Source organism: Pseudomonas sp. B2M1-30 (genome assembly GCF_025447575.1).
In the GTDB taxonomy this organism is placed as follows: Bacteria; Pseudomonadota; Gammaproteobacteria; order Pseudomonadales; family Pseudomonadaceae; genus Aquipseudomonas; species Aquipseudomonas botevensis.
In genome coordinates, this window is record NZ_JAOEJT010000018.1 from 57,672 (window position 1) to 103,021 (window position 45,350).

General features: G+C 60.0%; 48 protein-coding genes (1 of these 48 only partly in view). 18 read left to right on the top strand and 30 right to left on the bottom strand.

The genetic code is table 11. The features are described 5' to 3' along the window. Both N8H74_RS26120 and mug read left to right on the top strand, forming a co-directional pair. On the top strand, positions 1–466 hold the 3' portion of the coding sequence (locus tag N8H74_RS26120; protein ID WP_262151424.1) for a TetR/AcrR family transcriptional regulator. Its footprint begins 158 nt before the window's first position; the window shows 466 of its 624 coding nt (coding positions 159–624); the start codon falls outside the window, past its left edge; its stop codon occupies positions 464–466. 8 nt (positions 467–474) lie between these two features. Then, a complete protein-coding gene (mug, locus tag N8H74_RS26125; RefSeq protein ID WP_262151426.1) occupies positions 475–978 on the top strand; it encodes a G/U mismatch-specific DNA glycosylase in 504 nt (167 codons plus the stop codon). A gap of 88 nt (positions 979–1,066) precedes the next feature. On the opposite strand, the gene N8H74_RS26130 is transcribed toward mug, so the two are convergent. The 3 genes from N8H74_RS26130 to N8H74_RS26140 all read right to left on the bottom strand — a co-directional run bounded on the left by N8H74_RS26130 (position 1,067) and on the right by N8H74_RS26140 (position 6,929). Further along, the gene (locus N8H74_RS26130) at positions 1,067–2,572 is read right to left on the bottom strand and encodes an MBL fold metallo-hydrolase (RefSeq protein WP_262151428.1); all 1,506 of its coding nucleotides are present in this window, start codon (positions 2,570–2,572) and stop codon (positions 1,067–1,069) included. Next, positions 2,562–6,200 (bottom strand): S8 family serine peptidase, encoded by a 3,639-nt coding sequence (locus N8H74_RS26135; protein WP_262151430.1) that lies wholly within the window; start codon positions 6,198–6,200, stop codon positions 2,562–2,564. The genes N8H74_RS26130 and N8H74_RS26135 overlap by 11 nt, the downstream gene beginning before the upstream one ends. Positions 6,201–6,275: 75 nt before the next feature. Beyond that, a complete protein-coding gene (locus tag N8H74_RS26140; protein ID WP_262151432.1) occupies positions 6,276–6,929 on the bottom strand; it encodes a TetR family transcriptional regulator in 654 nt (217 codons plus the stop codon). 112 nt (positions 6,930–7,041) lie between these two features. On the opposite strand from N8H74_RS26140, the gene N8H74_RS26145 reads away from it, so the two are divergent. Next, positions 7,042–7,698: a class I SAM-dependent methyltransferase gene (locus N8H74_RS26145; protein ID WP_262151434.1), complete on the top strand. Its 657-nt coding sequence runs from the start codon at positions 7,042–7,044 to the stop codon at positions 7,696–7,698. A gap of 287 nt (positions 7,699–7,985) precedes the next feature. On the opposite strand, the gene N8H74_RS26150 is transcribed toward N8H74_RS26145, so the two are convergent. Further along, a complete protein-coding gene (locus N8H74_RS26150) occupies positions 7,986–8,726 on the bottom strand; it encodes an SDR family oxidoreductase (protein WP_262151436.1) in 741 nt (246 codons plus the stop codon). Positions 8,727–8,824: 98 nt separating this feature from the next. Here N8H74_RS26150 and N8H74_RS26155 point away from each other — a divergent pair, with 98 nt between their 5' ends. The 3 genes from N8H74_RS26155 (at position 8,825) to N8H74_RS26165 (ending at position 10,785) form a co-directional block, all read left to right on the top strand. Beyond that, a complete protein-coding gene (locus tag N8H74_RS26155; protein WP_262151438.1) occupies positions 8,825–9,736 on the top strand; it encodes an AraC family transcriptional regulator in 912 nt (303 codons plus the stop codon). Positions 9,737–9,906: 170 nt separating this feature from the next. Beyond that, positions 9,907–10,203, top strand: a complete 297-nt coding sequence (locus tag N8H74_RS26160) for a hypothetical protein (RefSeq protein WP_262151440.1) — start codon at positions 9,907–9,909, stop codon at positions 10,201–10,203. Positions 10,204–10,392: 189 nt separating this feature from the next. Further along, positions 10,393–10,785, top strand: a complete 393-nt coding sequence (locus N8H74_RS26165; RefSeq protein ID WP_262151442.1) for an immunity 41 family protein — start codon at positions 10,393–10,395, stop codon at positions 10,783–10,785. Positions 10,786–10,797: 12 nt separating this feature from the next. On the opposite strand, the gene N8H74_RS26170 is transcribed toward N8H74_RS26165, so the two are convergent. Then, complete coding sequence (locus N8H74_RS26170; protein ID WP_262151501.1) at positions 10,798–11,175, bottom strand: cytochrome c; 378 nt, start codon at positions 11,173–11,175, stop codon at positions 10,798–10,800. A 441-nt stretch (positions 11,176–11,616) separates the two neighbouring features. Between N8H74_RS26170 and N8H74_RS26175 the strand changes: the two genes are divergently transcribed. Continuing rightward, the gene (locus tag N8H74_RS26175) at positions 11,617–12,525 is read left to right on the top strand and encodes an alpha/beta hydrolase (protein WP_262151444.1); all 909 of its coding nucleotides are present in this window, start codon (positions 11,617–11,619) and stop codon (positions 12,523–12,525) included. Between the two features lie 149 nt (positions 12,526–12,674). Here the strand turns inward: N8H74_RS26175 and N8H74_RS26180 are convergent, their stop codons facing one another. The 4 genes from N8H74_RS26180 to N8H74_RS26195 form a co-directional block, all read right to left on the bottom strand. Then, entirely contained in the window at positions 12,675–13,046 is a 372-nt protein-coding gene (locus N8H74_RS26180) for a hypothetical protein (RefSeq protein WP_262151445.1), read from the bottom strand. A 419-nt stretch (positions 13,047–13,465) separates the two neighbouring features. Then, on the bottom strand, positions 13,466–13,933 hold the full coding sequence (locus N8H74_RS26185) for a metallophosphoesterase family protein (RefSeq protein WP_262151446.1): 468 nt from the start codon (positions 13,931–13,933) through the stop codon (positions 13,466–13,468). Between the two features lie 63 nt (positions 13,934–13,996). Next, positions 13,997–14,383 (bottom strand): hypothetical protein, encoded by a 387-nt coding sequence (locus tag N8H74_RS26190; protein WP_262151448.1) that lies wholly within the window; start codon positions 14,381–14,383, stop codon positions 13,997–13,999. Further along, entirely contained in the window at positions 14,380–15,528 is a 1,149-nt protein-coding gene (locus N8H74_RS26195; RefSeq protein WP_262151450.1) for a hypothetical protein, read from the bottom strand. Before N8H74_RS26195 ends, N8H74_RS26190 begins: the two co-directional genes overlap by 4 nt. 561 nt (positions 15,529–16,089) lie before the next feature. Here N8H74_RS26195 and N8H74_RS26200 point away from each other — a divergent pair. Continuing rightward, positions 16,090–16,281: a hypothetical protein gene (locus N8H74_RS26200; protein ID WP_262151452.1), complete on the top strand. Its 192-nt coding sequence runs from the start codon at positions 16,090–16,092 to the stop codon at positions 16,279–16,281. Next, the gene (locus tag N8H74_RS26205; protein WP_262151454.1) at positions 16,281–19,703 is read left to right on the top strand and encodes a hypothetical protein; all 3,423 of its coding nucleotides are present in this window, start codon (positions 16,281–16,283) and stop codon (positions 19,701–19,703) included. The genes N8H74_RS26200 and N8H74_RS26205 overlap by 1 nt, the downstream gene beginning before the upstream one ends. 478 nt (positions 19,704–20,181) lie before the next feature. On the opposite strand, the gene phnE is transcribed toward N8H74_RS26205, so the two are convergent. The 5 genes from phnE to N8H74_RS26230 form a co-directional block, all read right to left on the bottom strand. Next, a complete protein-coding gene (gene phnE, locus N8H74_RS26210; RefSeq protein ID WP_262151456.1) occupies positions 20,182–20,949 on the bottom strand; it encodes a phosphonate ABC transporter, permease protein PhnE in 768 nt (255 codons plus the stop codon). Next, entirely contained in the window at positions 20,946–21,773 is an 828-nt protein-coding gene (locus N8H74_RS26215; RefSeq protein WP_262151458.1) for an ABC transporter permease subunit, read from the bottom strand. The genes phnE and N8H74_RS26215 overlap by 4 nt, the downstream gene beginning before the upstream one ends. Further along, positions 21,767–22,564: an ATP-binding cassette domain-containing protein gene (locus N8H74_RS26220; protein ID WP_262151460.1), complete on the bottom strand. Its 798-nt coding sequence runs from the start codon at positions 22,562–22,564 to the stop codon at positions 21,767–21,769. Before N8H74_RS26220 ends, N8H74_RS26215 begins: the two co-directional genes overlap by 7 nt. After that, the gene (locus N8H74_RS26225; RefSeq protein ID WP_217834251.1) at positions 22,561–23,424 is read right to left on the bottom strand and encodes a putative selenate ABC transporter substrate-binding protein; all 864 of its coding nucleotides are present in this window, start codon (positions 23,422–23,424) and stop codon (positions 22,561–22,563) included. Before N8H74_RS26225 ends, N8H74_RS26220 begins: the two co-directional genes overlap by 4 nt. 132 nt (positions 23,425–23,556) lie before the next feature. Then, the gene (locus N8H74_RS26230) at positions 23,557–24,453 is read right to left on the bottom strand and encodes a LysR family transcriptional regulator (protein WP_262151462.1); all 897 of its coding nucleotides are present in this window, start codon (positions 24,451–24,453) and stop codon (positions 23,557–23,559) included. 161 nt (positions 24,454–24,614) lie between these two features. On the opposite strand from N8H74_RS26230, the gene N8H74_RS26235 reads away from it, so the two are divergent. Both N8H74_RS26235 and N8H74_RS26240 read left to right on the top strand, forming a co-directional pair. After that, a complete protein-coding gene (locus N8H74_RS26235) occupies positions 24,615–25,364 on the top strand; it encodes a glucose 1-dehydrogenase (RefSeq protein WP_262151464.1) in 750 nt (249 codons plus the stop codon). 145 nt (positions 25,365–25,509) lie between these two features. Then, positions 25,510–26,208: an alpha/beta hydrolase gene (locus tag N8H74_RS26240; protein ID WP_262151466.1), complete on the top strand. Its 699-nt coding sequence runs from the start codon at positions 25,510–25,512 to the stop codon at positions 26,206–26,208. Positions 26,209–26,294: 86 nt separating this feature from the next. On the opposite strand, the gene N8H74_RS26245 is transcribed toward N8H74_RS26240, so the two are convergent. From N8H74_RS26245 to N8H74_RS26260, 4 genes are all read right to left on the bottom strand, one after another. Continuing rightward, the gene (locus N8H74_RS26245; RefSeq protein ID WP_217834243.1) at positions 26,295–26,699 is read right to left on the bottom strand and encodes a nuclear transport factor 2 family protein; all 405 of its coding nucleotides are present in this window, start codon (positions 26,697–26,699) and stop codon (positions 26,295–26,297) included. Beyond that, positions 26,689–27,060, bottom strand: coding sequence for a Rid family hydrolase (locus tag N8H74_RS26250; RefSeq protein WP_262151468.1), 372 nt, complete (start codon positions 27,058–27,060; stop codon positions 26,689–26,691). The genes N8H74_RS26245 and N8H74_RS26250 overlap by 11 nt, the downstream gene beginning before the upstream one ends. Positions 27,061–27,124: 64 nt before the next feature. Further along, a complete protein-coding gene (gene gstA / locus N8H74_RS26255; protein WP_217834240.1) occupies positions 27,125–27,736 on the bottom strand; it encodes a glutathione transferase GstA in 612 nt (203 codons plus the stop codon). A gap of 155 nt (positions 27,737–27,891) precedes the next feature. Then, complete coding sequence (locus N8H74_RS26260; protein ID WP_217834239.1) at positions 27,892–28,818, bottom strand: LysR family transcriptional regulator; 927 nt, start codon at positions 28,816–28,818, stop codon at positions 27,892–27,894. 100 nt (positions 28,819–28,918) lie between these two features. Between N8H74_RS26260 and N8H74_RS26265 the strand changes: the two genes are divergently transcribed. After that, complete coding sequence (locus N8H74_RS26265) at positions 28,919–30,292, top strand: DHA2 family efflux MFS transporter permease subunit (protein ID WP_262151471.1); 1,374 nt, start codon at positions 28,919–28,921, stop codon at positions 30,290–30,292. 171 nt (positions 30,293–30,463) lie between these two features. Here N8H74_RS26265 and N8H74_RS26270 read toward each other — a convergent pair whose 3' ends face one another. The 6 genes from N8H74_RS26270 to N8H74_RS26295 all read right to left on the bottom strand — a co-directional run bounded on the left by N8H74_RS26270 (position 30,464) and on the right by N8H74_RS26295 (position 36,254). After that, positions 30,464–31,030 (bottom strand): UbiX family flavin prenyltransferase, encoded by a 567-nt coding sequence (locus N8H74_RS26270; RefSeq protein ID WP_217834237.1) that lies wholly within the window; start codon positions 31,028–31,030, stop codon positions 30,464–30,466. Beyond that, positions 31,023–32,525: a UbiD family decarboxylase gene (locus N8H74_RS26275; RefSeq protein ID WP_262151473.1), complete on the bottom strand. Its 1,503-nt coding sequence runs from the start codon at positions 32,523–32,525 to the stop codon at positions 31,023–31,025. The genes N8H74_RS26270 and N8H74_RS26275 overlap by 8 nt, the downstream gene beginning before the upstream one ends. A 65-nt stretch (positions 32,526–32,590) precedes the next feature. Next, positions 32,591–33,013, bottom strand: a complete 423-nt coding sequence (locus tag N8H74_RS26280; protein WP_262151475.1) for a DoxX family protein — start codon at positions 33,011–33,013, stop codon at positions 32,591–32,593. Positions 33,014–33,028: 15 nt separating this feature from the next. Beyond that, on the bottom strand, positions 33,029–34,063 hold the full coding sequence (locus tag N8H74_RS26285) for a hydroxyacid dehydrogenase (protein WP_262151476.1): 1,035 nt from the start codon (positions 34,061–34,063) through the stop codon (positions 33,029–33,031). Next, positions 34,060–34,932, bottom strand: a complete 873-nt coding sequence (locus N8H74_RS26290; protein ID WP_262151478.1) for a TauD/TfdA family dioxygenase — start codon at positions 34,930–34,932, stop codon at positions 34,060–34,062. The genes N8H74_RS26285 and N8H74_RS26290 overlap by 4 nt, the downstream gene beginning before the upstream one ends. A 26-nt stretch (positions 34,933–34,958) precedes the next feature. Next, positions 34,959–36,254: an aminotransferase class I/II-fold pyridoxal phosphate-dependent enzyme gene (locus N8H74_RS26295; protein WP_262151480.1), complete on the bottom strand. Its 1,296-nt coding sequence runs from the start codon at positions 36,252–36,254 to the stop codon at positions 34,959–34,961. 141 nt (positions 36,255–36,395) lie between these two features. On the opposite strand from N8H74_RS26295, the gene N8H74_RS26300 reads away from it, so the two are divergent. Both N8H74_RS26300 and N8H74_RS26305 read left to right on the top strand, forming a co-directional pair. Beyond that, positions 36,396–37,322, top strand: coding sequence for a transcriptional regulator GcvA (locus N8H74_RS26300; RefSeq protein WP_262151482.1), 927 nt, complete (start codon positions 36,396–36,398; stop codon positions 37,320–37,322). A 139-nt stretch (positions 37,323–37,461) separates the two neighbouring features. Beyond that, entirely contained in the window at positions 37,462–37,881 is a 420-nt protein-coding gene (locus N8H74_RS26305) for a cupin domain-containing protein (RefSeq protein WP_217834230.1), read from the top strand. Positions 37,882–37,927: 46 nt separating this feature from the next. On the opposite strand, the gene N8H74_RS26310 is transcribed toward N8H74_RS26305, so the two are convergent. Together N8H74_RS26310 and yddG are read right to left on the bottom strand one after the other, a co-directional pair. Beyond that, the gene (locus N8H74_RS26310) at positions 37,928–38,212 is read right to left on the bottom strand and encodes a hypothetical protein (RefSeq protein ID WP_262151484.1); all 285 of its coding nucleotides are present in this window, start codon (positions 38,210–38,212) and stop codon (positions 37,928–37,930) included. Between the two features lie 81 nt (positions 38,213–38,293). After that, entirely contained in the window at positions 38,294–39,208 is a 915-nt protein-coding gene (yddG, locus tag N8H74_RS26315) for an aromatic amino acid DMT transporter YddG (RefSeq protein WP_262151486.1), read from the bottom strand. A gap of 322 nt (positions 39,209–39,530) precedes the next feature. Here yddG and gabP point away from each other — a divergent pair, with 322 nt between their 5' ends. Both gabP and N8H74_RS26325 read left to right on the top strand, forming a co-directional pair. Next, positions 39,531–40,940: a GABA permease gene (gabP, locus tag N8H74_RS26320; protein ID WP_262151488.1), complete on the top strand. Its 1,410-nt coding sequence runs from the start codon at positions 39,531–39,533 to the stop codon at positions 40,938–40,940. Further along, positions 40,937–42,016 (top strand): GlxA family transcriptional regulator, encoded by a 1,080-nt coding sequence (locus N8H74_RS26325; protein ID WP_262151490.1) that lies wholly within the window; start codon positions 40,937–40,939, stop codon positions 42,014–42,016. Before gabP ends, N8H74_RS26325 begins: the two co-directional genes overlap by 4 nt. Before the next feature lie 43 nt (positions 42,017–42,059). Here N8H74_RS26325 and N8H74_RS26330 read toward each other — a convergent pair whose 3' ends face one another. Both N8H74_RS26330 and N8H74_RS26335 read right to left on the bottom strand, forming a co-directional pair. Further along, complete coding sequence (locus N8H74_RS26330) at positions 42,060–42,836, bottom strand: carboxymuconolactone decarboxylase family protein (protein WP_262151492.1); 777 nt, start codon at positions 42,834–42,836, stop codon at positions 42,060–42,062. A 150-nt stretch (positions 42,837–42,986) separates the two neighbouring features. Beyond that, complete coding sequence (locus N8H74_RS26335; protein ID WP_262151494.1) at positions 42,987–43,190, bottom strand: hypothetical protein; 204 nt, start codon at positions 43,188–43,190, stop codon at positions 42,987–42,989. Between the two features lie 179 nt (positions 43,191–43,369). Here N8H74_RS26335 and N8H74_RS26340 point away from each other — a divergent pair, with 179 nt between their 5' ends. Then, positions 43,370–43,582, top strand: a complete 213-nt coding sequence (locus N8H74_RS26340) for a hypothetical protein (RefSeq protein ID WP_262151496.1) — start codon at positions 43,370–43,372, stop codon at positions 43,580–43,582. Between the two features lie 154 nt (positions 43,583–43,736). On the opposite strand, the gene N8H74_RS26345 is transcribed toward N8H74_RS26340, so the two are convergent. After that, the gene (locus N8H74_RS26345; protein WP_262151497.1) at positions 43,737–44,198 is read right to left on the bottom strand and encodes a hypothetical protein; all 462 of its coding nucleotides are present in this window, start codon (positions 44,196–44,198) and stop codon (positions 43,737–43,739) included. 268 nt (positions 44,199–44,466) lie between these two features. On the opposite strand from N8H74_RS26345, the gene N8H74_RS26350 reads away from it, so the two are divergent. Next, positions 44,467–44,802, top strand: a complete 336-nt coding sequence (locus N8H74_RS26350) for a hypothetical protein (protein WP_262151499.1) — start codon at positions 44,467–44,469, stop codon at positions 44,800–44,802. A 167-nt stretch (positions 44,803–44,969) separates the two neighbouring features. Here the strand turns inward: N8H74_RS26350 and N8H74_RS26355 are convergent. Beyond that, positions 44,970–45,350, bottom strand: a 381-nt coding sequence (locus N8H74_RS26355; protein ID WP_262146248.1) for an aldose 1-epimerase family protein, incomplete at its 5' end; no start/stop codon positions are given.

Consider the following 45,350-nt stretch of genomic DNA (forward strand, 5'->3'; position numbering starts at 1 on the left):
CAGCCTGTATGCCGCGTTCGGTGATAAACATGCGCTGTACATCAAGGCGCTTGACCAATATTGGGAAACCGCCCACGCCGCCATGCAGGCGGCGTTGAAAGACAGCAGCCTGACTCTGGAGCAGGCGCTGAGCGCTTTTTACGAAGGTCAGTTGGCGATCTATTTCTCGGGTGACGGCCAGCCGCGCGGCTGTTTTGCGATCGGCACGGCGACCACCGAAGCGGTCGAGGATCCGGAGATTCGCCAGGTGCTGTCCTTGCGGCTCAGCCAGCTCGATGCCGATCTGCAAACGCGTCTGCAACTGGCGATCGACGCCGGCGAGCTGAAAGCCGATGCCGACCTCGCCGCGCTGGCGGTGCTTGCGTCGTCCCTTTTGCACAGCATTTCGATCCGCGCACGGGCCGGTAAGTCCCGCGAGGAGCTGGCAGCACTGGCGCGCAGCGCCGTCAGCGTCATCTGTGGGTGATGGCGTCCATGGCAGCGCTTGAAGACATTCTGGCGGACGGTCTGTCCGTGGTTTTCTGCGGGATCAACCCCGGACTGCTCGCAGCGGAGCAGGGACATCACTTTGCCGGGCGAGGTAATCGCTTCTGGCGCACGCTGCATCTGGCCGGGTTCACGCCGCAGGAAGTGCGGCCGGAAGAGGATCGGTCAATCCTGCAATACGGCTGCGGATTGACCGCCGTGGTGGAACGACCGACCGCGCGAGCGGATCAGTTATCGGCGAATGAATTCACGGCGGCGGCCGCGAGCTTCGAGCACAAGATCGCCCGCTGTGCGCCGCGCTTTGTGGCATTTCTGGGCAAGGCGGCGTATGCCGGATTGTCCGGGCAGAAAGTGCTCCAGTGGGGGCCTCAGGCGCAGACGTTTGGCGGTGCACAGGTGTGGATTCTGCCCAATCCCAGTGGGCGTAATCTGGCGTTCAATCTGGAGCAACTGGTGGCGGCGTATCGAGCGCTTTATCTGGCGGCGAACTGACGCAAGCGCCGTGGACGGCAAATGCCTCGGGCCGGCGGCTCATCCAGGGATGATTCCGCCGGGGCTCGCTCAGGGCGACCTTGCGACGCTACGCAACATCAAACTCAACCCACGTCCGCCGCTGGTCGCCGCCCTTGCCCACGAACCCCACCCGAACCGCCTGAATGGACCCGGACGGTGTCGCAAAGGGCGCCTGGCCTGCCAGCAGTTTCGGGTCGTCAGCGCGAATGACGCGCGGGCCGCACTGGGCATCCAGTGCCGTCAGGAGCGAGTGATACGGCATTTCGCCCCAATGCACGTTCTCCGCGTCGGCCTTGTTCGTGGGGATGAAGGCGGTGAGGTCCTTGCTCGTCATCAGCTCAAGGCCTTTGGCCTTGGCCGTCGCGTTCTCGCTGCCGTGATGGCCGACCTTGTAGTAGACGGTTCGGTTCAGCAGGTCCGGGCCGGTCACGGTGATTTCTTCCGACATCTTCCAGTTCGCGTCCTGCCAGCTCAGCCAGTTGCCAATCTGCGCGTCGGCGGCGAAGAGGAAAACCCGGCCGGTGTCGACGATCTCGAAGGCGAGCACCAGGCTGGTGTTGTTGATCTTGTTGTCGAGCTGCATCGCCAGCGAGCCGGCGGAACTGAGCCAGTCGTAGTCGATCCGCCGCCACGCCTGATTGGTCTCATTGGCGTCGGTGGTGCGCACGCGTTTTTTCGAGGCGATCAGTGGCGCCCGCTCACTCGGGCCGTAGTAGTGCAAGTACGCGAATTCGGCAGGCCCCTTGGGCGGCTTGACCACACGCGAGATGCCGTTGAGTGGAGTGCCCAGGCTGGGGTCGAACGGTGCTGTCAGGTCGGTGAAGTCGCTAGTGGAGGCCGCTGCGGCGAACGCGCTGGAGAGCGTGTCGGCAATGCGCAGGCCGTTTTCGTCGCTGGACATCGCGTAGCGCTCGCCCACGCGGTCCACGATGTTGAAATAGTCCGGGTTGCGCGACGGCGCGAGAACGTAGGCACGTATCGCGCAGGCGCTGGGAATGTCGAGCGGCGCTTGCGCGGGCTCCAGGTATTTGATGGCTTTTTTGGCGAGCCCGGCAGCCGTATCTCGCATGCCGCGTACCGTTTCGCCCTGGGCGCCGAAGCTGAATGCCAGGAGTTCGTCGATGCCTTCGCGCAGCGGTGCGGCCGACTTTGCCTCGTCCAGGTGCGCCACACTATGCAACTGGCGGCTGGCGCCTGAGAGCGCACTCAGTGCTTGCTGCTTGAATTTGTCGAGTTTTTGCGCGTCGGGATCGGTCGGCGACTCCGTCCAGGCCATCCACACTTCGTCGATATGGAAATCGGAAAACCGGTTCGCCGATGCCCTGAACGCCGAAATGTGGTCAGTGTGTTCGTGGGTCAGCACCAGCACATCGATTTGACCCTTGGTCACCGCAAACACGTCGGCGACGATGTCGTCGATGATTTGCGACCCGCCCTTGATGGACGTGTGAATCCCGCAATCGATGAGCATCCAGTAAGGGCTTTTGTCGGCCTTCTCGAAACGCAGCAAATGGCAGTCACCGATGCCTTGGCAATAGTGGCGAATGGTGAAGCCCGGGTTCTTATTGGGCATGGCCGAACCCTCCGTTGTGTGAGTGCAGGAGCGCAAACGGCTCACTCGGGGTGGTCGCAAAGTAGAGCGCTTGCAGCGCCCCCATGGAACCGCTGGACGCCTGCTGCCGTTGCCGGGCCAGACGGCTGTCGCTGCCACTGTTCTTGACGATGGCGTAACGGACTTCGCAATCGTTCTTGCGCGGGTCCAGAATCAGCGTCGTGCCGCCCCTGAACCACATCTGCGGGCCGTCAGGGTCATTCGGGTCAACCGGGACGCGACGGCGTTGCAGGATCGTCGCCACCACCTCGATCTGGAAGCCGCCATCGGGCGTCACACGGCGCGCCGGGCGAACGCTGGGCACGTCGAAGGTGGTTTCGCCGGGGGCTGCGGGACCCACAATCACCCCATCCGAGGAGTATTTCGGCACATCGGGAAGCAAGCCGAACTCCACGCACAGTTCCGGGTTCTTTTTCAGCAGATCCGAGAGACGTCTCCACAGTTTCCAGCGATTTTCTTCGTTGAGCCTCTGGACGGCCTCGCGATCAAGCTTGAGATCCCAGCCAAAGTCGAGGTCTGCCACCAATCCCGCCAGCCACTGCGGTTTTGAATTGACCAGCGTGCCCCAGGCCAGCGATTCCTCCGACACCGTGCGCACGTCGCGCGGCAGCAGATTGCGTTTGCGGAAAGCGTCCATGAAGGCGACGCGGTAGTGGAACCGGTCCACGGCGACCAGGTCGATATCGGCGGTGATGAGCGCGCGCAGATACTCGCCAAAGGTGATATCGACCGCGGGGCAGTAATCCAGCGCGCGGATGCAGATGCGCAGCACATGGCGGGCAGTCTTGCAGGTTTCCTCCGTCAGCCGTTCCACCAGGTCATGGGGCAGGGCGCCCTTGGGCAGCAGACCGGTGCCGTTGGTGGCGATACGGATAAGATCGGCGGTGCGGCGGTCGACGATGCTGAGGAACGCCTCGTACACCGCCGACACCAGGATCGAGCCTCGGTCGTGCATTTCCATGTCGTCGGGATACTTGGGCTTCGGGCCTTTGGCGAGATAGTCGCGCAACGGGCCGCCACGGTTGGTGCCCTCGCCGAACTGTTTGGCCAACGCGCCGAGCAGGCGGGCGGCGTCCATCACCCCATGCGCCTGACGCACCTGAAAACGCACCAGCTCGGGAATCGAGAAGTGCTGGAAAAGCGCCACGATGTCGGCGAAGGCCTCGTGGAAGGCCGGCACGTCCGGGTTCGAAGCATCCTGGAAGCGACGGTGCAAACCGTCCAGCAGCGCGTGGGACATTTCGTGGGCAATGATGTCGCTGGACAGGCACGAGAACACCATCGTGCCGCCGGGCGTGGCACCGGTCGGGTCGGCCTGCGACTGGAAGTAGCCGAACAGCAGCGCCACTTTGTCCGGGCTGTAATAGGCGTTGTCAGTGCGCAGGGCATGGGGGTAGATGCGCAAGCGCCGCACCGTGTAAGGCTTGAACTCCACCTGGCCCTTGCTGTTGGTGGATGTTGCCCAGCGTGCGGCCCAGAGCACCCGCCGGCCAAGGGCTTCCTCGAAGTTCTTGATGGTCTTCATGGCCACCGCGTAGACCATCTGCTGATGGAACTCCGGATTGCCTTCGGAGGGCGGCCATCCATCTTGAGCCAACAGTTTTGGCTCGTTGAGGTTGACCGGATCGTAGAGACGATTGGACGCCGGATCGACATCGACGATCTCAAGGTACTCGCCGACCGGGCCGGGCTTGAGGTCTTCCTCCCACGGGACGTTGATGACCGTCTCGTTGATCTCCACAGAACTCAATGTCTTGGCGATGGAGGGGTCCAGAGCGTACACCCGCAAACGTCGCGGCGGCGTGGGCAGCACTTTGGCCTTGCGTTCGATTTGTGATCCCGAGGGAATCGCGACAGGGCCGACGCCTGCGGCGGCCTGCTTGCGACCCAGTTGCTGCTCGAGGAAGGCCTTCAACGGCGCCGATGGATTGCCCGAGTCGAGTGCCGCTTCCAGATAGCGGCTGCGCAGGGACGCCGCCACGCCGGTGGCGGCGTCGTTGTCCGGGATCGCCTCGTCCACCTGTCGATTGATCTGTGCCATCTGGGTCAATTCAAGCGCAAACATTTCAAGTGTCGCCGGCGTCTGTCCAGCGGCGAGACTGACACCGCCGACGCCGAAGATCAGGTTGATCCAGCCCCAGCTGGGTTCGGCTTTTGACGTCTTCTTGAGATTGGCGGCGGCAGGGGGGGCGATCTGCAGCAATGCGTCGGCCTGTAGCACCCCTCGTCCAATTTTCTCGAGCGTTTCACCTTTGCCCATGACCGCCGTCGTTTGTCGCGCAGACTGAAACAGCGCCCAACGCGCAGCCTCGACACGCATCCACGGCTCGGGGTACGCCGCGAGGGCCTGAGCATGTTTGGCCATCCACAGCGCGACGGCAGCGGCCAGTTGCGGGGTGGCCGATGAGGTGCCCGCGCCGTCCATGCTGACGAGTTTGCCGCACCCGAACTCCGCCCACGGCACGTTGGGCGTGAAAGCGCCCATTGCCGTCTGCATTTTCGACGCTGGCCCATAGTTGCCCTGCATGGTGCGCAGGCTGAGGCCGGCGTAGGCCCGGCCGTCAGCCATCACGCCGCAGGCTGCAAGGACACGCTGGAAGCGTGCCGGGAACACGATGGAACCCGGGGTCGGCAGCTTGGCGTAGTTGTTGCCCGCTGCGGTGACCATGAACAGGCCACGCTCATAGGCCAGATTGACCGCGTCGGCGAGGGCGCGAGACGTCAGGCCGCCCATGCTCATCGACAGTACATGCGCGCCCTGATCCACCGCGTACTGGAAGCCCTGAACCATGGTGCTGGTCGAGAATCGCACCACCCAGTCGGCAATGCGTATCGGGATCACCGTCGCGTGAGGGGCGCCGCCGACGAAGCCGCTGAAGCCTTTTCCGGCCGGAACGTTGGTGATCTGATTGCCGGCCAGCAGGCTCAGCGTGGCGTGCCCATGGCCCTGGTTGCGAATGGCGTTCCAGCCGTCCGGCGTGCGGTCGGTGGCATCATTGAGCCGGCCCGGATCTCGAAAGTTGCGCTGATTCAGCAGGTCCAGATTTAGCGGCAAACTGGCGTGCTTGGGGTCATAGCCGGTGTCGAGATGAGCAATCTTGATGGCCTGCTGCTGGGCCGGGGTGACATTGTTCCGTGCATTGCCAAGCTGTGAGTACTGATTTTGCAGATGCCAGTCGTCGCCGGCAGTGGCGACAGCTTTTTCGCCCGAACCGTCCTGAGGATGAAAGGTGCAGGCCGCTGCGGCCGCCAAGGCTTGTGCCCCCGGTGTCTGCTCGGTAAACCAGGTTTGCTCGGTGTCCGGCTCGATGAACTCGATCGGCGTGCCGCCACCCGCTGCGGCGGCGAAGGCTGCCCCTTGGGCGAGCATGGCATGGGCGGCGTCCCAAGGATTGGCCGCTGGCGGCAGCGGCGCGCGATACCAGGTTGAACCGTGCGCGGCCGCCATGCCTGCCGCGCCGGCCGGGGCCGGTGGAGCGGGGATTTTCAGGATTTCCTCAAGGGGCGGGCCGCCGACGGCTGCTGCGAGTCCCTGATTCTGTCCTGCGCTTAAGCTCCCGCGGATCTTGACCAGCAGTGCCTTTCCCATCGCTCTTCTCCCTGTGTGCGTTGAGTCATCCTAGCGCACTGGAGGAGGATTGATGGCTGAATGCCTTCAAAATTTCTACCGTTCATCTTTGGGCATTTTCGGCTGCGCGAGCGCAACGACATACGCCTGAAACATATCCGCCATCCCGTCGGCACAAAGCGCAATTTCCTCCTCGCTGCGCGGGGTTCCCGAGAAGTCCTTGCCCACTGAACTGAGCGTCCTCAGGATCAGATCGCAGGCCAGCGCGCGGGTCGGATCGCTGGCCTCGGGCAGCAATTGGAGGATGAACGTTTCAAAGATCTGCTTGCCGGCCGCGCGCACCTCGTGAGCCTCGGGCGCATCGCGGTAGAGCGGGGCGGAGTCGTGCAGCGCGCCGCGCATCTGTGCTTCTTCGCACTCTGATCGGATAAAGGCATGCACCAGCGTGCGCAGGCGATCCAGCGGCGGCTCTTCAAGGTTTTCCAGAATCCGCCGCAGCATGGCGGTGGTCTCCAGCCATTCATCGCTCTGCAAGCGGAACAGGATCGCGGCCTTGTTGGGGAAATACTGGTACAGCGAACCGATACTCACCCCAGCCTTTTCCGCGACGCGGGCGGTGGTGAAACGGGCGGCGCCTTCCTTGGCCAAAACCTGAGTAGCCGCTTGCAGAATCGCCCCGACCAACTCCGTGGAGCGCGCCTGCTGCGGCTGTTTGCGTGAGGAAATACGGGCGTTCTGGCGCTCTGTCATGGGGGACTCGGAGGTTGGGGGAGAACGCGAATAGCGAAGGCGATGAATCACTCGCATCATTTAAATGCGACGAATTGCTCGCATCTTAGTCCCCAATCGACGGAAAGCAATCATGACGACTTTGACCACTGAGCCCCTGGCGACCCTGATCGAACGCCTCTACACCCAGGCCAGCGCCGCCACCAGCCCGGTGCTGAACACGGTGTCGCACGAAGAGCGCGAACGCCTGATGCACAGCAAAACCGAATACCGCGAACTCTACGCCATGCTCAAAGACCTGTGGCTGCCGGTCTCCCGCGACACCGGCAAGCTGCTCTACATGCTGGCTCGCAGCACCAAAGCCAAAGCCATCGTCGAATTCGGCACCTCGTTCGGCCTCTCGACCCTGCACCTGGCGGCGGCCCTGCGCGACAACGGCGGTGGCGTGCTGATCGGCAGCGAATTCGAACCCTCGAAGATCGCCCTGGCGCGCAAACACTTCGTGGAGGGCGGCGTCAGCGATCTGATTGAAGTTCGCGAAGGCGATGCGCTGGTGACACTCGCCAGCCACCTGCCGGAGACCGTCGACCTGCTCCTGCTGGACGGCGCCAAGGCGTTGTACGGCGATGTGCTGGGCCTGGTGGAAAAACACCTGCGCCCCGGCGCACTGGTGGTGGCGGACAACACCGACTACTGCCCGGAATATCTGGCCCATGTGCGGGCGCCGGGGAACGGGTACGTGTCGGTGCCGTTTGCTGATGATATTGAGGTGTCGATGCGGTTGGGGTGAGGCGTGCTTTGGTGGGGCCACCGATTCGGTGGCTCCCCGCTGCGGGCATGCTTTCTTCCTGAAAAAACGCCCAAGGGTTTGGCGCGTCCTGGATGTTTAGGGCGGCTTACTGCCTTGGGCGGGATGTGGGCAGCGTAGGTCGCCACAACGAAACGATAGAGCTTGAAGAATCGCCCGACAAGGTGACACTTTCCGGTGAGTTTGTAGGTAATGACGCAGGGATGTGTAGCCTTGATCTGTCATGCATTTCTCGGGCGATCAGCGCTCGATTGAGTCGCTGACGAGATCTATCGCAACCCACTCAACGCAATCGCGTCAGCCCCCGCCGGGAAGCGAAGCTGTCCCGACACATCGTTCGCGGCGCGCCAAACCGCCTCCGCCACATCACTCTCGGTGGTGATCGGCGAGGTCCCCAGCGAACTGAAGATCTGTTGCGCAATCGGCACGTAAGCCTCTGGAATCAATCCCGCCATGCGCGCTTCTCCGTTGGCGGTGAATCGTGTCGTGGGTGCATAACCCGGTTCGACCAGTTTCACCTGGATGTTGAGCGGCGCAAGCTCCAGCGCGAGTGAACCGCTGAAACCCTCGATCGCCTGTTTGCTGGCCGTGTAGGTCGCGACCATCGGCATCGGGGCAAGTGTTGCACTGGAGGTGACATTGATTACCACGCCGCCACGACGGGCGCAGAACTGTGGCAGAACCGCCTGAGTCAGGGCCATCACCCCGAAAGTATTGGTTTCGAACAGCTCACGGGTGGTGGTCATCGGGGTGGCTTCGAAGGCGCCGAACAGACCGATCCCGGCGTTATTGACCAACACATCGAGGGGGCCGCTCGTTTCCAGTGCGGCGCGAATACTTTCAGGCTCGGTGACATCCAGGGCCAGGACGCGCAAGCGATCGGAGCGGGGCAGCAGGTCTTCGCGCGGTGCGCGCATCGTGGCAATCACATTCCAGCCTTGCGCGAGAAAGTGACGTGCAGTCTCCAGGCCATAGCCAGAGGAGCAACCGGTGATCAGAACAGTCTTCATGGGGGCATTTCCAGGTAGGTCAGGTAGCGGCTACGATAACGGCGCCTGGCGAGACCCCCCCATAATCACAAGTCCACTATTCATTCGCGAAAGTCCCTATGAGCGATCCTCTGTCCGATGTCATCACGTTGCTCAAACCTCGCGCGGTGTTCTCCAAGGGCATCAGCGGCGCCGGACGGTGGGCGGTGCGCTACTCGGCGTTTGGCTTGCCGAGCTTTTGCGCGGTGCTGGAGGGGAGCTGTCTGCTGGCCGTGGACGATCAACCGGTTCTCACGCTGGAGGCGGGTGACTTCCTGTTGTTACCCAGAACGCCCGCGTTCACGATGTCCGGTTTCGATCCCGTCGAGCCGCTGCACATTCAGCCACTCAAAGCGGTCACGCCGATCGACGAGGTTCGCCATGGCGATCTCGACGCGCCAGCCGACGTGCGTTTGCTCGGAGGCCATTTTGTCTTTGAATCCCCCGATGCCACCCTGCTGGCGCAAATGCTGCCTGCGCGCTTGCATGTGCGGGACAGGGAGCGCCTGACGACGCTGGTTCGCTTCGTGCGTGAGGAGTCCATGGGGCAGGGCGCCGGGCGTGAGTTGATCCTGACTCGCCTCGTGGAAATGCTGCTGATCGAAGCATTACGCGCGACACCCGAAGCGGAGGCGCCACCAGGGCTGATTCGCGGCCTGGCCGACCCGCGTCTGGCGAAAGTCCTGCAACAGATGCACGGCGACATCGCGTGCCCGTGGACCGTGCCGCAGCTGGCAAAGATTGCTGCGCTGTCGCGCTCTGCGTTCTTCAAGCGTTTCAATCACACCCTCGGCCAAGCCCCCATGGAATATCTGCTGGCCTGGCGAATGGCCGTCGCCAAGGACCTACTGCGCGGCTCGGCGGCGGGCATGATCGAAGTGGCCGAGCGAGTCGGCTACAGCTCGGCCAGCGCATTCAGTACGGCATTCAGCCGACACATGGGCGTATCGCCCAGCCATTACCGGAGCGAAGGGGGCAGGGCTTTGGCTTAGCGCTGAGAAAGCTGCGTTGGCGAAATTGCAAGATCAACGCGCGACGGGTTATATGCTGCTGTGCAATATCACCCGGCGTTTGATGCCACGGAGTGAATGCGCGAAAGCCTTCGAGGCCGGCACTGCTAGAGTGGCGCCAATCAGGCAAATGAACGGGTGCGAGATCGCCAATGAGCAAACTGGGTTGTAAATGCGGCTACGTGATCGTCGACCAGACTGACAGCTTGCCCTATAAAGCCCGCCTGCTTCGCGACGAAGCAGAGGAGGCGTATTGGCGTGAGTTCGAGCGCCAGATCAAGACTTTCGTTGCTGCCGTGGAAGCAGGAGACAAGGCATGCTACGTCGCTGAGTACGGTACACACTCTCCATGGATCAAATCGTCGGATCTTCTGATCAACCGCCTGAGTAGCATCCAGGCTCACCACGAAACCACCATTTACGAGTGCAAGGGTTGTGGTCGCTTGTAGTTGCAAAAGCCGGATAGCAAGCAATTTGTTTCGTATACCTCTGAAGAAAACGAATACCGGGCCATTCTGGCGGCGGCTTCAGGGGATGGTGATCAGATTGATTGAGAAGCCATAAATCGCCAGTCCTTTCTGGATACGACTCTGATAGTCCATTAGTCTGGCGACGGATCTGAACAGGACGCTGCTTTCATGGATGCACATTTCATCATCGACAGAAACTCCGCCAGGTGCGAAGCCTTCGACGACGACTCCTTCATCGGGCAATTACACGAAGCGCAAATCGTGGCGCACGATGAGTATTGGCAACTGGAGTGGGCGCTTTATCAACTGGCGACCCCAGAACACTTCACCCAAGAGCTTTCGCAAAAAGTGTTCAGGATATTCAGCTTTAGCTCCCACGCGCTGGCGAGCCACTTTGATCGCAAGGATTCATTCAAAATTCGAAATCTGAAAAGAAAGCAGGTCTACGAATTTCGTTTTCGATTCAAATTGGTTTTCGAAGGCTTTTTTGCCCAAAAGATGCCGGGCCCGGACTATTTTTCTGAGGTGAATCCACTGTTGCTCGGCAGCTCTGACGATTGACTCGACTCAAGCTCACCGTTTGCTTGCAATCAAACCGACCATGTACTCATTCAGATCGCGAAAATCCTTAACGCTCCACGCATGCGGCGCGATTCTCACACCGTTCTCCTGCAAGGTTTTCGGAATCAGGTTGCCGTTCGGGCGCAGGATGACCGACGACACAATCACGCCCGGATAATCGTTAAGCCGTTTCTTGAACGCGGCAGTCGTCAGGTCAGGCGTGGGCGGATTGCTTTTATGAGCCAATGGCCCGGTGCCCTTGATATCTGCTCCGTGACACACCGCGCATCGCTGCACATAGAGGTTCTTGCCGTTGGCATTTTCTGCCAGGGAAACGGGTATTTGCGTGAGCGATGAAGCAGCCAGTAAAGCGATAAGTACTGTTTTCATTTCCATGGGGTTTGAACCGAGACTGTCCGTTGTGCTCGCGAACGATCGACTGGCTTGCGGTAGTACTTGATAGCCGCCAACGTTCGAATTGTGCGCGGTGTTATAGCTGAAAACGGCGTCTACACCCAACCTCCCCATACCCGTCTCTTGCTGTGAGTCGTTCAGGAAGAAGTTCGCTGTCGTGTGGTTCGCCGTTCTGTTCCGGGCCGGATGCGCCAACCAGAAATTCAAACCTGCATATCGCACCCAGATCCATGTCGTGAAAACTCTGCCGGTTTCGCGGAACCCCGGGAAATGCGCTACATGGGCCGCGAACAAGCCTGGGGCAGCAGCGTTGCCCTGGCGAATTTCCAGCCTGCCAGTAAGCGAGCCGTCCGCCACGCCCCTGCGAACAGCCCAAACAGGTCTACGCTCCTCCAACCACCCACTGGAGACGCCGTGATGATCCGAGCCTTGTTGATCGCTTCCCTGTTCGTTGTCGTCAGCGCTCCAGCGCGTGCCGACGTGAGCGCGTTCCCGTCGTCGTTTCATACGCAAGACATCGCGGTAGAAGGGGCGAAAATCCATGTGCGCGTGGGCGGCAAGGGGCCGGCCGTGGTGCTGCTGCATGGCTTCGGCGACACCGGTGACATGTGGGCGCCACTGGCCGCCGACCTCGCCAAGGATCACACCGTCGTCGTGCCCGACCTCCGTGGCCTCGGTCTGTCGTCGCTGGCCGAAGGTGGCTACGACAAGAAAACCCAGGCCGGCGACGTGCATGGGGTACTGACGACGCTGGGCATCAAGAACGCGGTGATCGTCGGCCATGACATCGGCACCATGGTCGCCTTTGCCTACGCCGCGCGCTATCCGCAACTGACCGACAAACTGGTGGTGATGGATGCGCCCGTGCCCGGCATTACCCCGTGGAACGACATCGTCCGCTCGCCGATGCTCTGGCACTTCGACTTTGGCGGCCCGGACGCCGAGCGGCTGGTTGCCGGCCGTGAGCTAATCTACCTCGACCGTTTCTGGAACGAGTTTGCCGGCGACCCCGCCAAGGTCGACGAAGCGACCCGCCAGCACTATGCCAAACTCTACGCCCGCCCAGGCACCATGCACGCCGCATTCGCCCAGTTCCGCGCCATCCGCCAGGACGCGCAGGACAACGAAGCGACCATGCAAAACAAACTGACCATGCCGGTACTGGCCGTCGGCGGCGAAAAATCCTTCGGCAACAACGAAGCCATCGTCATGCGCAATGCCGCCGTCAACGTCAAGGAACTGGTCATCCCCGGCGCCGGGCATTGGCTGATGGAAGAAGCGCCGACTCACACCATCCGCGCCATTCGCGAGTTCATCAGCCTGTGAGGGCTGAAGTGAGCGACGTGATTTGGCTGGAGCCTGCCTCGGCGATCGGCTGAATCTTCACCGGGCGACTGGCGTCATCTGGCCGACGACCGTCTGCTGCAACAGACAGTCGCCGGCCATCGCTTGATCCGGCTGCAGGGGGCGAGCCGTTACGTCAGCTCGACATGATCCAGCGCCTGATTCACCGCCAACTCCGCGACCATCACCACCTGCGCGATCCCCAGCGCTGTCTTGCGATGCGAGTGATCGAGGGTGGCGGCAAAGTTGCTCAGCATCTCGGTGACCGAACCGAGGTTTTCGCTGGCGTTGGCGAGCAGGGATTCGGTGTTGTATTTCGGATTGGCGAGGTACATGGCTTCCGGTTCGTTGCAGGACGACATGATCCGGGCGGCCGGGGAGAGGTAATGATCCAGCGCACGCTCGGCGGCGTCGTGGAATTTCTTGGAATCGGGGGATTCGTAGGGGGAGGTGGGGTCGGTTTCGAGATTGGGTTCGGGTGGGTTGGGTGTTGGTTTTATCATCGTGAAACTCCTATGTCGCCAAATGGGAGCCGTCACTTTTCGCTACCAAACGAATGGGTGGCGGCCATGCTCAGGTTGGTAGACCGGGACATAGGAAACCGGCGCGCCCGAAGACGCCCTGTGCATGACCACCATAATGCGGAGCCTGTCAGGCATCGCAAAACATGATGCTTATGCAACCTACGATCATCCGGGGCTACCAAACCCCATCACTGTTTTTCAGTGACCAGGAAACGATAAAACCCCCGCCGTAGAGGCACAAGCCGGCGGATTCTGGCGCAGTCGTAGGCAATGACGCAAGGCGTTGTAGCCTCGATGAAGTTACGGCGAGTGACTTTAAACAGGCCCGTTTAAATCAAGAAATTCCACCGAGAAAACCCCGATCCCCAACGACTCACCGCACCCGCCAAAGCACACCCTCAGCCCGGCAAATCCACCAGCGACACCAATCGCGGCTCAAGCGAATCCCTCGACACCTCCATCAACACCAACGTCACCGGCAACCTGAACCGCCGCCGCCCGGCACTGCCCGGATTCACATAAAGCCGCTCCCCACGCCACTCGATGCAGGGTTTATGGGAATGGCCGGTGATGACGAGTTTGATGCCGGCATCAAGGTCGGCAGGGACGTCGGCGATGTCATGCACCAACAGCGTTTGCCAGCCGTTGAGATCGAAGGTCAGGAGGTCGGGGAGATCGCTGGCCCACGGAAGATCCAGGTCGTTGTTGCCCCGTACTGCGTGGACGGGAGCGATGGCGGAGAGTTGATCCAGAATCTCCGCGTTGCCGATGTCACCGGCGTGGATGATCCGCTCGCAGCCTTGCAACGCGGCGAGGGCTTCGGGGCGGAGGAGGCCATTGGTGTCGGAGAGGATGGCGGTTTTCATGGGTATCTGAATGTATGTTTGGGATGCGCTAATGAAATAGGCGCGACTCAGTAGGCAGCAGCACTAAATAACACCTGACTTAACCGCTACCCCGAAGCAGATCATCACCAGTAGCAGCCCAATCACGCTCCATTGCAGCACGGCTAACTTGCGTTTAAGGGCCGCGGGGAAACTGGCCAAGTCTTCGGAGCTTAGCTCGCCTCTTTTCAAATAGAATTTCGGGAAGGTAACAATTCCCGAAATACCACCGACGAGCAAAAGCTTGCCCCAAGGTCCGCCATGTCGAAGCGGAGCACGAGTCATGATGGCCTGGCAGTTTTTCAAATGCTCCAACATCAGATCCATTTTCGTGTAGCCCAGATGCAAACAGACGCCTATCCAAACAAGAAGCCCTGCCAGATCAATCACGGCGATGGATAGCAGGACCGTATCAACAACGTTCAAACTCATTTTCCCGCCTCATAAATCTTTTCACCGGCCCATTCGCCCGTTGCCCCGCCAACGCTACCTCCAGCGTATGAGCCTGCTGCGACAACGATGACGCCACATGCCAGAGTGGCCATGCCGCCCGTAGGTACACCCAAACCTACACAGATAACACCCGCTGTGGAACCGCTCAAAACCGCGCCGGTAGCAGCACCGCCGGCCACGCCACCAATGAAGCTGCCGCTCTCGGTGTACTTGATCTTTTCACAGGCATCTTTATTGCCTGCCGCACAGACTTCCTGAACCTTCATGTACGACGCGCCACCGCCTACGGCGGTGCCGATCCAGCCGCCATACTTAACAACCTTGGCCGCTTTGGCGATGCCTGCCGCGTGCGTGGCATAGCCGGGAATCTGCCCCGGAGCGCCCGCCAGGCTCCAGTGATGCACCAGGCTCCTGCTTGAGATGCCGAGGGCGGATTTCAGACTGGGGTGGTCAGGGAAACCGATGCCTTTTCTGGTCAGCCCGGTGAGCTGCCGGTCGAGCTTGGCGAACAGTCTTGCACGTTCCGCAAAAAAGTCCTGGCTGCGTAAGTGGCCGTCACGCTTAAAGCTTTTCTGATGCAGGGCCTCGATTTCCTTCAGTGAGGTTTTCACGTCTTCCAGGTTCTTGGCGAAGATCGCTTCCCCTACACCGATTGAGGTTGAGCCTTGCGAAAGAACAGACTCTATCTGGCTCCGATAGCGAACCATGAAGCTGGCTTCTTCGTCGGTCATGGGCTTCAGCGCAGCGTCCACCTTTTGCGCGGCTTCCATGAGCAACGTTTCTTCAGGGGTACACAGGGGATTGTTCGGATCGCTCAAAACGATGAGTTGACCAGGCTTGGCGTAGCCGGTGATGTGAGGATTGAGGCGATTGAATTTCTCGAGCGTTGCACCGTCCGGCTTGTCGAATAATGCCGCTTCCAGCGCAGAGCGCGGCATGACTTGCTGAACGATGTAGAAGCCTGGCTCCGCCGGCTCCTTTACCACCGCCGGCTTCTTCGCCGGCGCCTCGGGATACTCTGCCCAGCGCTGCGCATGCAGATCGACTGGCTCGACGCCACGGTAAACCGTATTTCTCGAAGGGTTAGGTCGGGCGGGTTTTGGAACGTTTCCTTGGTCGCTCATGAATCATCCTTGTTCGTGCGTGAATCCCGAATCGAGGTTTCGACAGCTCAACGCTACCGAAATGCTCAAGTGCCGGCTGTAGGACAAAACCTAAAGGCTATGCCCAAACTGCTGATTTCTTTCATTCGTTGGGCATGAAGGATAACTGGTGACGGAGGTTGGTTGTATGGCAGCCAATGGCCACTCATAAATGGTCGCCTAATTTGCGAGCGTTGAGCTATTTTTTACGTCTAGTGATGAAAGCCATTGGTGATTAATAGCAGCCGCCTGTGAGCGGCAAAAGTTGCTCTCGAGCATACGGTTGATAAGGCTTTCACTCTGGACCATCCCGACGTAGTCCGCTATGCGGAGGTTGCCAGCAGCAGCTAGGCCTTTGAGGATGCAGCTAGGGCAAGTGTATTCAGCCATCTAAATCAGGCTTGAACAAACAGCTCAATGCTCCGAAACGTCTACTGTACGAGTTCACACGCCAGCAAGGTCGCTCCTTAGCGATGCTGAATGGCACATCGCTACCCTCTCGGGTACGATTAGGATCTGAATAACGAGTGGAGGCGTACTGGAATGAGCTTTTCCTTGGCTGAGAATCCTGAGTTGATACTGGGCGGCGCATTGATGCTGTGCCTGATAGTGGTGGTGAGTTTTAAGTTCGTACGAAATCGAAATGTCAATGTCAAGGCAGCCAATGGTTCCGCAGCTTTCAATGGGAAAAATTCTGGAAATATTACAATTAATCATAATAAAGAGAAAAAATAGTGGGTATTAGGGATCTCATCAGCCGCCTAGGATGGAAGCCTATTGCCACGAACGTTTCTGCGGAAAACTCGAGCGTTGCGATCAATGGGCCAAATAGTGGCCCTGTGATAATAAATGATGTTGACACGATTGCTGAGGCTCTCTCTAAGTCAATTGCAGTTCAGCACGCTGCATTGGCCCAGGGGGTGGCGGGAGATCTTCAAACTGAGTTTGACCGCCAAGTTGATCACTATCGCGAGCAAATGAACTCTGGGGCTGTAAAGTCTGCGTTGGTATCATTTGAAAAGCTTTTAGTAGACCAAAAAGATAATCTCACCGATCTTTTAAAGTTTCGTATTAAAGCAAATATTGCCCTCTGTCATCATCAGTTGGGAAATGTTGCTAAAGCTCCAAACCTCCTTCTCGAAGCTTGTACTTACGCCCCTGATGACAAACGGGCAATAGCATTCCAGGCATTGGCATATATACTTCAGGATGACTGTGACAAAGCGCTGGAGTATGGGTGCGAAAAAATTCGTGAGTACCCTGATAACGAGAATTTAGCAGGGTTTATTTTACAAGCCGCTCGAATCAAATATCATAATAAAGATACTTTTGTAGATCCGTTTGACAAGTTTGGTGAACGGCTGCAATTGAACCAGTCTGTTCGTATCGCGCACATTCACCTCCTTGCCTCACGACGGATTGAGGGGTGGAGGGCCATGGCTCAAAAATTCCTAGAAGAGTATCCCGACGACGCACAGGCCAAAAACCTTATAGCCATCGGCATACTTCAACATTATGTTGATAATCGTCAAACCGCCAATGGCTTCACTTTCTCTCAGGATGAAGTAAACGAGTTAAAGTTAGCTGCCGACTATATAAATGCTGAATGGCAGCAGTTTAAGTCAAGCGATAGGGTTGCTCATGCTAGTGATCTCCAGAATATTCAATATCTCCTGATCCTATATAAGCTTTCAGGTAATATTGATGCTCTTGTAAAAGAGTGTTCTTATGTGCTGGCTGAGCTGGCAGGTGATCAAGAAATTATCGAAACGATCGCGCGAAATTTGATTGATCTTCAAGAAGCTGAGCTATTCGAGCAAGCTGTACAAAAGGTAACTGATCCTATCAATGCAAAAAAACTTAGATTTCTAAATAAATTAGCAAAAAAAGATTGGCATAGTTTGAGCGGTTTTCAAGATTATGCTCTTGATAAGTTTGATGAGCCATTTGCCAATCATGCTCGAATAGTGGTGTACATTGCTAGGGCTTTTGTGGGCAAAGCAAGTGGTAAAGACCAATTAACGCAGCTTCTTTCAAGCTGTGAGCTAGACAGTCGAGGTAGGTTGCTGCTTTTTGAATTTGCAGCTGCGAGCAAAATTAATTCTATCGCCAATATGGCTCATGCGTATGGACACAATCGAGTCACAGAGCGAAGTGAAGCCATTGAGTTTTTTCACTACATGAAGCTTGTCCGCTTCTTGATGCTATGGCGAGAAATTGTCCTTCGGCTTGAGTTTCATCCTGCTGTTAGTGAAAATTATGAGTTGAAACATATGCTCGCATTGGGCTTTCTCAACGAACATCCAATAAGAGCAGAGGCCGTCGCTTTTTTTGAGAAGTACATCATCCCAAATACCCAGGGCTTTGAACTTCTGGCTGGTTTTTTTTACTTTAAGCGTAATGATTTTCAGCGATCTGTCCCCTTGGTCGAAAAGTATTTAAATGACGGTGGAGAAGATTTATTTGCTTTCATCGTGCTATGCGATATTGCCAAGTTAAGTCACGATATTTTGGCACTGAAGAAGCTCTTCCAAACGTATAAGCTGAGCTCTTTAGTCGGAACTCCCGAGCAGCGAATGCATGTAGCGAGAGTACGGGCATCACTTGGGCAGGGGGCGGAGGCTCTCGCTGAGGCCTATCAAATATGGGTGGAGAATCCTGATTCAGCTCCGGTAGCGCTAGGCTTCTTCAGCACCTTTCTCATGGTTGAGAAAGATGGCATTTTAGATAACACCATGACCGTCGGAAATGGATATTTTTACCGCCTTGTCCCCTCAGAAGGACAGATAATTGAAAAGTCAGTTGATCTCAATACTGAAGACCTCCTAAATCTTTCCCCGGAAAAAGTCGACTTCTATACCCAGCACGTCTGGGGGAAAGGCGTTGGCTACGAATTCACTCAAGAAAAGCTACAGGGCGACATTGTGTGGAAGCTTGATGAGGTAAAGCACCCCTACCTCCACGCGTTCCATGAGATATGCCGAACGTATGAAACTCGGTTTCCAACAGCGGGAGGATTGTGGGCTTTACGAATTGAAAATGACAACATCGAGTCATTGTTGGCATTCATGCAACGGAAAGCTGAATGGGATGACACTCTATTTGGTGAGATTCTTGATAAGAGCATGCCTCTCGAAATTGCTTCAGGGTTAAGCAATAAGAACATCTTTGATGTCTACGATCTCGTTCGATCCAGAGGCGGGATGATTAGCACCTGCGTGGGGTTACAGGAAGAACGGCAGGTCGCGATGGAGCTAGTTGATAGTTACCAAGGCAGACCGATAATTCTCGACACTTATGCTGCCAAGGTCGTAGTGGAGTTGGGGATTTTGGATGCTCTAAAAGAGTTTTTCGGCAGTGTCATCGTATCGCACAGTACTTTGCAGACATTGCAGATGATGTCTGTTGATAGAGCAGAACTTCTTAGCGTCGCATCCTCTGGTAATGCTCATATCGTGAAAATTATCAACAAAATTCAAGAGGTTTGTGAGGTCGTTGAGTATAACTTTCCTAGGGAGTCCGACGAGCTAACGGATAAGTTGGTCGAAACGAATGCTGGTGGTGTTGCGCCGTACTTTATCGCTAAAGAGAGGGGGGCGCTATTTGTTTCTGAGGATTTTTATTCAAGGGGGTTCGCTGCCAATACTTATCAGGTTAAAGATAGCGTTTGGCTCCAAGTAGTAGTAAACGCTTTGTCGCAGTGTGGGCTAATTACAAACGAGTTATATGCTAAGGCAATTTTTGGCTTGGCAGAGCGAAAACACCAATTTTTGTCAGTTTCCCCAGCCCTTCTCGAACATGTTTATCAAAATGATACGACTGCAGAGCTTTCGAAGCTATCTGTCTTATGTGAATTCATAGGGGGCGGGCAAGCTGAGCTTAATAGTCATTATCAGCTAATACTCAAATTTATTCTGGCGCGTTGGTTGATTGACTATAATCATGACTACGATTTGGCGCTAGAGAGCTTGCTTCTGAGAAGTCACGGAGATGCTTTTCCATCTGCTAAAGCAATGAAAGCAACTTCAATATTGTTGGATCGGCTGATCACGATACCTGGAGGTAAGCAAATGCTGTTCGTACTTATGGACTTGCCCGTGCTCAGATTGAAGGAGTTTATCATTGGATGGTGGATAGGGCATTTTTATAAGGGGTGACTGTCCTCGGGACCTGTCCCAAGTGGTGGTGATATACGCGATTTAGGCGCCTTTCTTGATCGCGTAATAACGTTTGGAAGTATGGTGGTACTGTCACATTGCCCGTAAAAACCCACGAGCCATTTGTTAGGTGAGCAAGTATATTGCTGTTAAATTTTTATCGATGTGTAGGGAGTATAGACGTTCGCAGTCGATCGTTAATATTATAAATACCACTTATGGTTGACTCTGTTGCAAAGGTTTTTTTGAGGCGGCCGAATGGTTGTTTGGTTAATTCTCTTTTTTAGCGCACGCTACGTTAACTTTAAGTCTGCATGCGAAGACTGAGGGGGTAGATTTTCACATGCATTCTTTCTGCTTCGGAAGCATAGCCGGCTTTTTCAACACAATCGGTTGATTACAGTCATTCGCGAGAGTGACCACCGTAGTTGCTACCTCGATAAAATTGGTGAGAGAAGTACTCTATTAACGGTCCTAACTACGCCTTAACCCACCTCTGCCGCCCCCACCCACTCAACCAATCCACCCCAAACACCAACACCAACATCGCCAATATCACCGTCCCCGCCTGTGCCTCCTGAAACAGACTCAGACTCACATACAACATCTGCCCCAACCCCCCAGCCCCGACAAACCCGAGCACGCTGGCCATCCGAATATTGTTCTCCCAGCGGTACAAGCAGTAGGCGAGCAACTGTGGTGCCAGGTTCGGCAGCGTGCCGTAGCAGAACGCAGCAACCGGATTCCCCCCTTGCAACCGGATCGCCTCGGCCGGTTCCGGTGGGGTGTTTTCCAGGGCTTCGGCGAACAGGCGGCCGAGTACGCCGGTGGTGTGCAGGGCGAGGGCGAGGGTGCCGGCGTTGGGGCCGAGGCCGGCGGCGAGGACCATGAGGGCGGCCCAGACGAGTTCGGGGATGGCGCGCAGGGCGTTCAGCAGCAGGCGGGCGGCGCTTTGCAGGGGCCAGCCGAAGCGTCCGGCGGCGGGCAGGGCCAGGGCGATGCCGAGGATGGCGGCGAGCAGGGTGCCGAGGGCGGACATGGCGAGGGTTTCGAGGGCGCCGTGGAACACCGCGCGCAGGTAGCCGGCGCTCAGGTCCGGGCTGAGGAAACGCTGCACGTAGGCGCCCATTTGTTTCAGGCTGTTGGCGCTGGCGAGTTCTTCGAGGTTGAGGCTCAGGTAGCCGAATGACGCGACCACGGCCACGGCGATGGCGATGATCAGCAGCAGGTTGATCAGGCGGTTCATGTCAGCCTCCAGCGCAGCAGGCGGCTGAGTTGGTCGGCGGCGAGGACCAGCAGCAGGAAGGTCAGCAGCATGCTGGCGACTTCGCCGCCGGCGAACATGCGGATCGACAGGTCGATCTGTTGGCCGAGGCCGCCGGCGCCGACGAAGCCCATGACCACCGAGGCGCGGATCGCGCATTCCCAGCGGTAGACGGTGTAGGAGAGCAGTTCCGCCGAGACGTTGGGCAGGATGCCGTAGGCGAAACTCGCCAGGCGCCCGCTGCCGGCCTGCATCAGGGCGTGAGCCGGGCGTTGGTCGGTGGATTCGAAGATTTCCGCATAGACCTTGCCGAGCATGCCGCTGTAGGTGATGGCGATGGCCAACACGCCGGCTGCGGGGCCGAGGCCGACGGCACGGACGAACAGCAGCGCCCAGACGATTTCCGGGACGCTGCGTAAAAAGATCAGCAAGCCGCGTACCGGCCAGCGCAGCAGGCTGCCGAGGCGACTGGGTCGACCGCTGCGGGCGGCGGCGGACAACGACAGGGCGCGGCTGGCGAGCAGGCCGGCCGGCACCGCAAGCAGCAGCGCCAAGGCCATGCCAGCGGTGGCGATGGCCAGGGTTTGCAGGGTGGCTTTGACCAGCAATTCAACAAAGGCTTCGTCGTGGGCGGGCGGCCAGAACTGTGCGACGAAGCGGCCCATTTCGCTCTGGCTGTCGGCGCGCAGCAGCACGCCCAGGTCGAGTTCGCTGAGCTGGATGCCCGGCCACAGCAGGGCGATCGCCAACAGGGTCAGCAGCAGGCGCGGCAGGGCGGCGGGGTCGCGTGAAGCGGCGTTCAGCATCGAGGAATCTGCACGGTCAGAGGCGCAACCACCGGCACCGGGGATTGCAGTTGTTCGTTGGCGTAGAGCGCGTCGAGCATGTCATGGCTGACCTCGGCGGACGGGCAGTCGAAGAGGATCTGGCCGTCGCGCAGGCCGATGATGCGCGGGAAGTGCGACAGCGCCAGGTCCACTGCATGCAGGCTGGCGACGAGGGTGACGTTATGTTCGCGGGCATGCCGAGAGAGGATCGACAGGGTGTGCCCGGCGAGTACCGGGTCCATCGCCGACACCGGTTCATCCGCCAGCAGCACTTCGGGCGCCTGATACAGCACGCGGGCGATGCCGACGCGCTGCAATTGGCCGCCGGACAGTTGCTGGCACTGGCTGAACAGTTTGTCGCCCAGATCCAGCCGCGCCAGTGCCGCACGGGCACCGGGCACGTCCAGAGGATGCAACAGATTGAGCAGGCTTTTGCCGAGGTTCCATTGGCCGAGTTTGCCGGCCAGCACCGCCGTCACCACCCGTTGCCGGGGCGGCAGCGGCGGCGCCTGATGCACCAGACCGATGCGCGCGCGCAGGCGCTGCCGTTGGCGGGCGGACAGGTGCCAGGCGCGTTCGCCCAGCACTTCGACGTCACCGTCGCTCGGGCGCACGGCGGTGGCGAGCAGGTTGAGCAGGCTCGACTTGCCGGCGCCCGACGGGCCGATGATTGCTACCTGTTCGCCGCCGCCAACTCGCAAGTCCACCCCGCGCAAGGCGTGAACGCCGTTGGCGTGGTGCAGGCTGGCGTGAGTCAGGCGCAAGGTCATTTCAGCAGGTCGGCAGCGCGGGCGGCTTCCTCGATGCCCTTGTAGTTTTCAGGCTTGGTGTCGATGAAGCGGCTGGCGGCCTGCAGGTCGAGGATCTTCTTCTGCTCAGGGTTGGCCGGGTCGAGGTCGAGGAAGGCTTTTTTGATCTTCGCCGCCAGCGCCGGGTCGAGGGTGCCGCGCACGGTCCAGTTGTAATCGAAGTAGGCCGGGGTGGTGGCGAAGACCTTGACCTTGTTGGTGTCGACCTTGCCGGCATCCACCAGTTTCTGCCAGACGCTGGCGTTGAGCACACCGGCATCGACCTTGCCGGCCTGTACCCAGGCGACGGTGGCGTCGTGGGCGCCGGAGTAGCCGACGCGGCTGAAATAGTCTTCCGGTTTGATGTTGTCGTTCTTCAGCATGAAGTAACGCGGCATCAGGCTGCCCGATGTGGACGACACCGAGCCGAAGGCGAAGGTCTTGCCCTTGAGGTCGGCCAGGCTTTTGACGTTCGGGTCGGCGGTGATGAATTTGCTGGTGAACTGCGCGTCCTGCTCACGCTGCACCAGCGGGATCACCGGGGTGGTGCTGTCGGTTTTCAAGCGCGCCTGAACGAAGGTGAAACCGCCAAGCCAGGCCATGTCGAGGCGATCGGTCGCCAGCGCTTCCACCACCGCCGGGTAGTCGGCCACCGGCACGAATTGCACCTTCATGCCCAACTGCTTCTCAAGGTAGGCACCCAGCGGTTCGAACTTGCGCAGCAGTTCGGTCGGGGCTTCGTCGGGAATCGCGCTGACCTTCAGCACGTCCTGGGCGTGCGCCAGCAGGGCGGAAAAGGACAGGGCCAGGCCTGCGGTCAGTGCCAGGGTACGCTTGAGCATAGAATTCTCCGTTTCATGAGCGTCAGGATCGGTGCGCCAGCTTCTTAATGAAGTGGGGCGCAAAGTCAGGTTAGACGAAACGCTGGGGTTATACGTACTCGCGGCGGGAAAGGCCAGCGTGCGGATGTAACCTCAGTCGACCTGCGCAAAGCGCTCCACCAGCCAGTCAATGAACACCCGCACCCGGTTGCTCAAATGGCGGTTGGGCGGGTAGAGCACATGGAACGGGTACGCGGCCGGGCGCCAGTCGGTGAGGATCGGCACCAGTTCGCCGCGTTCGACGTAAGGCCTGACCGTGTAGCTGAAGGTGTGGATGATCCCCAGCCCCGCGAGGCCGGCAGCGAGATGGGCGTTGCTTTCGTTGACGCTGACCGGGCCTTTGCCTTCGATCTGATGGCGTTCGCTGCCGCGCTGGAAATGCGCTGGCAGAATGCGCCCGGTGGAGGCCGAGTGATAGGTGATGACTTGATGATCGGCCAACTGCTCCGGATGCGTCGGCGTACCGTGCCGCGCCAGGTATTGCGGGGTGGCGCAGGTTGTCCATGACACCTCGCCGAGGCGGCGCACGGCCAGGGTCTGCTCGGTCAACCGACCGCCGCGAATCACACAGTCGACCCGCTCACTGATCAGGTCCACCGGGCGATCGCTGACGCCCAGGTCGAGTTTGATGTCCGGGTATAGGGCGAAGAACTTCGGCAGTTGCGGAATCACCAGCATCGTCGCGGCTGAGCCGCCGATATCCACGCGAATCTTGCCCCGTGGCAAGCCCTGCGCCTGACTGAACCCCTGATCGATGTCCTCCAGTTGGTTCATCAATGGATGGGTCAACTGGTAGTAGGAGGTGCCATCGGCGGTCACCGTCAGGCGGCGGGTGGTGCGTTGCAACAGGCGCACGCCGAGGTGACTTTCCAGTTGCCCGATCAGTTTGCTGACCGTGGTTTTCGGCATGTTCAGCGAGTCGGCGGCTTTGGTGAACGAGCCGCTTTCAACGACGCGGGCGAAGACGCGGATTGCCAGTAACTGATCCATCGGGTGTTTCTCGGCAAGAGTTCGGAAGTGATTATTGTGCATATATGTGTACAAACAAAACCGATTTGACGGATTTTTCCAATCAATCTTCAGCCCTAAAGTGGCATCCAACGGCACACAACCCAGCCGTCACCTCACTCAACGGCAACTGGAGATTCATCATGAGCAACCGACTCGAAGGCAAAATCGCACTGATCACTGGCGGCACCACCGGCATTGGCCTGGCCTCGGCCCAGGAATTCGTGGCCCAGGGCGCCACAGTGTTCATCACCGGCCGGCGCCAGGCGGAACTGGACAAAGCGGTCGCCGCCATCGGCCCACGGGCCATCGGCATTCGCGGCGACGTCGCCAGTCTTGAAGATCTGGATCGTATCTACGCCGAGATCGCCGCCAAGGCCGGGCATCTGGACATCCTGTTCGCCAACGCGGGGGGCGGTGACATGCTGCCGCTGGGGGCGATCACCGAAGAGCATTTCGACCGCATCTTCGGCGCCAACGTGAAGGGGATGCTGTTCACCGTGCAGAAGGCGCTGCCGCTGCTGCGTGACGGCAGCTCGATTCTGCTGACGTCCTCGACCACTTCCGTGCAGGGCACCGAGAACTTCAGCGTCTACAGCGCCAGCAAAGCGGCGGTGCGCAACTTCGCTCGCTCGTGGTTGCTCGATCTCAAACCACGTCGTATCCGCGTCAATGCCATCAGCCCTGGCCCGGTGCGCACGCCGGGTCTGGCGGATCTGGTGCCGGCCGAACATACCCAGGGCTTGTTCGATCATCTGGCGTCGGTGGTGCCGATGGGTCGCCTGGGCGAGCCGAGCGAAATCGCCAAGGCCGCGTTGTTTCTGGCTTCGGATGACAGCAGTTTCGTGAACGGGATCGAGCTGTTCGTCGACGGCGGGGCGGCGCAGATCTGAGGCCGATGAATTAACCAAAGCGCCCGCACCGTCGGGCGCTTTGGCGTTGATGGCGGCGCAGGATTGCCTTTTGTCTGGCCGAAGCGCGTTTCGCCCCAGCCGATCCATACTCCCTGCGCCACTTTCTCAAGATCAGGAGTAGGCCATGAGCAACAAGCCGTCGATCGTTTTGGTGCATGGGTTCTGGGGCGGCGCCGCGCACTGGGGCAAGGTCATTGTCGAGTTGTCACGCAAGGGCTACACGGATGTGCATGCGGTGGAAATGCCGCTGACGTCCCTGGCCGACGACGCTGAGCGCACGCGCAAGATGATTGCCCAGCAGAGCGGCCCGGTGTTGTTGGTCGGCCATTCTTATGGCGGGGCGGTCATCACCGAGGCCGGCAACCAGCCGAACGTCGTCGGGCTGGTGTACATCGCCGCGTTTGCCCCGGACAAGGGCGAAAGCCCCGGCGGTCTGACTCAGCAACATCTGCCCGCCGCCGCACCGAATCTGGCGCCGGACAGCGACGGATTCCTCTGGCTCAAGGCCGACAAGTTCCACGAAAGTTTCTGCCAGGATCTGAGCGCCGATGAAGCGCTGGTGATGGCCGTCACGCAGAAGGCGCCGCTGGCGAGCACCTTTGGCGATGAAATCACCGCGCCAGCCTGGCGCAGCAAGCCGAGCTGGTATCAGATTTCCAGCGAGGACCGGATGATCCATCCGGATAACCAGCAGCACATGTCGTCGCGGCTGGGGGCGAAGAAGGTCATTACCCTGAAGGCCAGTCATGCGTCGCTGGCGTCCCACGCGGCGGAGGTGGCGGCGTTGATCGACGAGGCGGCCGGCAGCGCCGCGAAAGGCTGAACCGGCCCAAATCAAAAAGCCCTGCACGTGACAAGCGTGCAGGGCTTTTTGTTTGCGCGATTGAGCGTTGACTCACGCCGCAGCGCTCAGGCCGGCTCAAGGATCACGGCCGGTTTGAGCGGCGTGGCCTGATAGACCAGCAGTTGCCATTGCTCATCGGTTTTCTGCCACGCGGTGAGCGTGCGGTTGTGCAGGTGTTTGCGCACGCCGCCGGAGGTGACCGTGGTGATGAGTTCGCCAAACGCCAGCGCCAGTTCGCCGACCCGGGTCACTTTGTCGATCTGATGATTCAGGGTGTGGTAGATGAACTCCCGGGAGCGGCATTTTTCCAGGTAGCTCTTGAGGTCATCGACCACACCGCTGGCGTGGATATAGATGAGGTCTGGGTGGAACAGGTAGCTGAATATGTCCAGGTGACCGCCGAGCATGGCGGCACTGCGTTGGGCTTCGCAGGTGCGGATCACCAGGTCGATCTGGTCGTTATGCGTCATCAGCCGTTCCTCGCGCCGCCGTGACGATGATTTCGATCAGCAGTTTGCCGCCCAGGTCGACGCCGTAACAGGCGCGTTGCGGCCAGTGCTGCGGGTTGTCGCCGATCCATGTGGCCCAGATCTCATCGACCACGGCTTTGCTGCCCATGTCCGCCAGCAGCACCTGGGCCGAGAGCATGCGCGAGTGGTGGGAGCCGAGGCCTTCGAGGCTGGCGCTCAGGGCGGCGAGGGCCTGGTGGGTCTGGCCGACGATGTCCAGCGAGGTGTCCGGGGAGGTTGCGACGGTGTAAACGATGTTGGCGTAGGCGCAGGAACGGCTACGTCCTGCGTGGCCGCTTGGGACGCGTTCAATGGTCTGCATAGGGGTCTTCATCCAGATTGAAGTGAGGCAGAGGCCAGCATCGACTGGCCTCTGTCATCCGTGATTAAACCGGTTGCGTGGCTTCTTCGGCGGCAATCGCAGCCTGTACGCTTGGACGTGCTTCGATGCGCTCCATGAACGAAGCCAGTTCCGGCCAGTCCTTCACATCGATGTTGAAGAACGGCAGCCACTTGAGCACGGTGAACAGGTAGGCGTCGGCCAGACCGAAGGCGCCCAGCAGGAAGTCTTTGTTGACCAGGCCCTTGTTCAGGTAGTCCAGACGCTTGAACAGCTTCTGGCGGAAGATTTCCTTGGTCGGCTCGGGAATGTCGGCGTTGAACAGCGGCGCGCTCCCGCCGTGGATTTCCGAGGTGATGAAGTTCAGCAGTTCCTGCAGGCGGGTGCGCTCCCAGGTGCCGTTGGCGGGGGCCAGGGAATTGCCCGGCACCAGGTCGGCCAGGTATTGCACGATGGCCGGGCCTTCGGTCAGCACCTGGCCGTTGTCCAGCACCAGGGCTGCGACGTAACCCTTGGGGTTGAGGTCGCGGAAGTCGCGGCCGTCGGCGGTGGCTTTGGTCTTGTTGTTGACCCGGATCAGCTCGAAGGGCAGGCCCAGTTCACGCAGCACGATGTGCGGCGAGAGGGAGCAGGTCATGGGGGCAAAGTACAGTTTCATGGGTATCTCCTTATAAGCGGGCAACGCGTACCCGAACGTGTTGCCGTTCCAGGCCGGAAACGGCTGTGAACCTCGTTCCAGACATATTGGTGTCATGTCATCGATCGGTAAAATTACGATCTTATGCGCCCATCATTAGGTGCTCTTATGTCCATTCAGGCGACTTTTGCTTCGGTACTGCGAACGGTCATCGGGATGTCGTTGCCGAGGGTCGACTTGCGGATTTCATTGAGAAACGCCTGGGCCGAAGGTGTGCGTTCACCGGCGGGCGAACAGACCAGACCGAACTCACGATAGATCGGTTTGCTCAACTCGAAGACCCGCATGCCCCGACGATCCACCGGCAGGGTCGAGGCCGGCACGATGGAGATGCCCATGCCTTCGCTGATCAGCGCAAACGCCGTGGTCCAGTCGCGCACGGTGATCTTGATGTCCTTGAGCTTGAGGCCTTCGCGTTCGACCAGTGACTGGCCATTGAGGTGGCAACCACCGGTGGCGAGGATGAACGGTTCTTCCACCAGATCCTTGAGGGCCACGGTGCTGGACGAGGAGCGGCGCGCCAGTTCGTGATTGGCGGGGACGGCCGCCACCCACGAGTCGCGGCCCAGCAGCAGCGCGCCACGGGACGGGCAGGGGTTCATCACCACGCCCAGGTCGATGCTGCTGTTGGCCAGCCATTGCTCGACTTCCTCGTCAGTACCTTCCAGGGAAACGATTTCGATGCCGGGGTGCAGGCGACTGAAGCTTTGCAGCAGCGGCGGCAGCAGGTTGGCGAACACCGAAGGAAAACTGGCGAGTTTGATCCGCCCCAGGTGGCAACCGCGCGAGGCATCCACCAGGTTCTGGATCGATTCGAACTCGCTGAGCATGCGCCGCGCGCGGTCGATGATCTGCTGTCCGATGGCAGTCGCGGTGGTCTGGCGGCGGTCGCGGACGAACACTTTCACCCCCAGCGCTTCTTCCATTTGCGTCAGGGCCTGACTGGCGCCCGACTGGGTAATGCCATAGCGCTCGGCGGCGCGGGAAACATTTTCGGCGTCAGCCACGGCGACCAGCAGGCGCCAATGCATCAGGTTCATCATCTCAGTAGTTCCTCTTATGTTCGGCTAATCGAGATTTAATTTTACGAAGCACCCGCACCGCCTCAGGATCGCCCCTGAATACACAGTGAGGTGTTGGAAAGTGGGCAAAACCCTGTCAATGGATCTGGCGGCCAGACCCGCCTCGGCGGCTCCTGTTCTGGTGAGCGTGGCGTTGAGTTCGTTCATGGTCGCGCTGGATGTCACAGCGCTGAACGTGGCGCTGCCGAGCATCGGGCATGACCTGGCAACGGGGATGGATCGGCTGCAATGGATTGCCGGCGCGTACACCCTGGTGTTTGCCAGCCTGCTGTTGTCCGCCGGGGCGCTGAGCGATCGGCTGGGGGCGCGGAAAGTGTTCCTGTTCGCCCTGTTGGTGTTTACCGGTGCGTCGGTGGCCTGCGGCCTGGCACAAGGCGTGGTCGAGCTGATTGCCGCGCGGGCGATTCAGGGCATCGGTGCGGCGTTGATGCTGCCCAGTTCCATGGCGCTGCTGGTTGAGGCGTATCCCGATACCCAGGCGCGGGCCAAGGCGGTGGCGCTATGGGGCGGGATCTCGGCGCTGGCGCTGGTGAGCGGGCCAATGCTCGGCGGCCTGCTGGTGGAGCTGGTTGACTGGCGGTCGATTTTCTATCTGAACGTGCCGTTCTGCCTGATTGCCCTGAGTTGCTGCGCGATGCGCGGCAGTCGCCTCGCCATTCAGCCGCGTTCGATCGATTGGCCGGGGCAGGTGCTGTCGGCACTGGCGCTGGTGTCGCTGATCTTCGCCCTGATCGAAGGGCCGGTGTGGGGCTGGGGCAACACCTGGGTGATCGCGACGTTGCTGGCGGCGCTGGTTTGCGGCGCGGCGTTCATCTATTCGCAGCGTGCCCAGCGTGAGCCGATGCTGCCGCTGAATCTGTTCGAGTCGAGAACCTTTTCCGCCGCCATCGGCGCCGGGTTTCTGCAAACCCTGGCGTATTACGGCAGTCTGTTCGTCCTGCCGTTCGCGTTGCAAGGCCAGGGCCGCACGCCGGTGGAGATTGGTCTGGCGATGATCCCGATGACCATTGCCACCGGGGTGATGGCGAGCCTTTCGGGGCGCTTGTCCAATGCCTTCGGTGCCCGTTCGGTGGGCGCTGCCGGCATGCTCTGCGGGGCGCTCGGGGCGGCGTTGCTGGCGTTGTATGGAATGGATCGCGTCAGCCTGGTGATCGGCGGGCTGCTGATCGGCCTGGGCGGTGCGACCTTGCCGGTGATCGTCGGCGCCTGTCTGGCGAGTGTGCCGAGCGGCAAGGTCGGCGTCGGTTCCGGGGTACTCAATGCCGCGCGCCAATGTGGCGGGGTGACCGGTATCGCCTTGCTCGGCGCCACCCTTGAAGGGCCGGGGCGCGCCACCGGCGCCTTGTCGATCATAGCCCTGGCGTTCGTTGCCGCCGGCCTGTTGACCGTGTTGCGGCTGTACACCGACGAGGTCGATGTCGTGAGTGAATGCTGACCGGCACGCCGAAGCGCGGCCGGTGAGTGTTGCAGTGAAGCGACGTTGCGTTGCCTGCCCCGTATCGAGCGGGCAGGCAAACGCAACGTTGTTGTTTGGGTCAGGTTGTGAAAGAGCGAATCGGCAAGGCGTCGAAGCACGCTTGCCGAAGGTGCAGCCAACTGCGATGTTTCAACCCCAGCGACGTACCGTCCCGGTGTCCAGTCCCAACAGATCGAGCATGCGGCCAACCGTGTGGTCGACCATGTCTTCGATGGATTGCGGCCGGGCATAAAACGCCGGCACCGGCGGCATCACGATGCCGCCCATTTCACAGACCTGGGTCATGCTGCGCAGGTGGCCCAGGTGCAACGGGGTTTCCCGCACCATCAGAATCAAGGGCCGGCGCTCCTTGAGCGTCACGTCGGCCGCGCGACTGAGCAGGCTGCCGGTGATGCCGCTGGAGATTTCCGAAAGGCTTTTGATCGAGCAGGGCGTCACCACCATGCCCAGGGTCTTGAACGAACCGCTGGAAATCGAAGCGCCGATGTCCGCCGGATCGTGGACGACGCTGGCAAGGGCTTTGACATCCGCCACTTTCATGTCGAGTTCATGGGCCAGGGTGACTTGCGCCGATTTGGTCATCACCAGATGCGTGGCGATGCCCAGCTCACGCAGCAGCACCAGGGTGCGCACGCCATAAATCACCCCGCTGGCACCGCTGATGCCGACCACGATGCGTCGTTCAGGGCTACTCATGGGAATCCACCGCCGTGTCGAAGGCGTTGACCACCGGCGCTTCGCCCGGCAGACCCAGATCGCTCCAGCGCTCGCGCACCCGTTCGTAGACCGCTGGGCGCAGCAGGGTGCGGGTCGGGAAGTTGCGGATGTTGCGGTAATCCTTGCAGGCGTTGATCAGGGCTTTGGAGCCGAAGAAGCGTTTTTCCGGCGGGTTCTGTGCCGGGTCCAGCGGCGAGCCACGGGTGTTGCGCAGAATGTCGATGTCATCGCTCGGCGTGGCGCGGGTGGCCATGGCCCACAGCACCTGATTCATGTCGGTCGGGTCGACGTCCTCGTCCACTGCGACGATCCATTTGGTGATGTACGCACCGCCCGGCACCTGGCCGGCGAGGGCCAGGGCCTGTGCGGCATGCCCGGCGTATTTCTGTTCGAGACTGATAACGATCATGCCGAAGGCGCCGGCAGCGGCGGGTGGGCAGTACACGCCTTTGATGCCCTGGATGCCGAGCTTGTCGAGGTCGTTCCAGATCTTCGCCGAGCGGATGGTGGAGAAAAACGCGCTCTGCTCGTTCGACGGGAAGTCGGCCATCAGCGCGTTGGTCAGAATCGGCCGGGTGCGGTAGTGCAGGGCGGTGACCTCGATCAGCGGGCAGTCGATGTCCTTGTAGCCGTAGTAGCCGGTGAACTCACCGAAAGGCCCTTCTTCGCGGGTCGAACCCGGACGGATGACGCCTTCGATGACAATTTCCGCCGCGGCCGGGATCAGCAGGTCGGAGTTTTTCGCGCGCACCACTTCAACCGGTTTGCCTTTGATACCGCCGGCAAAATCGTACTCGCTGACGCCGGGCGGCAACGATTGCGAACCCACCACCATCATCAATGGGTCGACACCCCAGGCGGCCGCCACGGGCAGCGCTTCACCTCTGGCCCAGGCCTGATGGATATGCCGCAGGGCGTCCTTGCCCGGTGCCAGCGACAGGCCGACCTCGCGCGGTCCCTGGATCATCATGCGATACGTGCCGACGTTGAGGTAACCGGACTCCAGATCCCGGGTGAACACCGCGTCTGCCGTGCCGGCGTAGGCACCGCCGTCGCGCGGCCAGTGTTTGGGAATCGGCAGGCGGGTCAGGTCGATGTCGTTGCCGGTGAGGGTGTTCTGGTAGATCGGCGCGGCTTCGGCGGCGATCTCAAGCGGGGCGATGCTGTGTTTGAGCTTGTCCTTGGTACGCCGGATCAGTTCCATGGTCGGCGTGTCCGGGGCCTCTTCGAGGGTGATCGCAGTGCGCGCCACGCTCGGGCCGAAGATGTTCCACAAATGACGCAGGCCCAGCGGCGAGTCCGCCTGATCGAAAAGCACCGCCGGTGAGGCGGGCTGGCGGGCCACCAGGTAAGTGATGGCGCTCATTTCTTCAATCGGGTCGACGGCTTGCGAGACGGTTTGCAGTTCGCCGATTTTCTCGGCCCGTGCCAGCCAGTCGCGCAGGTCGGCAACCGGTTCAATCAATTCGTTCATCTTGAATATCCGCAGGGACTGAATAGAAAAACGGCGGGCGCATGACTGCGCCCGCCGCCAGAAGATCAACGTTTGTCGATCGAGTACTTTCCAGGCCCCAACAGGCAGAGGAAAAGGAAACCGCCGGCAATGCTCACGTTCTTGAAGAAATGCACGAACAGCGTGTGATGAGCAGTCGGGTCGGTGGTCGTCCAGAACGCGTGGCCGATGATCCCGGTGCCGATGGTGTACAGCACGAAGAGTGCTGCGATCGGCCGGGTCCAGAAGCCGAACAGCAGGGCCAGGCCACCGAAGAATTCGACGATGGTGGCGACGATCGCGGTGAACTCCGGAATCGGTGCATCCACTGATTTGAGGTAGGTCACGAAACTGCCGTGGTCGGTGACGTAGGTGAAACCGAAGTAGCCGTAGAGGATCAGGATCATGATCCGGGCGATCAGGATCATCGCGTCACGTTGGTCATCGAACAGCTGATAGCGTAAGTACATTCCATTGCTCACAAGTCAGATTGGGTAAGGGATGGCTTCGGCGGAGTTCGCTTGCGCCAGGTGAACCGCACGGTCGAACACCTGCGGGTTCACCGCGTTGTCGTGGTTCGGTTCGGCGTCGAAAACGTTGAGCACGTTACCGGCGGCCAGTTTCGCCATGCGGCTGACCGCCTCGCGCGAAACGCCGGCCAGGTGCGGCGAGCAGATCACGTTGTCGAGGCTCGGTAGACCGGTGCCGTGTGGCGGTGGCTCCGGCAGGAACACGTCGAGTGCCGCACCGGCGATGCGTTTTTCCACCAGTGCCTGATACAGCGCCTGCTCGTCGACGATGCCGCCACGGGCGGTGTTGATCACGTAGGCATGCGGCTTCATCAGGGCCAGACGTTCGGCGGACAGCAGGCCGACCGTTTCGGCGGTTTTCGGGCAGTGCAGGCTGACGTAATCGGCGCTTGCCAGTGCGTGTTCCAGCACGGCGACCGGCTCCACGCCTTGAGGCAACTGGCGTGGCGAGAGGTACGGGTCGTACACCTTGACCCGCATCCCCAGCGCCACCAGCAACGTGGCGACACGGGCGCCAATCCGCCCGCAACCGACCAGCAGCACTTCGCGACCTTCCAGTTCTGTCGGCAGGTAGTCGTAGCGCTGATGCCAGTTGCCGTCGCGCACCAGATGGGTCAGCGCTTCGGTGCGCTTGGCCAGCGACAGCATGAAGCTCAGGGTGTGTTCCGCCACGGCCCGGTGGTTGGCGTTGGCGCAGACCATCACCGGAATCGCCGCCTCGGTCATCGCCGGAATGTCCACCGCGTCGAAGCCGACGCCGATCCGCGACACCACTTGCAAGCCCGGTGTGCGTTGCAGTTCGGCAGTGCCGAAGCGGGTCAGGCCGAGGATCACGCCGTGAACTTCATCGAAGCTCTCGAGCAAGGCCTGGAACTGGCCCTGCTCGATGGTGTTGGCAAACTCCACCACTTCGATGTCGTCACGCTCGCGCAGCATTTGCTTGCCTTCGGCGCCCAGAATATGGGCGATCAGTACGCGCTTCTTGCTCATGCGACATGCTCCTGCAGCACGCTCGGGGCAAAGAACTCACCGTCGTTGACGCCGATGCGGAACATTACCCGCTGGGCTTCGCGCGGCAGCTCGGTCGCGCAATGCAGCACCGAACGGTTATCCCAGATCAGCAGGTCGTTGGGCTCCCACTGGTAGTTGAAGATCCGCTCCGGCGTCAGGGCAAACGCGAACAGCTCATCGAGCAGGGCTCGACTTTGCTCCTGCGAATAACCGCTGATGCGTGTGGTGTAACCCGGATTGACGTACAGGCTTTCGCGCTGGGTGCGCGGATGTACGGCAACGGTCGAGTGAGTGCTGGCCGGGAAGGTCTGCTCCAGGCGCGTGAAGATTTCCTGGATCGATTCCCCGACATCGTCTTCCTTGACTTTGTAGGTCCAGCGCACGTCGTGTACCGCCTGACGATTTTTCACCCGCTCGTACAGATCCTTTGGCAGGTCGTCATACACCGACTGCATGTCCACGAACAGCGTGTCACCGCCCGCTTCTGGAAGCTGTTGCGCATGAAGCATGGTCAGCGGCAGGGGCTCGGCCAGGTAGCTGGAGTCGCTGTGCCACATGTTGCCGAGCTTGCGCGCGCCGACTGCGCCGGAGCCGTTGCGGTTGTTGATCACCAGAATGTTCGGGTACGCCGGATCGTGGTAACTCTTGAGCTTGAACTGTTCGAGTTCGCCGAAGCACGCCGCGAACTGCTGATAGCCCTCACGGGTCAACGTCTGGTTTTTCAGTGCCACCACTTTACGTTCGTAGACCAGCTCCTGAATGCCACGAATCTCATCCAGCGAAGCCGTGTTGATATCGAAATCCGTCACTGCCGTGACGAAGGTTTCCGCCAGATCCGTTCGCTTCACGTTGAAAGTCTCCTGCACGACGTCAGTCAAACGGCCAGCGCAGGCTGGAGCTGGGCGGTGGTCGGGGCGCTGTCCAGGTGCGCATCGCTGCTCTTGAGCATCAGGCTCAGGTCGAGGATGTCGGCCGGGTTGTGGGCGGCGGTGACCGACATGCGCAGGGCTGCCTGACCGCGCGGAACGGTCGGGAAGAACACCACGGAGGTGTAATGACCCTGTTGCAGCAGGTATTCACCCTTGGCGATCGCGGCTTCTTCGTTACCGATGCGCACGATGCGGATCGGCAGTTCGCTGCCGCTGGTTTCGGTCGGGATCAGGTTGTCGAACAGTTTCATGTTGTTGCGCAGCGCGTGTTGCAGTTTGTGCAGTTCCGGCGTGGCGTGGATTTCCGCCGAGGCCAGTGCCGCGCCCACGGCCGCCATGTTCGGTGCGCAGGAGAAACCGTAGGTCGGAGCGTAGCGGCGGATCGAGTTTTCGATGTGCTTGGTGCCCAGCATCAGCAGGCCACCGGCGGCGCCGTAGCCTTTGCCCAGGGAGGCAGCGACGATGGTGTTCTCGTCCAGGCCGTCCAGTTGCGAACGGACGAAACCTTCGCCGTGTTTGCCGACCACCGAAATGCCGTGGGCGTCATCCAGATAGACGAACAGGCCGTATTTGTCTTGCAGGGCACGCAGTTCGCGAACCGGCGCCGCGCCACCCATCGAGTACGCGCCGTCGCCGACGTAGGCGACCTTGCGACCGCTCTGGCACAGGCGCTCCAGGTGTTCGAGGTCGTTGTGCTCGATGACGATCACGTCGGTCTCTTCGCGCAGGATCGGGATGTGGTATTGCAGGGTCACGTGGGCGAAACGGTCGAACGCGATCAGCGGCTTCTCACCGCCGGTGAACAGGCCGGCGGCCAGCAGCGGCAGGGCGCCCATGTTGGCGGCGGCTACGGTTGGAAACACCACCACGCCGTTGACATCGAACAGCTTGGCCAGGGTGTGTTCCAGGCGTACCAGCGGTTCGGCGGACAGGCGGGTGCGGGCTACCGAAAAGTGCGTCGAGGGGATTTCTTCCATCGAGGCCTTGGCGGCGGCGAGCACTTTTGGATGGGCGTCCAGGTTGAGGTAACCGCAGCGGGTGTAGTCGATGACTTCCTTGCCGCTGGTGGCGATTTCGATGCGGCGGTTGTCGAGCACACGGCAGGAAACCCCCATCAGACCTTTTTCATACGCGGCGTCGAAATGCGGACGGCTGATTTCAGCCATTCTCGAGGCATTGCGAGCTTTCAGTTGTGGCGCTTTTTCGTCCGGGCTGTTGTTGATTTCAACTGTTTTATTCACGGCGATCTCATCCTTTGAGTGGTCGTTTTCAGGCCGTTGTGGCTTGAAAGCGACGCTAGAATCCACGACCACGGAAACATTTTGCAAAGGACTTCTTGGGTGCTACCTTATGACAAAATCTCATGAGCATTACGAAGTCTTATGGTCGCCCGGATTCCCTCTCTCAATGGATTGAAAGCGTTCGAATCGGCTGCCCGCCATATGAGTTTTACCAAGGCCGCCGAAGAGTTGAACGTCACCCAGACGGCCATCAGTCATCAGATCCGCCGACTGGAAGATGAACTGGGTGTTCGCCTGTTTCTGCGGCTCAAGGATGGCCTGGCGCTGACCACCGAAGGGCATGCGTACCTGCCCGGTATTCGTTCGGCGTTCCATGAATTGCGCTACTCCACGGAAATGTTGCTCGAATCGACCAACAACAGCGCACTGACCATCAGCACCCTGGTGTCCCTGGCCTCCAAATGGCTGTTGCCGCGTCTGGCATCGTTTCAGGATGCGTTCCCCAATATTGACGTGCGAGTCACCGCATCCACCGAGCTGGTGGATTTCCGCAAGGGCGGCATCGACGCGGCGATCCGCTACGGTTTCGGTGACTGGAAAGGCTTGCGCGCGGACTGGCTGATGTCCGACGAGATTTTTCCGGTGTGCAGCCCCAAACTGCTGACCGGCCCCAAAGCCTTGAAAAGCCCGGTCGATCTGGCCAATCACACCTTGCTGCAAGTCAGCGGCATGACCAGCAACGACTGGAATATGTGGTTGAGTGCGGCGGGGCAGCCGAAGAAACTCGCCGAAGGCACGCGGCTGACGTTCGATCTGGCGATGATGGCGGTGCAGGCCGCCATCGACGGTCTGGGGGTGTGCATCGGGCGCTCCACCTACGTCGACGACGACTTGAAGGCCGGGAAACTGGTGGCGCCGTTCAACCTCAAGCTGAAGTCCGACCTGGGTTTTTATCTGGTGACGCCGCTGGAAATCGCCAACTCGAAAAAAGTCGTGGCGTTCCGCACCTGGCTGATCGATCTGGTGCAGAACGCCGGGTCGATCTCGGCCTCTGACCTCAGCGAATAACCTTCAGGTTTTGTATTGGCGTGTATCAAGCGCGTTCGCGCATACACGCCGATAACAATCTGCCGTTCCCTGACACATCGTCGCTACATGCGCCGGACAAAGTGATGGCCGTCACCACACACTTCGAGAGGGCAACATCATGCGATGCAATCGACTTCTGGCCGCCACGGCGATTCTGCTGTCCTTGAGCGGCTTCGCCCATGCGGCGGACACCCAACCGGCCGCGAAAAACTGGCAACAAGGGCTGAGCCGCACCGATCTGGTCCGCCAGGATCTGGGCGCGGCGGATCGTGAAGTGATCCAGGCCCGTGTCGATTTCGAGCCGGGCGTGACCTCGCCAAGGCATGCCCACCCCGGCGTGGAAGTGGCTTACGTCATCAGCGGCACGTTCGAATATCAACTGGAGGGCCGCGCGCCGGTCACGCTCAAGGCCGGGGACTCGCTGTATATCCCCGAGGGCGTGGCGCATATCGCGAAAAACGTCGGCCAGGAGAAGGGCTCGGAACTGGCGACCTACATCGTCAAGAAGGGCGAACCGGTGCTGATTCTGAAGCCGTGACGTCGATACGAAAAAGGCCTGCCCTTTCGGCAGGCCTTTTTCGTGGTCAGTTGTTGATCGGATGTTTCTTCTTGTCGCTCTTGGAGCCGCTGGAGGTTGCAGCGTCTTTCTCGATGGCTTTCGCGTCGGCGCCGGAGTTCGACCCTGAGGCTTCCTCGCCCTTGGTGTCGGCCTTGTCATCCTTGGACTCACTGCCGCCGCCCTGATTGACACCGGGAATGGCGGTCGGCGGAACCGTCGAACCGGCCGTCGACTGGCCGGCGGCCAGCGTGGGGAAAGCACAGACGGCCAGGAGGCCGGCGAAGGTCAGGGCCGCGATTTTTCTGTTCATCGGTGATCTTCCGTGCAGGGGGTGTAAGCGTTGGAAGACCGCTGGCGGCAAAGGTGCGAACGGCGGGACGAGCGGCACGGGTCACGCCGGTTCTTGCTGGCGCTCCTGCACCCGTTCACGGGTCGCCAGCCAGCAGACCAACGAGCCCACGGTGACCAGCACCGCGCCTTGCCAGAACTGTACGTCCAGTGCTGCGCCCAGCCATATCGCCGCGAACGCCGACGACAGCACTGGCGCCGTGTACGAGGCGGTCGCCAGCAACGTGAGGTTGCCGCGCAGAATGCCGATATTCCACAGCGCGTACCCCACAGCCATCGCAGTACTCGCGGCAATCAGCTCGAGGCTGCTGCGCAGGGTGAGCGGGGGAATCACTTCAGCGCTGAAGGCGTGTTTGCCCCACAGCACCAGCGCGGTCAGGACGAAAAACAGCACCACCAGATTCTGCCCGCCGGCATAGCGCCGGGTGATGTTGCAGTACAGGGCAAAGGTGATTGCGCAGGCCAGGGCGAGGCTGTAGCTGAGCGGGTTGGACTGGATATTGGCGACAATCGAGGCCACTGAAAGCCCGTTGCCGCTGACCACCCAGACGATGCCGAACAACGCCAGTGCCGTACCCGGTACGATGAACCAGCGCGCCTTCTGCCCGTTCATGACAATCGCCAGCAGCACGGTCAGGCAGGGCCACAGGTAATTCACCACGCCCAGTTCAATCGCCTGATTGCGATTGCTGGCAAACCCGAGGGCGAGCGACAGGCACACCTCGTAGGCGACAAACAGCCCGGTGCCGAGGATCAGGTACATCCAGGAAGTGGAGCGCAGGCGCGGTCGCCCCAGCATCGCCACCAGCATGACGGCGCCCAGCGAATAGATCAGCGCCGCGCCCGCCAACGGGCCGAACAACTCGCTCACACTGCGGATCAGTCCAGCGGCGGTACTCCACAACAGAATCGCCACAAGGCCACAGGCTGTGGCGGCACGTTCACTTCTGACTTGCATCAACGCTCTCTTTCAATACGGCTCGTTCACCGCACAGTTTGCCCTGAATACCATACTAACCGGCAACCCGACATTGGGCCGGGCGACAGCGGCGGCATGTCGAAATCAGGCTCAGGCATGCCGTTCTCAGGCTATTTGTGCGGCGGACGAGGCACGTAAGGTGACGCATCATTTCATCGCCGTGCGTATGCCGTATGACTGATCAGAAACGCCGATGCGTTTGAGGTGCGCCGCTTTCACAAGGGGCAACAGGAAGAAATGATGATCGCCTGACCCTCAGTCAGTACGCCTCAACGTCGATCACCCGAGAACAACAAAAACAATGAATAGCCTGAACTCGAAGGACTCGAACGGTCAGTTGGCGCAGGGCTTCAAGCCGCGTCACGTCACCATGCTTTCCATCGCGGGAATCATTGGCGCGGGGCTGTTTGTCGGCTCCGGACACGCCATTGCCGCCGCCGGTCCGGCGGTGCTGCTCGCTTATCTGTTCTCCGGCCTGCTGGTCGTGCTGGTCATGCGCATGCTCGGTGAAATGGCGGTGGCCCATCCGGACACCGGCTCGTTTTCCACCTATGCCGACCAGGCCATCGGCCGCTGGGCCGGCTTCACCATCGGCTGGCTCTACTGGTGGTTCTGGGTGCTGGTGATTCCCATCGAGGCGCTGGCCGCCGGGCATGTCCTGAACCAGTGGTTTCCCCAGGTCGACGCCTGGCTGTTCGCCTTGCTGTCGATCATCGTGCTGGTGGTGACCAACCTGTTCAGCGTCGCCAAGTACGGTGAGTTCGAATTCTGGTTCGCGATGGCCAAGGTCGTGGCGATCATCGGTTTCATCGGCCTTGGGTTTTCGGTGCTGATGGGCTGGATTCCCGAGCGCGAGGCCAGCGGCCTGAGCCGTTTGATGGAAGAACACGGCGGCTTCGCGCCCAATGGTTATTCAGCGGTGGTCGGTGCGTTCATCACCATCATGTTCAGCTTCATCGGCACGGAAGCGGTGACCATCGCGGCTGCCGAGTCCGACAATCCGGCGCAGAACATCGCCAAGGCGACCCGTTCGGTGATCTGGCGCATCGGTGTGTTCTACGTGTTGTCGATCTTCGTGGTGATTTCCGTGGTGCCGTGGAACGATCCGTTGCTGGCGTCCGTGGGCTCCTACCAGCGCGCCCTTGAACTGATGAACATTCCCCACGCCAAATTTCTCGTGGATGTGGTCGTGCTGATCGCCGTCGCCAGTTGCATGAACTCCTCGATCTACATTTCCTCGCGGATGCTGTTTTCTCTGGGCCGACGTGGCGATGCACCCGCGCCGTTGAAAGTGACATCCGCGGCGGGTGTACCGCGTGCCGCCGTGATCGCCAGCACCGTGATCGGCGCCGGGGTGACGTTGTTCAGCTACTTCATGCCGGCCGGCCTGTTTCAATTCCTGCTCGCCAGTTCCGGCGCCATCGCGCTGCTGGTGTATCTGGTCATCGCGATTTCGCAACTGCGCATGCGCCGGATGCTGCACCGACGCAATGTCCAGTTGAGCTTCCGCATGTGGCTGTTTCCGTGGCTGACCTATCTGGTCATCGCGTTCATCTGCGCGGCGTTGGGCGTGATGATGGTGACGCCGGAACATCGCCTGGAGGTGACCTCGACCATCGGCCTGGCCCTGGTGATTTCCTTTATCGGCCTGGTGACCACGCGGCAGCATGGCGCGGCGCGGGGAACGGTTTCGGTGGGCGAGACATCTTGACCACGTCCAGCCAGTCCATCGGTTTTCTGCTGCTGGATCAGTTCACCCTGATCTCCCTGGCCTCGGCGGTGGAACCACTGCGCATGGCCAATCAGTTGGCGGGTGAAGAGCTGTATCGCTGGCACACCCTCAGCCTCGATGGCGCGGCGGTGCAGGCCAGCGATGGCGTGCCCGTGACCCCGGACGCGTCGGCTCAGGATGGACTGGTGCTGGATGCCGTCATCGTCTGTGGCGGGGTGGGTATTCACAACGTGGTCACGCGCGGCCATGTCGTCTGGTTGCGCAATCAGGCGCGTCTTTCCAAGCGTATGGGCGGTGTTTGCACCGGCAGTTGGGCGCTGGCGCAGGCGGGGTTGCTCGATGGGTTTGAATGCAGCGTCCACTGGGAATTTCTCGCGGCGATGCAGGAAGCCTTCGCGCGGGTCACCGTCAGTGCCAGCGTGTTTACCCTCGACCGCAACCGCTTCACCAGCTCCGGCGGCACCGCGCCGATGGACATGATGCTGCACCTGATCGGCCGCGATCACGGGCATGAGCTGTCGGCGGCGATCTCGGAAATGTTCGTCTACGAACGCATCCGCGATGAGCGCGATCAGCAGCGCGTGCCGCTCAAGCACATGCTCGGCACCCAGCAGCCGAAGTTGCAGGAGATCGTCGCGTTGATGGAGGCCAACCTCGAAGAACCCATCGACCTCGACGACCTGTCGAAATATGTCGATGTGTCCCGCCGACAACTGGAGCGGATGTTCCAGAAATACCTGCATTGCTCTCCGTCGCGCTACTACCTGAAACTGCGACTGATCCGCGCTCGCCAGTTGCTCAAGCAGACACCGATTTCCATTGTTGAACTGGCGGTGGTGTGCGGCTTTGTCTCCACCCCGCATTTTTCCAAGTGCTACCGCGAATACTTCGGCGTGCCGCCGAGTGAGGAGCGGGCGGGGCTGGAGGCGGAGCGTATCGAGGTGGCGAGGCCGGCAGTCCGTCCGGCGCGGGTATCGAGGCCGAGCAATTTGCTGGATGAGGCGCGGGGCGAGGCGACGTTTGCGAGTGTGAAGGTTTTGCGAGCCAGGGCCTGAACGTCGCGTGGGGCGCAGGACAAACTCCCGCGCCCGACAGACCTTACGATTTACCGCGCGACTCAAACACATCCTTGAGTACCGGCACCGCCGACATCGCTTTCGGCCAGCCTACGTAGAACGCCAGATGCGTCACCACTTCGGCCGCCTGCTCGCGGGTCAGGCCGTTGTCCATCGCCCGATTGAGGTGGAAGGGCAGTTGTGCCGACTGGTTCTGGCTGATCAGCGCCGCCACGGTGATCAGGCTGCGATCCGGGGGCGCGAGGTCGGTGCGCCGCCACAGATCGGCGAACAGCACATCGTTGGTGTAGCGCGCCAGCTCTGGAGCGGTTGCACCGACGTTGGCATCGACCGCCGCCCGGCGTCTGGCTTCGGCTTGCTCTTCAAGCTTGAGCCAGTCGCCTTCCGGCGGCGCGATCTGTTCAGCCGTCAGGCCGCGTTCGGCAAATACCTGTTTGGCGACGCCGACCGCCGACATTGCATTGGGCCAGCCGCTGTAGAAGGCCAAATGGGTGATCAGACCGGTGATTTCTTCGGGCTTCACGCCGTTGTCGAGCGCCAGTTTGATATGGCTGGTCATTTGCGCGGTCTGACCGCTGGCGAGCAACGCCGCGAGGGTAATGAGACTGCGGTCACGCGGGACCAGATCCGGCCGCTTCCAGACTTCACCGAACAGCAACTCGGTGGTGTAGGCGTAAAGCTGCGGCGTGACCTCCAGCACATCCGGCGACGGCTTGGGGTCGGGGCGCGCCTTGCCTTCTTCAGCGCTGACCAGTGCCGAGAAAAACAGACCGGCGAGGGCGGGTGTGAGCAGTTTCATAGGGCGGTTTCCTGAGGTCTGGTTGCGAGGACCGACGCCGCCACTGCGAGGCCGATCCAACCTGATCCACATACTAGGAAGACACGCTTGAGGGATTAAGGGGCAAAAACAGGATGGAGTCATGAGCGGGGCTCACCAATGCCCCTCGGCTCAGTGAAGCACCCGGCGGCTCTCGCCAATCCTGATCCGGTCCAGAGCGCGGTTCAGCGCGTCCAGCGCATCGAGAAGGGCTTTGGCCTCGCTCTCACGGCCGTCGCCCCACAGCCGTTCAGCCATTTTGTTCAGCGCCTGGATAGAGCGCTCGATGTCGGCGGCGGTGGTGGCGGGTTTGTTTTGCGGTTTTGTCTTCGGCATATCAGTTCACTCGGTTGATCACATCCTGTCGGTCACTTCGTGTGGGTTCCTGCTACGGAAATGCCCTCCGCATTGAGGAGAGAACCGCTCTATAACCGGGTTTCAGCACGGTAGTGTGGCAATTTGATGTCGGATAGGTTATTTCTTACAGTTTTTTCGGGGCTGACTCAGGAAGATTTATGAACGTTCAGGATTTTATCAATGAATGCACCAGGCTCACGATCAATATGAAGGTGAAACTTGCCGTATCGACGGGGCTTGTACCGCAAGAGGGACATCTTCATTCAGCCCGGATAGACATGTTTTTGAGCGCACAGAACGAGCTGCGCCAAGCCATCAAGGAGCTCTCCGAGTTCTGCCTGTCCGGAATTGAAGATACTCGCCAGGTGTAATGAACTCGCCGTCGGGTCGTCCGACCGAAACACCCGGGCGCAGCGCGTCGGTTTCCATCCCTGTCTGCCCGGCCGTATCGTTTATCGCTTGCGAGCCATCCGCAAACGCTGCGCTGGTGCCAATGCAATAAAGGGCGATGAGCGTGAGGGTTGGTCAGTGCGCCAATGACGGCTTGGTAACGACCGAGAGGGTGAAGATCATGACAAACAGCACGACGACTACCCAGAACATCACCATGACTGTCAGCATGATGACCTTGAGGCCTTGATAAAGCCTGCGCAGCCAATGGCCTTCGGGTCTTGCTTGTGAGCGGGTTCTGAGTACGCCTTTCAAATAAAAGCCGAGGAGGGCCAGCAGCGCGCTGTCAATCGCCAGCGCAGGCAGGCCGGCTTCGGGGAAAATGCTTCCCCACCGGTAGAAGGACGACCGGCTCAGGAAGACCACATAACAAGTCAGGCTGCCGTATGAAAGTGTTCTCCACCATTTACCGGCCAGCGCTCCGACCATCAGGCACATAATCACCATGAAAGGGTTGAGGAGAATATGGATCATCCATTCCAGTACGTTGGGGAAATAGCCCGGGGAATGGATGCTGCGCCAGATGTGTTCCAACATTGTTCGGGCTCCTGCCTTCTATGGCGTCAGTGCTGCTGCGGTACTTGCGTGCTGTGCACGGTATCGGCGTCCTTTCGCGTTACATAAGTGCTGTTGTGTCAATCAGGGGCTACGTCATGAAGATGCGAGGAATTTTGTAGCAATAGGCACTTAGCGTGCTCGTTCGGGATTAGCTGAAAGGAGAACCCGGGCACTAAAGAAACAGAGAAATCCGGCCGATAGAATCGCCTTGGCATTGATGCCAATCAATCAAGAGCCGGAGTTTTGAATGTTGCCCAAGATAGCCCGCATTGGCATGTCCATCGCACTCATTGCCTGCGCGCCAGTGATGAATGCCCAAGCTGCCAGCGACCACGAAATTGCCGTCGTGGTCGTCGCTTCCCATCAGGTGTGCGGGGAGAAGCATCCCGAAGAGGAGCTTTCGCTGGAACAGTTCATCTCGCTGCACCCACGCATGTCGGCGCAAATGGCGGATCACGTTCGGGAAATCGCGACTCAGCCGGCCTATAAGGAAGACGTAGAGAATGCCATTTTGCGTTTACATACCGAGGCTGATCAGATCTTGCTGAAGGTCATTTGCGACGGCTATTACCAGGAAGGATAGCGGCGGCGACCTCCCGACTCGCGCGGATTTGCGCTGATCGGGCGTCTGCGAGCAGCCCATCGACTGCTCAAGATCGCACGCTGGCGGATCTTGAACTGGTCGATGGAACCAGACGCAGACATTTGGCCGAGGCGTTGCGATATCGGCCGACAATGCTTTAGCCGGTGTCACCCCTTGGTCAGATCAACCAACGGCGTCTGCCGCACCTCAGTCTCCCGCCCACCCTGAATCTCGCTCACCTGTTTCAAGGCCTTATCCACAGCCGCCTTATCCGCCAACAAGCTGTAGCGGATGCGGAACTGCTTGTGTTCCTTCGGCCCGATTGTCGGTACCAGGTTCAGTGGCCGCTGATAACGGCGGTTGTAGGAAAAGCTTGTCCCCGGCTCCAGCCCCGTCACATACCCCTGGCCTTGGGTATCAGTGTTTTTCCATAGGGAAAACACGGGCAGTGTCTGAGTATTGAAACCGACTGAAACGCCCAGGCTGCCGGCCTTGTTATGCAACACGGTCAACGTATCGCCTTTGGCATCGGCGTACGGCACTACGTT

Coding starts and splice junctions, on each gene's coding strand:
- N8H74_RS26270 (WP_217834237.1), bottom strand. CDS start 31,030: ATGAGTAGCCCTGAACGACGCATCGTGGTCGGCATCAGCGGTGCCAGC.
- N8H74_RS26165 (WP_262151442.1), top strand. CDS start 10,393: ATGGATGCACATTTCATCATCGACAGAAACTCCGCCAGGTGCGAAGCC.
- N8H74_RS26170 (WP_262151501.1), bottom strand. CDS start 11,175: ATGAAAACAGTACTTATCGCTTTACTGGCTGCTTCATCGCTCACGCAA.
- N8H74_RS26335 (WP_262151494.1), bottom strand. CDS start 43,190: ATGCCGAAGACAAAACCGCAAAACAAACCCGCCACCACCGCCGCCGAC.
- N8H74_RS26145 (WP_262151434.1), top strand. CDS start 7,042: ATGACGACTTTGACCACTGAGCCCCTGGCGACCCTGATCGAACGCCTC.
- mug (WP_262151426.1), top strand. CDS start 475: ATGGCAGCGCTTGAAGACATTCTGGCGGACGGTCTGTCCGTGGTTTTC.
- N8H74_RS26215 (WP_262151458.1), bottom strand. CDS start 21,773: ATGCTGAACGCCGCTTCACGCGACCCCGCCGCCCTGCCGCGCCTGCTG.
- N8H74_RS26305 (WP_217834230.1), top strand. CDS start 37,462: ATGCGATGCAATCGACTTCTGGCCGCCACGGCGATTCTGCTGTCCTTG.
- N8H74_RS26135 (WP_262151430.1), bottom strand. CDS start 6,200: ATGGGAAAGGCACTGCTGGTCAAGATCCGCGGGAGCTTAAGCGCAGGA.
- N8H74_RS26130 (WP_262151428.1), bottom strand. CDS start 2,572: ATGCCCAATAAGAACCCGGGCTTCACCATTCGCCACTATTGCCAAGGC.
- N8H74_RS26345 (WP_262151497.1), bottom strand. CDS start 44,198: ATGTTGGAACACATCTGGCGCAGCATCCATTCCCCGGGCTATTTCCCC.
- N8H74_RS26250 (WP_262151468.1), bottom strand. CDS start 27,060: ATGCAGACCATTGAACGCGTCCCAAGCGGCCACGCAGGACGTAGCCGT.
- N8H74_RS26245 (WP_217834243.1), bottom strand. CDS start 26,699: ATGACGCATAACGACCAGATCGACCTGGTGATCCGCACCTGCGAAGCC.
- N8H74_RS26200 (WP_262151452.1), top strand. CDS start 16,090: ATGAGCTTTTCCTTGGCTGAGAATCCTGAGTTGATACTGGGCGGCGCA.
- N8H74_RS26280 (WP_262151475.1), bottom strand. CDS start 33,013: ATGTACTTACGCTATCAGCTGTTCGATGACCAACGTGACGCGATGATC.
- N8H74_RS26275 (WP_262151473.1), bottom strand. CDS start 32,525: ATGAACGAATTGATTGAACCGGTTGCCGACCTGCGCGACTGGCTGGCA.
- N8H74_RS26330 (WP_262151492.1), bottom strand. CDS start 42,836: ATGAAACTGCTCACACCCGCCCTCGCCGGTCTGTTTTTCTCGGCACTG.
- N8H74_RS26340 (WP_262151496.1), top strand. CDS start 43,370: ATGAACGTTCAGGATTTTATCAATGAATGCACCAGGCTCACGATCAAT.
- N8H74_RS26285 (WP_262151476.1), bottom strand. CDS start 34,063: ATGAGCAAGAAGCGCGTACTGATCGCCCATATTCTGGGCGCCGAAGGC.
- N8H74_RS26310 (WP_262151484.1), bottom strand. CDS start 38,212: ATGAACAGAAAAATCGCGGCCCTGACCTTCGCCGGCCTCCTGGCCGTC.
- N8H74_RS26160 (WP_262151440.1), top strand. CDS start 9,907: ATGAGCAAACTGGGTTGTAAATGCGGCTACGTGATCGTCGACCAGACT.
- N8H74_RS26220 (WP_262151460.1), bottom strand. CDS start 22,564: ATGACCTTGCGCCTGACTCACGCCAGCCTGCACCACGCCAACGGCGTT.
- gstA (WP_217834240.1), bottom strand. CDS start 27,736: ATGAAACTGTACTTTGCCCCCATGACCTGCTCCCTCTCGCCGCACATC.
- N8H74_RS26190 (WP_262151448.1), bottom strand. CDS start 14,383: ATGAGTTTGAACGTTGTTGATACGGTCCTGCTATCCATCGCCGTGATT.
- N8H74_RS26300 (WP_262151482.1), top strand. CDS start 36,396: ATGGTCGCCCGGATTCCCTCTCTCAATGGATTGAAAGCGTTCGAATCG.
- N8H74_RS26140 (WP_262151432.1), bottom strand. CDS start 6,929: ATGACAGAGCGCCAGAACGCCCGTATTTCCTCACGCAAACAGCCGCAG.
- N8H74_RS26195 (WP_262151450.1), bottom strand. CDS start 15,528: ATGAGCGACCAAGGAAACGTTCCAAAACCCGCCCGACCTAACCCTTCG.
- N8H74_RS26175 (WP_262151444.1), top strand. CDS start 11,617: ATGATCCGAGCCTTGTTGATCGCTTCCCTGTTCGTTGTCGTCAGCGCT.
- N8H74_RS26155 (WP_262151438.1), top strand. CDS start 8,825: ATGAGCGATCCTCTGTCCGATGTCATCACGTTGCTCAAACCTCGCGCG.
- N8H74_RS26240 (WP_262151466.1), top strand. CDS start 25,510: ATGAGCAACAAGCCGTCGATCGTTTTGGTGCATGGGTTCTGGGGCGGC.
- N8H74_RS26350 (WP_262151499.1), top strand. CDS start 44,467: ATGTTGCCCAAGATAGCCCGCATTGGCATGTCCATCGCACTCATTGCC.
- N8H74_RS26235 (WP_262151464.1), top strand. CDS start 24,615: ATGAGCAACCGACTCGAAGGCAAAATCGCACTGATCACTGGCGGCACC.
- N8H74_RS26150 (WP_262151436.1), bottom strand. CDS start 8,726: ATGAAGACTGTTCTGATCACCGGTTGCTCCTCTGGCTATGGCCTGGAG.
- N8H74_RS26185 (WP_262151446.1), bottom strand. CDS start 13,933: ATGAAAACCGCCATCCTCTCCGACACCAATGGCCTCCTCCGCCCCGAA.
- phnE (WP_262151456.1), bottom strand. CDS start 20,949: ATGAACCGCCTGATCAACCTGCTGCTGATCATCGCCATCGCCGTGGCC.
- gabP (WP_262151488.1), top strand. CDS start 39,531: ATGAATAGCCTGAACTCGAAGGACTCGAACGGTCAGTTGGCGCAGGGC.
- N8H74_RS26180 (WP_262151445.1), bottom strand. CDS start 13,046: ATGATAAAACCAACACCCAACCCACCCGAACCCAATCTCGAAACCGAC.
- N8H74_RS26260 (WP_217834239.1), bottom strand. CDS start 28,818: ATGATGAACCTGATGCATTGGCGCCTGCTGGTCGCCGTGGCTGACGCC.
- N8H74_RS26225 (WP_217834251.1), bottom strand. CDS start 23,424: ATGCTCAAGCGTACCCTGGCACTGACCGCAGGCCTGGCCCTGTCCTTT.
- N8H74_RS26230 (WP_262151462.1), bottom strand. CDS start 24,453: ATGGATCAGTTACTGGCAATCCGCGTCTTCGCCCGCGTCGTTGAAAGC.
- yddG (WP_262151486.1), bottom strand. CDS start 39,208: ATGCAAGTCAGAAGTGAACGTGCCGCCACAGCCTGTGGCCTTGTGGCG.